This is a genomic window from Kitasatospora sp. NPDC089509, assembly GCF_044749365.1.
Lineage (GTDB): Bacteria > Actinomycetota > Actinomycetes > Streptomycetales > Streptomycetaceae > Kitasatospora.
The window spans coordinates 1-57,671 of record NZ_JBIVHS010000041.1 but is presented as its reverse complement, the minus strand read 5'-3'; the positions used below and the strand labels follow the sequence as shown (position 1 = coordinate 57,671).

The window sequence follows — 57,671 nt, the reverse complement described above, 5'->3', positions numbered from 1 at the left end:
GTGCCGGCCCCGGGCGGACGGCCCGGCGACCGACTGGTCGCTGTCGGCCGGGGCGATGTAGACCTCGCTGATGCCCAGCACGGTCTGCACGATCTGCCGGGCCAGCGTGGCGAAGCCCTGCCCGGCGTCGACGGCCGCGCAGATCACCGTGGCGTGGTCGCCGCTCACCCGCACGGTGGCGGTGGAGACCTCGTCCTCGCCCTCGGCGCCCAGCATGTGCACCATGCCGACGGAGTAGCCGATCCCGCGCCGCACCGCGGCCGGGTCCCCGGCCCCGCCCGGCCCGCCCGGCAGCAGCCACTCGGCGTCCGGGTCGTCCACCGGCAGCGCCGGCAGCGGCTCGGCGGCCACCGCGTCCAGCAGCGCGCGCACCGGGGCCGGGCAGGTGACGGCCTGTCCGGTGGGCAGCGGGTCGCCGGTCGCCATCGCGTTGCGACGGCGGATCTCCACCGGGTCCACGCCCACCCGGGCGGCCAGCTGGTCCAGCTGCGACTCGTACGCGAAGCAGGCCTGCAGCGCGCCCTCGCCGCGCATCCGCCCGGCCGGCGGGTTGTTGGTGCGCACCGCCCAGGCGTCCACGAAGACGTTCGGGCAGACGTACGGGCCGACCGAGAAGGCCGTCGCGGCGGCCAGCGCCTCGGCGGAGACGTCCGCGTAGGCGCCGCCGTCCAGCAGGATCTGCGCCTCCACCTTCACCAGGGTGCCCTCGGCGTCGGCGTGGTGGCGGTAGCGCAGCAGCGCGGGGTGGCGCGAGGCGTGGGTGTGGAAGGACTCCTCGCGGGTGAGGGTCATCTTCACCGGACGGCCGGTGCGCAGCGCCAGCAGCGCCAGGGTGACCTGGAAGGAGATGTCCTCGCGGTCGGTGGTGGCGCCGGGCACGCCGGTGACGACCAGTCGGACCCGGTCCGGCTCCAGGCCCAGGCAGGCGGCGGTGCGGTCGCGGTCGCCGTGCGGGTCGGTGGAGGACAGGTGCAGCTCGACGCCGCCGTCCGGGCGCGGCACGGCCAGCCCGGCCTCGGCGCCCAGCGGGGCCGGGTCCTGCCGGCCGACCTGGTAGAGGCCCTCGACGACGATCTCGCCGACCGCGTCCGGGTCCCCGGTGCGCAGCGGCAGGTGGCGGAACAGGTTGCCGTCCGGGTGCAGCGCCGGCGCCGTGAAGGACTGCTCGGGGTCGGTGACCGCCTCCAGCGGCTCGTAGTCGACCGCGATCAGACCGACCGCCAGCCGGGCGGTGTCCGGGTGGTCGGCGGCGACCGCGGCGATCGGCTCGCCGTGGTGGCGCACCACGTCGGCGGCCAGCACCGGCCGGTCGGCGACGATCGGTCCGGCCGGGGCGCCGTCCGGACGGCCGTCCGGGCCGGGCGGCAGGTCGGCGGCGGTGACCACGGCGTGCACCCCGGGCAGGGCGAGCGCGGCCGAGGTGTCGATGCCGCGGATCCGGGCGTGCGGGTGCGGCGAGCGCAGCACCGCGCCCCAGAGCAGCCCCTCGGCCCACAGGTCGGCCGCGTACGGGTAGATGCCGAGCGCCTTGGGCAGTGCGTCGCTGCGCAGCGGGGAGCTGCCCAGGCCGAACGGCTCCGGTGCGGCGCCGCCCTCGCCGCCGTCCTGCTGGAGTGCTGCGCCGATGTCGGTAGGCGACGTCATGATGCGTGGTCGTCCTCGGGGAGCCGGATGCCGTGGGCGGGGGTGGCGCCGTAGGGGACGCCGGTGGTCGGGACGCCGGCCTCGGCCGGGGTGCCGTGCGGGTCCGCGTACGGGGTGCCGTGCGGGGGCGTGCCGTCGTGGCGGGCGCCGGGCAGCGGGGTGCCGTGCGCGGGGGTGGGCTCGTACACCGGGGCGTCGTAGCCGGTGTCGTAGCCGGGGTGCTGCTGGTGGCCGTCCGGGTAGCCGGCCGGCACGTAGGTGCCGTGCGCGGGGGTGGCCTGGTACGGCTGCTCGGGGTAGCCCTGCGGCGGGAAGTACACCTGGTCGTCGACGGCCTGGGCGGGGATGCCGGGCTGGGCCCCCGTCAGGGCGGAGGTGTCGTACACGCCGGTGTCGTAGCCGCCGTCGCCGTACGGCTGTTCGGCCGGGGCGGGCGCCGGGGCCTGCTCCTGGGCGGGGGCGGCGACCGGCTCGACGGGCGGCTGCGGGACGTGCTCGATCCAGGCCTCGGCGTCGGCGTGGACCGGCGGCTCGACGGCCGGCTGCGGCTCGGCGGCGGCGGGCCGCGCGGCCGGTTCGGCGGCGGCCGCGGCGGCCTCCTCCGCCTCCTCGGCCTCCACCGCGCGGGCGTCCGCGACGGTCTGGACGGCGGCCAGCACCCCGCGGTAGCCGGTGCAGCGGCACAGGTTGCCGCACAGCGCCTGCCGGGCCTCGACCTCGGTGGGCCGGTGGTTGCGCTGGAGCAGGTCGTGCACGGCCATCGCCATGCCGGGGGTGCAGTAGCCGCACTGCACGGCGCCGGAGCCGGCCAGCGCCTGCTGGACGTCGCTCGCGCCGCCGCCGGCCGACAGGCCCTCGACGGTGTTGATCTCGCTGTCGGCGGCCAGCGCGGCGGGCACCAGGCAGCCGGCCACCAGCTGGCCGTCCACCTGCACCGAGCAGGCGCCGCACTCGCCCTGCTCGCAGCCGTCCTTGGCGCCGGCCAGGCCGAGCCGCTCGCGCAGCACGTAGAGCAGGCTCTCGCCGATCCAGGCGTCGGTGACGGGCCGTTCGAAACCGTTGACCCGCAGGGTGTAGGAGGCGCACGGGCGCAGCTCCCGGCTGACCTGGGGGGTGAGGCCGAGCGGGTCGGCGTCGAGGGTCTCGATGGGGTCTGTGGTCACTTCAGCGCCCTTCCCAGTGCCCGTCGGGCCAGCACCGATACGGTACGCCGCAGCCGAACGGCGGCCGCGGTCGGCCCCTCGGTCACGGCCTCCCAGGCGCCCTCGGCGCCGTAGTTGTCGGGGACGCAGGCGGCGGCCACGTACTCGCCGAAGGCGGCGCCCGCGGCCGGGTCGATCTCCCGGCTGCCGTCCCAGTCGATGCAGCCGGCCACCCAGGCCTCGGCCTCCAGCGGGCGCAGCGGCACCGGGGCGACGGCCCCGACGGCGCAGCGCACGGCGCGCCGGGCCGGGTCGAGGACGAGCGCGACCGAGGCGGTGGCGCGGGCCGGGCCGCTGCGGCCGGTGGCCTTGAGGAAGACCTGCGGCGCGTGCAGCAGCGGCACCCGCACCCAGGTGAGCAGTTCGCCGGGGCGCACCGGGTCGAGGCCGGTGAGCAGGTGACCGACCGGCACCTCGCGGGTGCCGCCGGCCCGGGCCAGGGTGGCGGTGGCCTCCAGGGCGGCGAGCACCGGGAGGGTGTCGCCGGCCGAGGCGGCGGTGACGATGTTTCCGCCGAGGGTGCCGACGTTGCGGACCTGCGGCGGGCCGGCGGTGCGGGCGGCGTCGGCCAGGGCGGGGATGAGCGCGGCGAAGTCGGGGCGGTCCATCCGGGCGTGGGTGAGTCCGGCGCCGAGCACGGCGGTGCCGCCGTCCTCGTAGCGCCAGCCGCGCAGTTCGGTGATCCGGCCGAGGCCGACCAGGGCGGCGGGGCGCAGCCGTCCGGCGTTGACGGCCTCCATGAGGTCGGTGGCTCCGGCCACCGGTACCGCGGCCGGGGCGGCGGCCAGCGCGTCGACGGCCTCGTCGAGCGAGGCCGGCAGCATGATCGTCCGGTTCACCTGGGTCCCACCGTGCTCCACTTGCTCATCGATCGTCTGCCGCCCGCGGCCGTGGCCGCACTGTCCGCGTCAGCAGCCCGGCCTGGCCGTAGGGTACGGGCGATCGGGCCGGGTTGGGCAACTCTGGCACACAATGCTCGATGATCATTTCGGGACCGGTGAACGGGACTGCCCGATTGGGACGGAATCCGGGCGGTATCTGCCCCGGCCCGAACAGGACCGGAGCAGATGTTCATCTTTTCTTGACGTCAGATGACCGTCCATAAGTTCCCGAGGGACACCTCAGCGCACGGCAGCACCACCTCAGCGCACCGGGGGCGGCCCCTCGATCGGCCGTCCCGCCACCCCGGGCCGCCGCTGCCAGGGGTGCGGCCCGTCCGCCGGGCGGTACTCGACGCCCAGCGCGTCCAGCACCGCGAGGTGCCCGGTCAGCCGCCGCTCGAAGCCCGCGAAGTCGCGCTCGGCCGGCTCGGCGGGCAGCTCGGACCAGGCGACCTCGGCGAAGGCGACCAGCCGGGGGAAGGCCCGGTAGTCGATGTCCCGGGCGCTGTCCATGAACTCGCTCCACAGATTGGCCTGGGTGCCGATGACGTGCCGGGCGGCGGCCTCGTCCAGCTGCGCCGGGACCGGCTCGAAGCGGTAGACGTCCTCCACCGTGCGCACGAAGCCGACCGGGATCGGCTCGTCCGGCCCGTCCGCCTGCCGGTGGTCGAAATAGACGTGCTGCTCGGGGCACATCACCACGTCGTGCCCGGCCTTCGCGGCGGCGATCCCGCCGCCGAAGCCGCGCCAGGAGGAGACCGCCGCACCGGGGGCGAGCCCGCCCTCCAGGATCTCGTCCCAGCCGATCAGCCGGCGCCCGCGCCCGGCCAGCCAGCGGTCGAAGTGCCGGATCAGGTGGCTCTGCAGCTCGTCCTCGTTGGCCAGGCCCAGCTCGCGGATCCGGGCCTGGGCGGCGGCGCTGTCCTTCCACTGCTCCTTGGGGCACTCGTCGCCGCCGAGGTGGACGAACTCGGACGGGAAGATCTCCAGGACCTCCTCCAGCACCCCCTCGAAGAAGCGCAGGGTCTCCTCGGAGGCGTTGAGCACGTGGTGGCTCACCCCCCAGTCGGTCCAGACGCCCAGCGCGGCGGTGTCCACCACGTCGGTGTTGCCCAGCTCGGGGTAGGCGGCGACGGCGGCCTGGGTGTGGCCGGGCAGGTCGATCTCCGGGACGACGGTGATCCCGCGCGCGGCCGCGTAGGCGACGATCTCGCGCAGGTCGTCCTGGGTGTAGTAGCCGCCGTGCGGGCGGTCGTCGCGGCGCTGCCCGGACCGGTAGCCGACCATCGAGCGTTCCCGCCAGGCGCCCTGCGCGGTCAGCCGCGGGTAGCGCTTGATCTCGATCCGCCAGCCCTGGTCGTCGGTCAGGTGCAGGTGCAGCACGTTGAGCTTGTGCACGGCCAGCAGGTCGACGAAGCGCAGCACGTCCGACTTGGGCAGGAAGTGCCGGGCGACGTCCAGCAGCGCGCCGCGCCAGCCGAACCGGGGCGCGTCGGCGATGTCCGCGCCGGGCAGCACCCAGCCCTCCCGCCGCAGCGGGGAGCGCCGGTAGGCGTCCGGCCCGAGCAGCTGCCGCAGGGTCTGGGCCGCCCACAGCGCGCCGGCCGGGCCGCCGGCGGCGAGCAGGGCGTGGCCGGGGCGCACCGTGATCCGGTACGCCTCGGCGGCCAGGGCGTCGTCCAGGACCAGTTCGATGCCGGCGCCCGGGCGCCCCGGCCCGAGCGGCAGCCCGGTGGCGGCGGAGAGCGTGCCGCGCAGCCAGCGCTCGGCATCGGCCAACCCGGGCGGCGCGGTCAGCGTGGTGGTGGCGTCGAGCGGGAAGTCCCCGTCCGGGCGCCGGACGGCACTCGAAGGTGCGGGAATGAGGTCCATTCCGACATCCTGCCCAGGCCCGGAACGATTGGCATAGACCACGTCGGAAACGCGGTGCTATGCAAAACGGTGCTGTGCGGAAAGCTGCCATACGGAACGCTGCCGTGCGGAACGGCGGCCCGCGGACCGCGGCGGACTACTTGCCGCCGTTGTCCCCGTCGCCGCCCTGCGGCTTGCCGATGCCGTCGTAGATCTCCTTGCACATCGGGCAGACCGGGTACTTCTTCGGGTCGCGCCCGGGCACCCACACCTTGCCGCACAGCGCCACCACCGGGGACCCGGAGAGCGCGCTCTCCATGATCTTGTCCTTCTGGACGTAGTGGGCGAAGCGCTCGTGGTCGCCGTCGCCGTTGGACACCTGCGGGACGGGCTCGACCAGGGTGCCGGTGCCGAGGCCGCGCTCGGGCTCAAGAGTGCTCATGGGTGCCAAGTCTATGGGCGCCCCCGGAAACCGGGCCAGTATCGCGCGGCGGGCCCGCTCCGCGGGGGCTGCGCTCAGTTCATCGTCGGGTCGTCCGGGTAGGTCGCCAGCAGGGCCAGCGGGCCGCGCTGGCGGCGCAGCACGGATCGCCACAGCCGCTCCGGCTCGGGGCTGGAGACGTCCCCCGGCTCGCAGTCCACCAGGTACCAGGCACCGCTCTCCAGCTCGGTCTCCAGCTGGCCCGGCGACCAGCCGGCGTACCCGGCGAAGATCCGCAGGCTGCCCAGTTCCCCGGCCAGCACCTCGGGCGGCGCCTCCAGGTCCACCAGCCCGATCGCGCCGTGCACCCGTCGCCAGCCGAGCGGCTCGCCACCGCCCGGCTCCCCCGGCGCGACCGCCACGCCGAGCGCCGAGTCCAGCGCCACCGGTCCGCCCTGGAACACCACCGCGGGCTGCCCGACGAGTCCGCCCCAGCCATCCAGCACGCTGCCCACCTCGACCGGAGTCGGCCGGTTGAGCACCACGCCGAGCGCCCCCTCGACGTCGTGGTCGAGGAGCAGTACCACCGCCCGGGCGAAATTCGGGTCGGTGAGCACGGGCGTCGCGACGAGCAGACGGCCGGTGTGCGACCGGCCTCCGTGCGAATGGGCCGCCGTCATGCCACACATGATCCCGCAGAACGGCACCGGTCGGACACCGCAACACCCGAAACCCCGACACGCCGGACGAACACCCGTACGGCCGCACCGGAGGGCGGGAGCGGGGCCGGAGAGAGCACCATCACGGGAGAGGCTCACGGGAACCATCGGCACGCCTACTACCATCTACGGATGGTGGACGCCCCTCTACGGTGCCGACTCGGATTCTCCGGGGGCCCGAACGCGCCCGTACGCCCGTTACACGGTCCACCACCGGCTCCGCCCCGGAGCCGATCCCACTCCTCTGGCACCCCGGATTGCGAGAACGATGACCGACGACGTCCTGCTGGTCCACGGCGGAAACCCGCTCGAAGGCGAGATCCGCGTCCGCGGTGCGAAGAACCTGGTCCCCAAGGCCATGGTCGCCGCCCTCCTCGGCCAGGGCCCCAGCAGACTGCGCAACGTCCCGGACATCCGCGACGTCAAGGTGGTCCGCGGCCTGCTGCAGCTGCACGGTGTGACCGTGCGCACCGGCGACGAGGACGGCGAGCTGATCCTCGACCCCTCCCACGTGGAGAGCGCCAATGTCGCCGACATCGACGCCCACGCCGGCTCCTCGCGGATCCCGATCCTGTTCTGCGGCCCGCTGCTGCACCGCCTCGGCCACGCTTTCATCCCGGGCCTGGGCGGCTGCGACATCGGCGGCCGCCCGGTCGACTTCCACTTCGAGGTGCTGCGCCAGTTCGGCGCCACCATCGAGAAGCACCCGCAGGGCACCTACCTGGTCGCCCCGCAGCGGCTGCGCGGCACCAAGATCGAGCTGCCCTACCCCTCGGTCGGCGCGACCGAGCAGGTGCTGCTCACCGCCGTCCTCGCCGAGGGCGTCACCGAGCTGCGCAACGCGGCCATCGAGCCGGAGATCGTCGACCTGATCTGCGTGCTGCAGAAGATGGGCGCGATCATCACCCTGGGCACCGACCGCACCATCCTGATCACCGGTGTGGACGAGCTGAACGGCTACACCCACCGGGCCCTCCCGGACCGCCTGGAGGCCGCCTCCTGGGCCTGCGCGGCGCTCGCCACCAAGGGCGACATCTACGTCCGCGGCGCCCGCCAGCTGGAGATGATGACCTTCCTCAACACCTTCCGGAAGGTCGGAGGCGCCTTCGAGGTGGAGGACGAGGGCATCCGCTTCTGGCACCCGGGCGGCGAGCTCAAGGCGATCGCCCTGGAGACCGACGTGCACCCGGGCTTCCAGACCGACTGGCAGCAGCCGCTGGTGGTCGCGCTGACCCAGGCCACCGGGCTGTCCATCGTGCACGAGACGGTGTACGAGTCGCGGCTGGGCTTCACCGGCGCGCTCAACCAGATGGGCGCGCACATCCAGCTCTACCGCGAGTGCCTGGGCGCCACCCCGTGCCGCTTCGGCGCCCGCAACTTCCTGCACTCCGCGGTCGTCTCCGGCCCGTCCAAGCTGATGGGCGCCGAGCTGGTCATCCCGGACCTGCGCGGCGGCTTCTCGTACCTGATCGCGGCGCTGGCGGCCGAGGGCACCTCGACCGTGCACGGCATCGACCTGATCAACCGCGGCTACGAGAACTTCATGGACAAGCTGCGGGACCTCGGCGCCCACGTCGAGCTGCCCAGCGAGCAGCTGGTCGACGCGTAACGAAGGCGCACACGGCGAGAGGCCGGGCTCCCCGCGGGGAGCCCGGCCTCTCGGGCGTTCAAGGGGTGGTTCAGACGCCCTTGGCGGCTTCCTTCAGCTTGGAGCCGGCGCTCACCTTGGCGCTGTAGCCGGCCGCGATCTGGATCGGCTCGCCGGTCTGCGGGTTGCGGGCGGTGCGAGCAGCGCGGTGGGTGCGCTCGAAGGTCAGGAAACCGGGGATGGTGACCTTCTCGTCGCCCTTGGCGACGACCTCGCCGACGATCTCGGCGAAGGCGGCCAGAACGGCGTCGGCGTCCTTGCGGGTCACCTCGGCGCGCTCGGACAGCGCGGCCACCAGCTCACTGCGGTTCATGTGTACTCCTGTGGTCTGTTCGCTTGCGGTGTGCGGGGGCCCATCGGTGCTCCCACCGGGGGGCACCCGGATGGGCCGCAGGTCCGCACACTGTGCTCATGCAGGCATTGCGTGGTCGCAGGCCGGGTCCGAACCCGATGCCGCGCGCCGGAGCCGTCGAAGAGGCCCGCCGCCTGCCTGGGTACGAATCCTGCCCCGACCGGCCCTGAGAAAGCCAATCGGGCCCCGGCCGAGCCACCCGAACATCGCCCGCCCGTCGGAGGTGTGACGCCCCGTCGGCTCCGGCGGACCGGGAGCGGGCGGCGGTCGGGACGACGCGCCGGAAGACCAGGGGGACGTTCCGTACTTGTCGGACACGCCTGCCCCGGCCAGGGCTACCGTACGCCCTAGGCACGACAAGCCCAAACACGCCCCTCGCCCTTGTGTCGCAAGGGTTCGGGGCGGACTTGGGCGGGTATGGCCGCTAATCGGACATTTGAGCGATCAGCGACGGCGCCGTCGGACCGTGCCGACGGCGCCGGAAGGCACCCTCAGAGCTTGACCACGGGGAACGCGGCGGTGTCCAGGGTGCCGACGATGCCGGGGGTCGGACGGGCCGGAACGGCGGGCTCCTGGGCGTCGGCCAGGGCCGCCTCGCGCACCGCGGCGGCGACGGTCTTGGCGACGTCCTTGTTGAAGACGCTCGGGATGATGTAGTTGGCGTTCAGCTCGTCGTCGCCGACGGTGGTGGCCAGCGCCCGGGCCGCGGCGATCATCATCTCGGTGTTGACCGTGCGGCTCTGGGCGTCCAGGAGGCCGCGGAAGACACCCGGGAAGACCAACACGTTGTTGATCTGGTTCGGGAAGTCGCTGCGGCCGGTGGCGACCACGGCGGCGGTGTGCCGGGCCACGGCCGGGTCGACCTCCGGGTCCGGGTTGGCCAGCGCGAAGACGATCGACTGCTCCGCCATGGTGGCCAGGTCGTCGCCGTCCAGCACGTTCGGGGCCGAGACGCCGATGAAGACGTCGGCGTCCGCCACGGCCTCCTTGAGGCTGCCGGTGCGGCCCGAGCGGTTGGTGTGCTCGGCGATCCAGCGCAGGCTGTCGTTGAGGTCCTCACGGCCCAGGTGGACCACGCCGTGGACGTCCGCGACGGTGGCGTGCTCGACGCCGGCCGCCAGCAGCAGCTTGAGGATCGCGGTGCCGGCCGCGCCGGCGCCCGACATCACCACCCGGATGTCGCCGATCTGCTTGCCGACCACCTTGAGCGCGTTGGTGAGGGCCGCCAGCACCACGATCGCGGTGCCGTGCTGGTCGTCGTGGAAGACCGGGATGTCCAGGGCCTCGCGCAGCCGGGCCTCGATCTCGAAGCAGCGCGGCGCGGAGATGTCCTCCAGGTTGATGCCCGCGAAGCCGGGGGCGATCGCCTTGACGATGGCGACGATCTCGTCGCTGTCCTGGGTGTCCAGGCAGATCGGCCAGGCGTCGATCCCGGCGAAGCGCTTGAACAGGGCCGCCTTGCCCTCCATCACGGGCAGCGCGGCCGCCGGGCCGATGTTGCCCAGGCCGAGCACGGCCGAGCCGTCGGTGACCACCGCGACGCTGTTGCGCTTGATGGTCAGGCGGCGGGCGTCCTCGGGGTTCTCGGCGATCGCCATGCAGACCCGGGCCACGCCCGGGGTGTAGATCATGCTGAGGTCGTCACGGTTGCGGATCGGCAGCTTCGAGGACATCTCGATCTTGCCGCCGAGGTGCATCAGGAAGGTGCGGTCCGAGACCTTGCCGATCGACACGCCGTCGATCGTCCGCAGCTTCTCGACGATCTCCTCGCCGTGCGCGACCGAGGAGGCCGCCACGGTCACGTCGATCCGCAGCGCCTCCAGGCCGGACGCGGTGACGTCGAGACCGGTGACCGATCCGCCGGAGGACTCCACGGCCGTGGTGATCGCGCTGACCGCGTTGCCGCGGGCCGGGACCTCCAGTCGCACCGTGATCGAGTTGGAGACACTGGGCACCGTCGCCATCGACGCTTCCTTCTTCCGTCTGTCCCGCAGGCTCAACATTTTGTTGAAGGCATCGCCTGCGCATGCTAGACCTCGATCGTCGCACCTTCCAAGGGATTGCCAGAAATAACGTTCATTGAGTGTGCGGATCCGACAACCGGGCCCGATCGCCCGCGGTCCCCTACCGCGCACTCCTTGCCTCTCCCGGCCGATGCGTTACATTGGACGGGCACCGGCTCGATCCAAGCCCCCGGGCCCAACCTTCGTCCCTCAGAGGGACCACTTGCCGCGAGGCGAGCATGGCGGGTCGGTGTACTAAACGTCCGAAGGCCCCTCACCACCGGTGAGGGGCCTTCGTCGTGGGCGGGTCAGCCGTGCAGCAGCGCGGGCACGCCGGCCGCGTCCGGCAGGTCGTCAGGACCGGACAGCACGGTCAGCCGCTGGGTCGCCCGGGTGAGCGCCACGTACAGCACCCGCAGGCCGGCCTCCGACTCACCGGCGATGCCGGTCGGGTCGGCGACCACCGTCGCGTCGTACTCCAGGCCCTTGGCCTCCAGGCTGCCCAGCGCCACCACGCGCTCGCCCAGGCCCTCGGCCCAGCCGGCCGCCTCGGCCCGGCGGTCCATCGGCACCACGATCGCCACGGTGCCGTCCACCTCGCCCAGCAGCCGCTCCAGCTCCGCCCGGGCGCCCCGGCCGAAGGCCTCCGGCCCGGGGGCGGTGACCGCCGCGAAGCGCGGCTCGACGCCGACGTGGCGCACCGCGCTCGGCGACGGCGTGCCCGGCGCGGCCAGCGCCAGCACCTTGGCCGCGACCTCGGCGATCTCGGCCGGGTTGCGGTAGTTGACCGTCAGCATGAAGCGGCGGCGCGGCTTGCCGGCCAGCACCTCGTCCATCGCCGCCTGGGCCTCCTGCGGGAACGGCCAGGAGGACTGCGCCGGGTCGCCGACGATGGTCCAGGTGGCCATCCGGGAACGGCGGCCGATCATCCGCCACTGCATCGGGGTGAGGTCCTGGGCCTCGTCCACGATGACGTGCGCGTACTCCGTGCGCTCCACCGGCCGACGGTCCCGCTGACGGGAGTTGCGGTCGGCGAAGGTGGTCACCTCGTCCAGGCCGCTCAGCAGGTCCACCGCGTCCACCTCGCGGACCTTCGGCCGGGCCGGCTCGCCGAGCAGCAGCTGCAGCTCGTCCACCAGCGCCACGTCGTGCGCGGACAGCTCGCCCGCGCCCTCCGGCGACAGGTGGCGCCAGGAGGCGGCCAGCAGCCGCGCCTCGTCCGGGGTCACGGCGCGACGGGCGATCCGGTTGGTGTGCCGCGACTGCTTGAGCGTGCCGAGCACCCGGCGCGGGCTCAGGGGCGGCCACCAGGCGTCCAGGAAGTCCAGGAACGACGACTCGTCCGAGACGTACTCGTCGAAGGACTCCTTCTCCTCCTGGCGCTGCTCCCGGGCGTAGTGGTCGGCGGGCCTGGGCAGGTGCCTGGTGGCCTCCTGCCACAGGGCGTCCAGCAGCAGCCGGCGGGCGCGCGGGCGCAGCAGGTTCAGCGGGGTGCCGCCGGACCCCACCACGTTGCCGCGGACGGCCTTCAGCCGGCCCGCGTCCAGCTTCAGCACCTCGCCGCGGGCGACCACCTTGAGCTCCTGCGGGGCGCCGAGCTCCAGCGCCGCCCGGGCGGCCCGGCGCAGCAGGTGCACCATCCGGGCCGAGCCCTTGACCCGGGCCGCCTCCGGGGTGTCGTAGGTGCCCGCCTCGATGCCGTCCACCAGCGAGCCGATCGCCCGGATGGCGACCTGGCCCTCCTCGCCCAGCGAGGGCAGCACGCCCTCGGTGTACGAGACCAGCAGCGCGGTGGGCGAGACCACCAGGATGCCCCCGGCGTAGCGGCGGCGGTCCTGGTACAGCAGGTAGGCGGCGCGGTGCAGGGCGACGGCGGTCTTGCCGGTGCCGGGGCCGCCGGTGACGAGGGTGGCCCCGGCCGCGGCGGCCCGGATCACCTCGTCCTGCTCCTTCTGGATGGAGGAGACGATGTCGCGCATCGAGTGGCTGCGGGCGCGGCCGAGCGAGGCCATCAGCGCGCCGTCGCCGACCACGGCCAGTTCCTCGCCGCCCAGGGTCGGGGTGAGGTCGGGGCGCAGCAGGTCGTCCTCGACGCCGATCACCCTGCGGCCCTTGGAGCGGATCACCCGGCGCCGGATCACCCGGCCGGGCTCCACCGGGGTGGCGCGGTAGAACGGCGCGGCGGCCGGGGCCCGCCAGTCGATCACCAGCGGGCCGAACTCGGCGTCCAGGACGCCGAGGCGGCCGATGTGGAGGGTCTCGGCGACCGCCGGGTCGGCCGGGTCGAGCGGGGTGTTCGAGGGGATGCCGTGTTCCTCCGGGGCGTCCGCCCGCTGGAGGTCGATCCGGCCGAAGAGGAAGTCCTCGAACTCGTTGTTGAGCCGCTGGAGGTGCGCGCCGGCCCGGTAGACCTGGGCGTCACGCTCGGCGAGGGCGCCGGGGGTACCGACCTGGACCCGCTTGGCGGCGTCCTCCAGGATGTACTCCGCCTCGGCGAGCTTCTCCTCCAGCCGGTGGTAGACGGTGTCGAGGTGCTGCTGCTCACCGGCGATCTCGCGCTCGCGGACGCTCTCGTGATCGGGGGTGGGGGTGGTGTCCGTGTTGCTCTGCATGGCCTCGGGGGTTGCGACGGAATCCGGCTCCGGAAAACGAGCGGACGGATGATCCTACGCCCGGGCGCGCGGCAACGCGGCACCGGGACCGTAACAATTCGAAGGCCGCCCTCCGCATCAGCGGTGGACGGCCTTCGGTGTGAACATGGGGTGGTGGAGATGCCGGGAATCGAACCCGGGTCCAGTGGAGTTAATTCAGGGCTTCTCCGAGCGCAGTCCGCTGCGATTTTCTCGGCCCTGGCGGTCACACGGACAAGCCGCCAACAGGCCCAGCTGCTGTTTGATTTCCCATCCACCCCCGCAGCCCGGGCGGACGGTTGAGTTCCCTAGATTATGCCAGGGTCCGGGTCGGGAACTCCCCGGTCTGACACCCAAGCGCTATCGGTGCTTATTAGGCAGCGAGAGCGAACTGCTGGGAATCGCGCTTAGAGTTGGCGATTATTTTTTTGCGACACGTGGTTAACGAGATCATTGCCGCGTTCCTCGGCTCGCTTCCCCTGTTTCAACATCCCCTGTCGAAACCGATCATCCCCATGTTTTTTTGAGAAACAGCTCGGACGGTGACCGTCCGTGTTGCTGACGCCATAGTACGCGAGGCGACCGGCGAGGGTCCAGCGGATTAACGCTGGCGCCGCCGGGCCGCCGCCACCGCGCGGGCCGTCTCGCGGGTGTCCTGCTTCTCGCGCAGCGTCTGGCGCTTGTCGTACAGCTTCTTGCCGACCGCCAGTGCGAGTTCGAGCTTGACCCGGCCGTCCTTGAAGTACAGGGACAGCGGGATCAGGGTGTGGCCCGCGTCGCGGACCGTGGCCTCGATCTTGCGGATCTCCAGCCGGTGCAGCAGCAGCTTGCGCTTGCGCCGGGCCGCGTGGTTGGTCCACGTCCCCTGGGTGTACTCGGGGATGAAGACGTTGTCGATCCACGCCTCGTGGTTCTGGATGTAGGCGTAGCCGTCGACCAGGTTGGCGCGGCCCTCGCGCAGCGACTTGACCTCCGTCCCGGTGAGGACGAGGCCGCACTCGTAGGTGTCGAGGATCGTGTACTCGTGTCGCGCCTTCTTGTTCTGCGCGATCAGCTTCTGTCCGGTTTCCTTTGCCATAGCGCGGCCATTCTCGCACTTCGACGCCGGGTCGGGCAGCTGCTTTAGGCGCGGGCCGTCAGGACCGGGTGCCCAGCCCGGCGAGCACCCGCAGGGCGAGCGCGTCGGCGTCCTCGGCGGCCGCGGCCGGGACGTCCGGGGTCAGCCCGGTGCCGTCCGGGGAGCGCCCGGCCGGGGTGTAGTAGCGCCCGACGGTCAGCTCCAGCACCGCCCCGTCGGCGAGCCTGCTGGGCTGCTGGACGGTGCCCTTGCCGAAGGTCCGGGAGCCCACCACGACGGCGCGGCTGCGGTCCTGCAGGGCCCCGGCGAGCAGTTCCGCGGCGCTCATCGTGCCGCCGTCCACCAGCACCACCAGCGGGGTGCGCGGGTCGCCGCCGGGCGGGGCGGTCAACTCCCGCGTCTCGCCGCGCTCCTGGTACGAGCCGACGGATCCGCCGTCCAGGAAGCTCCCGGCGGTGCCGACCGCCTCGTCCAGCAACCCGCCGGAGTTGCCGCGCAGATCGAGCACCACACCGGTGTGCGGGGCGCGCAGCGCGGCCCGCACCTGGTCGGCCACGCCGCTGGTGAAGGCCCGGACGGTGATCCGCAGCACACCCTTGCCCAGGTGCTCCGCGGTGACCTGCCGGCTGTCCAGCAGCACCCGGCGCAGCGGCAGTTCGCGCACCGGTCCGTCGCCGCGCCGCACGGCCAGGGTGACCTCGGAGCCGGGCCGGCGCTCGTCGCCCTGCCCGCGCAGCCGGGCCACCACCTCGGTGACCGGCAGCCGGTCGGCCTGGTCCCCGTCGATCGCCAGCAGCCGGTCGCCGGGGGCGATCCCGGCCTCGGCGGCCGGTCCGGCCGGGGTGACCTCGGAGACCGCGGTGACGCCGTCCTCGCCGCGGCCGACCGACAGGCCGACCCCGGAGTAGCGGCCGTCCAGGCCCTGGCTGAACTCGGCGTACTCCTGGGCGCTGTAGTACGCGCCCCAGCGGTCGCCGCCAACCGCGAGCAGGTGCTCGGCCTGCTGCTCGGACAGCGCGGCGCCGGCCGGGTCCGTCGGGAGCCGGGCGGCGGCCGGGGCCAGGTCGGCGGGGGCGCGGCGCGGCGGGTCGCCCGGCTCGCCCCAGGCACCGGTCGCGGCGCCGGTCAGCAGCACGGCGCCGAACACCAGGCTGAGGGCGGCCACCTGACGTGCCCTGCGCGGAGTTTGCAGCATGGCAACGGAGTGTAGACACCGCACCGCGCGCGGCGGGCCGGAACGAGGAGCGCGGAACGCCGACGGCCCCGTACGGCGCAGTGCCGTACGGGGCCGAAGCAACCTGCGGGGATCAGACCTTGAGGTACTTGCGCAGCGTGAAGAACGCCGCGATGCCGGCCATCCCCATGCCGACCACGACCAGCAGCGGGATCACCGCCAGCACCGAGCTGAGGCCGATGAAGTGGATGAACTGCACCCGGTCGGCCAGCCAGTTCTGGACGAAGAAGTGCCCGCCGACCAGCAGGCCGGAGGCCAGCGCCGCACCGAGCAGCGCGGAGAACGCGGCCTCGGCGATGAACGGCATCTGGACGTAGAAGTTCGACGCGCCGACCAGGCGCATGATGCCGGTCTCGCGCCGCCTGCTGTACGCCGACACCCGGACGGTGTTGACGATCAGCAGCAACGCGACGAACAGCATCAACACCATGATCACGAACGCCGCCGTCTGCAGGCCGTTGAGCAGGCCGAACAGGTTCTCCAGGATCTTCCGTTGGTCCTCGACCGACTTGACGCCGGGCTTGCCCGCGAAGGCGCTCTGGATGACGTCGTACTTGGTCGGGTCGTTGAGCTTCACCCGCCAGGACTGCGGCATGGCGTCCGGGCCCAGGACGGAGATGAGCGGGTTGTCCGGGTTCATCTCCTTCCAGTGCTTGTACGCCTCGGCGGAGCTCTCGTAGGTGGACGACTGGACCACCGAACTCATCTTGTCCAGCTGGTCCTTGATGTCCTGGACCTGCTGGTCGGTGGCCGCGCCCTTGTCGCACTGCGGCGAGTTGCGGGCATCCGCCTTCGTACAGAAGTAGATGCTCACCTCGACCTTGTCGTACCAGTACCCCTTCATGGAGTTCACCTGGTCGCGGACCAGGAGCGAGGAACCGGCGAGGGCGAGGGAGAGCGCGACGCTGACCACGACCGCGATGGTCATGGTCAGGTTGCGTCGGAGACCCACACCGATCTCCGACAGGACGAACTGGGCACGCATGCGGGAAACAACTCCAGGGTCGGTACTGCGTGGTCTGGCGGTCCGGGCCGGCGGCCCTACGGATCAGCGCCGATCGGTCAGTGCTGGTACCCGTAGACGCCGCGGGCCTGGTCGCGGACCAGCAACCCCTTGTCGAGTTCGATGACCCGCTTGCGCATCTGGTCGACGATGGCCTGGTCGTGGGTGGCCATCAGCACCGTGGTGCCGGTGCGGTTGATGCGGTCGAGCAGCTTCATGATGCCGACCGAGTTCTGCGGGTCGAGGTTACCGGTGGGCTCGTCCGCGATGAGCAGCATCGGACGGTTCACGAACGCACGGGCGATCGCGACGCGCTGCTGCTCACCACCGGACAGCTCGCCGGGCATCCGGTCCTCCTTGCCGCCGAGGCCGACCAGCTCCAGCACCTCGGGCACCACCTTGTTGATGGCGCTCTTGGGCTTGCCGATCACCTCCAGCGCGAAGGCGACGTTCTGCGCGACCGTCTTGTTCGGCAGCAGGCGGAAGTCCTGGAAGACGGTGCCCAGCTGGCGGCGCATGTGCGGCACCTTCCAGTTGGACAGCTTGCCGAGGTCCTTGCCCAGGACGTGCACCGCACCGGTGCTGGGGCGTTCCTCGCGCAGGCACAGGCGCAGGAAGGTGGACTTCCCCGAGCCGGACGAGCCGACCAGGAAGACGAACTCACCCTTCTCGATCTCCAGCGAGACGTTGTCCAGGGCGGGACGGTTCTGCTTGGGATAGGTCTTGGAGACGTTGTCGAATCTGATCACGGCTGCATCACGGAGGCCATCCTAGGCGGCGCCAGTCCTCGGTCGGTCCGCCCCGGAGGCCCGGTCCTGGGGCGGGCGAAGGGAGCGCGAAGGGCCGCTCCCGGCTTGGGACCATACGCGAACCGGCGGTCCGCCCGCAGGGACAGCCCAGGACGGAAACCTGAATCTGGGGGAGAATGTCCGGTTGTGCCCCGATAATTGCGAGCCATCTCACAGCCCGGGAGCCGGAACCGCCAGAACCTGGCAGAGTGGAGTTGGCGACCGGGTCCGGTCGCTCCCCCGTACAGGGCAGAACCAGGAACCAAAGCACCGTCCGGCGCGTTGGCTGTAGCAGCGAGGAGGAGATCGCATGACGTGCGACCATCTGGTGTGCGCCAACTGCAACGGCCGCGTCAGCGACGGGCGTTGCCCGGTGTGCCGCGCCAACCGGGCCCGGCTGCAGGAGCAGCAGGGGCCGTTCGCCGCGCTCTCCCCCGCACTGCTGCTGGCCCTGCTGGCCGGGCTGCTCGTGGTGGCGCTGATCGCGCGGCAGGCACTGGGCTGAGCCCCCGAGGTACGACGAAGGCCCCCGACCGCTGCGGTCGGGGGCCTTCTCCGTGTCCGGGTGCTTACTCGGCGCCGGTCTCGCGCTGCTTGCGCCAGCGGATGCCGGCCTCGATGAAGCCGTCGATGTCGCCGTCCAGGACGGCCTGCGGGTTGCCCGCCTCGTACGCGGTGCGCACGTCCTTGACCATCTGGTACGGGTGCAGCACGTAGGAGCGCATCTGGTTGCCCCAGGAGCTGCCGCTGTCCTTGAGCGCGTCCATCGCCGCCTTCTCCTCCTGGCGGCGCCGCTCCAGCAGCTTGGCCTGGAGGACGTTCATCGCGGACGCCTTGTTCTGGATCTGCGAACGCTCGTTCTGGCAGGAGACCACGATGCCGGTCGGGATGTGGGTGATGCGCACCGCCGAGTCGGTGGTGTTGACGCCCTGGCCGCCGGGGCCGGAGGCGCGGTAGACGTCGATCCGCAGCTCGCCCTCGTCGATGTCGACGTGGTCGGACTGCTCGACGACCGGGAGCACCTCGACGCCGGCGAAGGAGGTCTGCCGGCGGCCCTGGTTGTCGAACGGCGAGATGCGGACCAGGCGGTGGGTGCCCTGCTCGACCGAGAGGGTGCCGTAGGCGTACGGCGCCTTCACGGTGAAGGTCGCGGACTTGATGCCGGCCTCTTCGGCGTACGAGGTGTCGTACACCTCGGTCGGGTACCCGTGCCGCTCGGCCCAGCGCAGGTACATGCGCATCAGCTGCTCGGCGAAGTCGGCGGCGTCCACGCCACCGGCCTCGGCACGGATGTTGATCAGCGCCTCGCGGGCGTCGTACTCGCCGGAGAGGAGGGTGCGGACCTCCAGCTCCTCGACCGCCTTCTGCAGCGAGACCAGCTCGGCCTCGGCCTCGGCGCGGGTGTCCGCGTCGTCCTCGGCCTCGGCGAGCTCGAACAGCACGCCCAGGTCGTCGAGGCGGCCGCGCAGGCCCTCGACGCGGCGCAGTTCGCCCTGGAGGAAGGAGAGCCGGCTGGTCACCTTCTGCGCGTTCGCGAGGTCGTCCCACAGGGTGGGGGCGGCTGCCTCCTCCTCCAGGACCGCGATGTCGGCCCGGATCTTGTCCAGGTTGAGGACGGCCTCGATCGACCCCATGGTCGTATCGAGGTTCTTGAGCTCTTCGGAAGGATCGACGGCTGCCACGCCCCCAGGGTAATGGTTCCGGGGGTGGTCATGACGACACCCCCGGTTCCCCGGTCCGGAAGACCGGCGCTACGGGGCCCGCGGGGCGGTGCCGTGCACGGTCGGGCGGGCCGGGTGGCCGCCGTCCGGCCGGGTGGCCGCGAAGGCCGTCCAGGCCGCGGCGGCGCCCGCCAGCAGCAGCACGGTGGCCAGCAGCACGGCCAGCATCCGGCGGCGGCGCAGCAGGGCCGCGCGGTCCCGGCGGTGGCCCGGGGCGGTGCGCTGGGCGCGCGACTCGGCGGCGTACGCGGCCAGTTCGTCGGCCGAGGGGCGGCGCAGGCTGGTGTGGGTGTCCCGGGTGGAGTCCGGTGCGACGCCGGGCACCAGCGGGACGGCCGGGCCGCGGCGACGCTTGTGGACGCCCGGGCCGGCGTCCACCTCGGCGTAGACGGCCTCACCGGGGGTCAGCTGCTCCTCGGCCGGGGCGCGGCCCTGGGAGGGCACGGCCAGCACCGGCAGGCCGGCCAGCGAGGGCAGCTGCTCGCGCAGCCGGGAGGCCAGCTCGGCGGCGCGCAGCCGGGAGGCGGGGGCCTTGGCCAGGCACTCGGAGATGATCCGCCACAGCCCGTCCGGCAGGCCGGGGATCGGCGGCACCTGCTCGGTGACGTGCCGGCGCAGCACCGCGCCGGTGTGGCCGCCGCCGAACGGGGTGGAGCCGGCCAGCAGCTCGTACAGCACGGTGGCGAGGGCGTAGATGTCGACGGCGGCGCGCGGCTCCAGGCCCTCGATGATCTCGGGGGCGAGGTAGTCGGGGGTGCCGATGATCCGGGTGGCCCGGGTCCGGCGCGGGGCGTCGACCAGGCGGGCCACGCCGAAGTCGGTGAGCTTGGCGCGCGGGGCGCCGCCGGGGCCGGGGGCGGCGGCGAGGTCGAGCAGCACGTTCTCCGGCTTGACGTCGCGGTGGACGATCCCGGCGGCGTGCGCGGCCGCGAGGCCGTCGGCGACGTCGGCGATGATCGAGGCGGCGGCCTGCGGCGGGAGGGCGCCGTCCCGCTCCAGCCGGGAGCGCAGGTCGGTGCCCTGGACCAGCTCCATCACCAGGGCGAGGTCGCTGCCGTCCACGACCATGTCGCGCACGCCGACCACCCGGGGGTGGTCGAGGCTGGTCAGCGCGGTGCGTTCCTGGACGAACCGGCCGACCAGCACCTGGTCGGCGGCGAGGTCCTCGCGCAGCAGCTTGACCGCGACCGGGCCGTCGGGGCCCTCACCGAGCCAGACCGTACCGGCCGAACCCCGGCCGATGACCTGGTGGACGGTGTACCGGCTGCCGATCTTGCGTGCCAATGCTGCTCCGTGGGCGGCGCGGGAGCGCTCCGGGGGTCCGGGCGCGCTCGGTGGGGCGGGACAACAGCGACCAACCTACGCGCCCGGACGCCCTGTGCGGGCCGCCTGAGGGCCGTGGAGCGGGACTCGGGGCCGAGAAATCTCGTGAATTGTCGACAAAGCGTCAATCCTGGCTTCCGGAGCGGGGTCGGACCCCGGGTCAGCCGCCCCGCGCCCCTGGTCCGGCCCCGCCCCCCGTTCCCGCGCTACTGGCCGGAACTGCCGAAGACGCTGGTCACCCAGTCGCGCGCGGTGTCGAACCAGCCCACCACGTTGTCCCAGTAGTGCGGCAGCGAGGTGAAGTGCCACAGCGCGAACCCGGCCACCACCAGCACCAGCACCACCATCAGACAGCCCTTGAGGCAGCCCAGCCCCGGGATGTACATCCGGTTGCGGCTGCGCGGGCGCCGCTCGCGCGGCGGGGCGCTCTCCCGGCGGGGCTGCTCGCGCGGCTCCTCCCGGGGCGGCCGGGGCTCCCGGTGCTGCGGCGCGGGCGGCTCGGCCCGGCGCGGCACCGGGGTGGGCGCGGGCGGCGGCGGGTAGCCGCCCTGCGACTGGCCGTACCCGGCCGGGGCCTGCCGGTAGCCGCCCTGCGGCTGCGGACGGCCGTCGGGTCCGGCGCCCTGGCCGGGCCGACCGCCGCGGCCGCCCTGGTTGCCCTGGGGCCCCTGGTTGCCCTGGCTGACCTGGTAGGGCGGCGGGGCGACCGGCGGGCGCTGGGCGTAGCCGGGCGGCGGGCCCTGGCGGCGCTGGTCCTGGCGGTAGCCGGCCGGCGGCTGCGGCTGGTGGCCCGGGCCGCCCTGGTACGGCTGGCCACCCTGGCCCCCCTGACCGGCCTGGTAGGGCGGCGGGGCGACCTGCGGGTCCTCGAAGTCCTCCGGACCGAAGTAGCCGACCTGGGTCTGCTGGTTGCGGTCGCGCGCCGCCCGCAGCTGGGTCTGCCACGGGTGCGGCGCCTCCTCCTGCGGCGGCGCCGGCGGCCCGGCGGGCGGGGGCGGCGGCACGGCGGCGGGGGGCATCACCTGGGTGCGGTCCTGGGTGCCGTACGGGGGCGCGGGCGGCGGCTGGGTGCCCATCACCCGGGTCGCCGCGGCCGGGTCGTACTGCGCGGCGGCCGGGGGCAGCACCTGGGTGCGGTCCTCGGCGCCGCCCGGGGCACCCGGTCCGCCGGGGACGCCCTGTCCGGTGCCGGGGACGGTGGTCGGCTGGGGGTCCGGCAGCAGCAGGGCAGCGACCGCCAGCGCCTCGTCCACCGCCGCCGGGGAGGCGTGCACCCCGACCCCGGCCGCGACCACCCGCAGCGCCCGGGCCAGCGCGGTGGCGCTCGGCCGCTGCGCCGGGTCCTTGCGCAGGCAGCGCTCGATCACCGTCCAGAGCGGCTCGGGCATGGTGCTGGGGCGCTGCGGCTCCTGGGCCAGGTGGGCGTGGAGCAGGGCGATGGCGCTGTCGCCCTGGAACGGCTGACGGCCGGTGACCAGCTCGTACAGCATGATCCCGGCGCCGTAGACGTCCACCGCGGAGGTCTGCGGGCGGCCCTCGGCGGACTCCGGCGCGACGTACGCGGGGGTGCCGACGAACTCGTGGGTGCGGGTGACGCCCGGGGAGTCGGCCAGCCGGGCGATGCCGAAGTCGGTCAGCATCGGGTGCATCTGCTCGGTGCCCTGCACGACGAGGGAGGCGAGCAGCACGTTGGCCGGCTTGAGGTCGCGGTGCACGATCCCGTCCGCGTGGCTGGCCGCCAGCGCGTCCGCGACCTGGGCCATCAGCAGGGCGCCGGCGATCGGGCTGAACGGGCCGTTGGCGCGCAGGTAGCGGGCCAGGTCGGGGCCCTCCACCAGGTCCATCACCAGCGCCAGCAGCTCGCCCTCGACGACCAGGTCGCGGACCCGGACGATGTTCGGGTGGCTCAGCCGCAGCAGCAGCGAGCGCTCGCGCAGGAAGCGCATCACGACGTCCGGATCGGCCGCCAGTTCCTCGCGCAGCACCTTGATCGCCACCTGCTGCCCGGGCTCGCTGCCCGGCACCTGGACGTCCTGGCGCACCAGGCCGCGCCAGACCGTCCCGGTGGCACCCCGCCCCAGGGTCTCCTCAAGCAGATACTTGCTGCCGACTGGCCGCACCTGTCGCACTCCTCGCCGTGCCGCCCGCGCGGGGCGCTCCCCCGCCGGTGTGCGGTGAGCCTGCCGGGCCCGTGTTCGGGCAACTCTAACGGTGTCCGTACTGGTTTTTGGGGTGACCGGCAGGCCATCCGAGCAGGGTTGGGGGACATCCCCTAGGGGACCGCCCGGAGGCGGTCGCCGGGCCCCTGCGCGGGGTCGGCGGGGCGGCGGTTGACCTGACCCTCCGTCGCCTCCACCATGGCGATGATCGCAAGATCGTCAAATCCGGTACGGTGCGCGGACCGTCCACGCCGGATGGCAGGATGGACACTCGCCACTCGTGTGGCCCAAAGGGCCGCCGCGACCGCCCCGCGCGACCGCGACGAACCCGGCAGCGGTACCAGGCATCACACCAGCAGAAGGGACCCGCGGGCGAGATGCAGATCCGGCTGACCGTCCTCCGACCGCGCAGCGGCCCGACCGCCGCCGGCTCCGCCATCCCCTACGTGGACGTGCTGGTCACCGCGCCCGTCGGCACCGCGCTCGGCGCCATCGCGGGCGCGCTCGCCGGCGCCGTGGGCGTGCGCGGGCCGCGGGCCGCCACCCATGTGCACCTGTACGCCGGGGCGCACCGGGTCAACGAGCACACCCTGCTCGGCCACCCCCCGCTCCTCGACGGCGCCGTCCTCAGCCTCAACGAGCCCGACCCGACCGCCGACGACCCCGACGACACCCCCGCCGCGGCCGAACTGCGGGTGGTCGGCGGCCCCGACGCCGGCGGCGTGCACCGGCTGCACGGCCGGGAGATCCGGATCGGCCGCTCCGGCGAGGCCGACGTCCCGCTCGACGACCCGGACGTCTCCCGACTGCACCTCGCCCTGCACCTCGGCGAGGACGGCCGGGTCACCGTCCGCGACCTCGGCTCCACCAACGGAACCACCCTGGACGGCCGGATCGTCCCGCCGCTGCCGCCCGAGGCCGCCGTCCCGCTGGACAACGGCGCCCTGCTGCGGATCGGCGAGTCGACCCTCCAGGTCCTCGAACCGCTCGGCGAAGCCGCCCGGGCCGCCCTGCCCGACGGCAACGGCCACCTCCAGCTCGCCGCCCCCGGCCCGGTCCGGCCCGCGCCGCCGGTGATCGAACCGCCCGCCGCCCCCGAACCCGCCCAGGGCCGCGGCCGCGGCCTGTTCTCGCTGCTGCCCGGCCGCGCCGCCGAACCGCCCGGCCAGGAGAGCGCCGAGCGCCACCACGCCGCGGTCCGGCTGCGCCAGGCCGCCGCCCAGCGCGACCGCTGGCCCGACCTCGCCACCGTGCTGCTCAACGCCGTCGGCCCCGGCCCCCGGCTGTGGGAGCGCGGCCCCGGCCACCCCGACGCGCTCACCCTGCGGCTGGGCACCGCCGACCGCCCCGGCGGCCCCGGCACCACCCCCGGCACCATGCTGCCCGCCGTCCCGGTCACCCTCGACCTGCAGACCGCCGGCAGCCTCGGCCTCAGCGGCCCGCGCGAACGCCTCGACGCGCTCACCCGCGCCGTCGTCGCCCAGCTCGCCGCGCTCCACCCGCCGACCGGGCTGAGCCTGGTCGTGGTCGACGCCGACCCGGCCCGCAGTCCCGAGGAGCGGGTCGACACCTGGGCCTGGGCACTCTGGCTCCCCCACCTGCGGCCCGCGGACGGCCAGGACTGCCGGCTGCTGGTCGGCCTCGACGAGGACCAGGCCACCGCCCGGCTCACCGAGCTCACCGCCCGGCTCAGCGCCCCGACCGGCCTCGGCGGCCACCCCGCCACCGTCGTCGTGGTGGACGGCCGCCCGACCGGCGAGACCGGCCGGCACGCGCTCGACCTGCTGCTGCGCCAGGGCCCGGCGGTCGGCATCTTCCCGATCTGCCTCGCCGAACAGCCCGAACTGCTCCCCCGCGGCCTCGGCGCCACCGCCCTGATCACCGGCGAGGTCGGCACCCAGCTCTCGCTGGACCGCCCGGTCGCCCGCGGCCGGGAGACCCTGCACGAGGTCTCGCTGGACGCCGTCTCGGACGCCTGGGCCGAACGGCTGGCCCGGGTCCTCGCCCCGCTGCGCGAGGCCGCCCCGGCCTCCCGCGGCCCGCTGCCGGACGCACTGCGCCTGCTCGACCTGCTCCAGCTCGACACCGTCACCCCGGCCAAGCTCTCCGCCCGCTGGGCCGCCCACGCCGGCGGCATCGGCGCCGCCACCGCGCTGCTCGGCACCACCCGGGACGAGCTGTGCACCCTCGACCTGGCCGACCCCGAGCTCACCCTGCCCTCCCCCGACCCGGGCGGCCCGCACCTGCTGATCGGCGGCGCCCGCGGCTCCGGCAAGACCGAGCTGCTGCGCACCCTGGTCGCCTCGCTGGCCGTCTCGGAGCGGCCCGAGCGCCTCGCCGTCACCATCATCGAGGGCCGGGCCCCCGGGGACGGCCAGGACGGCCTGGACGGCTGCACCGAGCTGCCGCACGTCACCGGCCGGGTGAACGCCGTCGCCGACCCGCGCGCGGCGCTCCTCGCGGCCGAGGCGCTGGAGGACGAACTCGCCCTGCGGGAGCGGCTGTTCGACGGGCTGGACTTCGCCTCCTGGCATGCCGCCCGCATCTTGGACGGACACAGCCTGGACGGACACAGCTTGGACGGGCACGGTCTGGACGGGCACGGCGGCCTGACCGCCGATCACCCCCAGGTGCCGGTCACCGTGGGCGCCGCCTCGGGCCCGACCGCCCGCATCATCGCGCCGCGCGGCTCCTCCGACTCCCGCCCGGCCGCCACCCCCGCCTCCCCCACCGACCCGGCCCCGGCCCGACTGGTCGTCGTCGTCGACGACTTCGACGCCCTGCTCTCCCCCACCTCCCCGGTCGGCCGCCCGCTGGCCCGCGCGCTCGCCGCCGTCGCCCGGCGCGGCGGCCCGCTCGGCATCCACCTCGCGGTCGCCACCGGCCGCCCGGAGGAGAGCGCCGGCACCGAGGTGGACGAGGCCGCCCTGGTGCGGATCGCGCTGCGCACCGAGGACCCGGCCGACTCCGACCTGCTGATCCACCTCGGCGACGCGGCCGCCCTCCCCGAGGACACCCCGGGCCGCGGCTACCTGCGCCGCCCCGACGGCGGCGTCACCGCCTTCCAGACCGCCCGGATCAGCGGCCGGATCCCCCGCACCGCCACCCTGCGCCCCACCGTGGTCGCGATAGACCCGCTCCAGCTCGGCGCCCCGCCCGCCCGCCGCCCGGTCCGCGAACTCGGCAACGGCCCCACCGACCTCGCCCTGCTGGCCAGCGCCCTCCAGCGCGCCGCCGCGCGCTGAGCCCCGCCGGACGGCTCCCGTGGGGCAGCGATGCGGAATCCGGCCGCCATGAGGAACAGAAGCTCGGAAACACGGTGCCGGTCTTCGAGATGATCTCGAAGACCGGCACGCGGCAAGGCCGAAACGATGCGACCGGCGAGGACCGAGAACCGCCGCCACTCCCAGCGGTGTCGCCCGTGCCCGCGCGGCTCTGCGCGGGCACGGGTCACTCGTCACGGCCCAGCAGCGGACAACAGGCGGACCGTCAGACGCACTTGATGTCGCGGTTGACCACGGCCATCCCGGCGACCTTGCCGCCGTCCACGGTGAACTCCCACTTCCAGCCCTGCTGGCCCTCGACCGGCAGCTCGTACTTGCCGCTCTTGGCCAGCTGGAGGCCCTTGGCGCCGTACGCCGCCTGGAGGGCGTCCAGGGTGGAGCCGGCACCGATGCCCTCGGCGGTCCTCGCCTCGGCCGGGGCGACCAGCTCGCGCAGGCCGGTGGCGGCGAAAGAGGCCCGCCCGGTGGCCAGGAACGCCTTGTCCCTGGCCTCGCGGGCGACCCACATGTCCGCGATGGACTGGGTGGCGTCGGCCATCAACTTGGCGCCGGCGGCCGAGTCGTTGGCGGCGGCGGCCGAACCCGCGGCGGCCGCGGCGGCGTCCTTGGCGGAGGCGCCGGGCGGCAGGGTGCCCGCCGGGGCGGGCGCCTTGCCCTGCGCCGCGTCGGCCTTGGCGTTGAGGTCCTTGTAGCGGGCCTCGGTGGCCGCCTCGGCGTCCATCCGGGTCTTGTCGGGCGCCGGACCGCCCTTGTAGACGAGGTCCGTGCAGCCGTCGAGCAGTGAGACGGGTGCCGCCTCCAGGGCGCCGCCGGCCAGGGCCGCGTCCTTGGTGACGCCCGGCTTGAGGCCGCGGTAGCCGGCCGCCGCGAAGGCCTCCGGCCCCTTGGACGTCGGCGCGGCCGACGCCGTGGCGGTGGAGTCCGCCTTCGCCGTGTCCTTCTTGTCGTCGTTGCCGCAGGCCGCCGCTCCGGCGACCAGCAGCACCACCGAGACGCCCACGCCCACCGCGCGGATCCGTCCCCGGTTCTTCCCCATGTCGTTCCCCCCAGAAAAAGGTCGTTCGTGGATCACCGTACCGAAGGTACGCCCACGATCGACAACCGGTTTCCGGGCCCCGCACGGGCACGCGGAAGGGCCCGCGCCCCGAGGGGACGCGGGCCCTTCCGGACAGCCGTCCGTCAGCCCATCGAGCCGGTGCGCAGCAGGGTGCGGATGACCCGCATCGCGACCGAGAGGCTGGACAGCTCGTAGTTGTCCGAACCCCTTATGTCGTCGAGGGTGGCCTTGGCGCGGTTCAGCAGGGTGGAGTTGAGCTCCGCCCAGGCGCTGTAGCGCTCCTCGGGCGTGGCGCCCTCGGGGCCGCAGGCCAGGATGTCGGCGGTCAGCGCCGCGTGCGCCGCGAAGAGGTCCTCGCGGATCGCGGCCCGGGCCATCGACGACCAGCGGTCGGTGCGGGGCAGGGCGATGATGCGGTCGAGCAGGTGCGAGATCTGCAGGCGGTCGCCCAGGTCGTAGTACAGCTCGGCGACCTCGGCGACGTCCTTGCCGGAGCGGTCCGCCACGCCGGTGATGTCCAGGGTCGGGAAGACCGAGGAGAGACCGGCGATCCGGGTGGCCAGCTCCTCCGGCACGCCGGCCGCGGCCAGCTCGCCGTAGACGGAGTCGAACCAGGCCAGGTCCTCGCCGCGGAGCGGCTTGGGCAGCGAGCCCCAGACCTGCTTGACCCGGTCGTGGAAGAACTCGATGGTGCCGGCGATGTCGAGCGGCTGGCGGCGGTTGTTGAGCATCCACCGGGTGGCGCGCTCGACCAGACGGCGCGAGTGCAGCCGCATCTTGGTCTGGATCCGGGCCGGGGCCTTGTTATCGAGGCCCTCGATCTCGGCCCAGATCTCCTCCAGGCCGAAGACGGCCCGCGCGGCGGTGTGCGTCCGGGCGATCTCCTCGTAGGTCGCGCCGGTCTCCTCCTTCAGACGGAAGGCGAAGGTGCAGCCACCGCGGTTGATCGTGTCGTTGACGATCAGCGTGGTGATGATCTCGCGGCGCAGCGCGTGGTTGTCGATCGCGTCGGCGAACCGGGCCCGCAGCGCGCTGGGGAAGTAGTCGTGCAGCGCGGTGCGGAAGTACGGGTCGTCCGGCAGGTCGGTGGCCAGCAGCTCCTCGGCCAGGATGATCTTGGTGTACGCGAGCAGGACGGACATCTCCGGCTGCGACAGGCCGCGGCCGTTCTGCTGGCGCTCCCGGATCTGGCGCTCGGCGGGCAGGAACTCCAGCCCGCGGTCGAGCTGGCCGGCCGCCTCGAAGCGGTTGATCATCCGGGCGTGGACGTTGACCATGCTGTGCGCCTGGGCGACGGCGTTGGCCAGCACCACGTTCTGCGCGTAGTTGTTGCGCAGCACCAGGTGGCCGACCTCGTCGGTCATCTCGGCGAGCAGCGTGTTGCGCTGCTTGACCGTCATGTCGCCGTCGGCGACGACCTGGTTGAGCAGGATCTTGATGTTGACCTCGTGGTCCGAGGTGTCCACACCGGCCGAGTTGTCGATGGCGTCGGTGTTGATCCAGCCGCCGGTGGCCTCGGGGCCGCCGGTGGCCGCGTACTCGATCCGGCCGAGCTGGGTGCAACCGAGGTTGCCGCCCTCGCCGATGACCCGGGCCCGGACCTGCTCGCCGTTGACCCGGATGGCGTCGTTGGCCTTGTCGCCGACCTCGGCGTTGGTCTCGGTGGAGGCCTTGACGTAGGTGCCGATGCCGCCGTTCCAGAACAGGTCGACCGGCGCCTGGAGGATCGCCTTCATCAGCTCGGCCGGGGTCAGGCGGGTCTCCTGGATGCCCAGGACGGCCCGGACCTGCGCGCTGACCTGGATCGACTTGGCGCTGCGCGGGAAGACCCCGCCGCCGGTCGAGATCAGCGACTTGTCGTAGTCGTCCCAGGAGCTGCGCGGCAGGTCGAACAGCCGACGGCGCTCGGCGTAGGAGACGGCCGCGTCCGGGTTCGGGTCCAGGAAGATGTGGCGGTGGTCGAAGGCCGCGACCAGCCGGATGTGCTCGCTGAGCAGCATGCCGTTGCCGAAGACGTCGCCGGACATGTCGCCGATGCCGATGACGGTGAAGTCCTCGGCCTGGGTGTCGACACCGAGCTCGCGGAAGTTGCGCTTGACCGACTCCCAGGCACCGCGGGCGGTGATGCCCATGCCCTTGTGGTCGTAGCCGGCCGAGCCGCCGGAGGCGAAGGCGTCGCCCAGCCAGAAGCCGTACGACTCCGCGACGCCGTTGGCGATGTCGGAGAAGGTCGCGGTGCCCTTGTCGGCGGCGACGACCAGGTAGGTGTCGTCCTCGTCGTGGCGGACCACGTCGGCCGGGTGGACGACCTCGCCGGCCACCAGGTTGTCGGTGATGTCGAGCAGCGCCGAGATGAAGGTCTTGTAGGACGAGATGCCCTCGGCCAGCCAGGCGTCGCGGTCCACCGACGGGTCCGGCAGCTGCTTGGCGACGAAGCCGCCCTTGGCGCCGACCGGGACGATGACGGTGTTCTTGACCATCTGGGCCTTGACCAGGCCGAGGATCTCGGTCCGGAAGTCCTCGCGCCGGTCGGACCAGCGCAGACCGCCGCGGGCGACCTTGCCGAAGCGCAGGTGCACGCCCTCGACCTGGGGCGAGTAGACCCAGATCTCGAACGCCGGGCGCGGGGCCGGCAGGTCCGGGATGGCCTTCGGGTCGAACTTCATCGACACGTAGGAGTGCCACGCGCCGGAGCCGTCGTGCTGGAAGAAGTTGGTCCGCAGGGTGGCCTTGATGAGGTTCAGGAAGGAGCGCAGGATGCGGTCCTCGTCCAGCGAGACGACCTCGTCGAGCGCGCCGGCCAGCTCCTCCAGGATGCCCTCGGTCAGCTCGGCGGCGCCCAGCTGGTGGCTCGGGCTCAGCCGGGCCTCGAACAGGTTGACCAGCAGCCGGGTGGTGTGGGTGTTGTTGCGGAGCGCGTCCTCCATGTAGTCCTGGGAGAACGTCGAGCCCGCCTGGCGCAGGTACTTGGCGTACGCGCGCAGCACCGTCGCCTGGCGCCAGTTCAGCCCGGCGGTGAGGACCAGCTCGTTGAAGCCGTCGTTCTCGGCCTTGCCGGTCCAGGTGGCGGCGAAGGTCTCCTGGAAGCGCTCGCGGGCCTCCTCGGTGAGCTCGGTGGCCTCGCGCAGCTTCAGGCCGAAGTCGTACACCCACGCGGTGGTGCCGTCGGAGCGGCGCAGCGCGTACGGGTGCTCGTCCAGCACCTCGACGCCCAGGCGCTGCAGCACCGGGAGGACCTCGGTGAGCGAGATCGGGCCGCCGACCCGGTAGATCTTGAAGCGGCGCTCGTCGTCGCCCGCGCCGACCGGCTGGTACAGGTTCAGGCGGAAGTCGCCCTCGCCGTGCAGCGACTCGATCTGCTTGATGTCCGAGACGGCGGTGCGCGGCGGGAAGTCGGCGCGGTAGCCGTCCGGGAAGGCGTTGGCGTACTTGTGGCCGAGCTCGGCGGCCTTCTCCTCGCCCAGCTCGGTGTGCAGCTGGTCGTGGAAGCCGTCCATCCAGAACCGGGCGGCCTCGGCCAGCCGGTTCTCGATCCGCTCGATGTCGGAGTCGCTGAGCCGGGGCAGCTCGGTGCCCGGGGCGACCCGGACCACGAAGTGCAGGCGGGTCAGCACCGACTCGGTGGCGTACACCGTGTAGTCGATGGTGGCGCCGTTCAGCTCTTCCTTGAGGATGTCGGTGAGCAGCAGCCGGATGCGCGTGGTGTAGCGGTCGCGCGGCAGGTAGATGAAGGCGGAGAAGTAGCGCCCGTACTCGTCCTGGCGCAGGAAGAGGCGCAGCTTACGGCGCTCCTGCAGGTAGAGCACGCTGGTGGCGATGGAGAGCAGCTCGTCGGCCGAGGTCTGGAAGATCTCGTCGCGCGGGAAGGTCTCCATGATCTGCAGCAGGTCGCGGCCGTCGTGGCTCTCGCTGGAGAAGCCGGAGCCCTCCAGCACCTCCTGGACCTTGCGGCGCACGACCGGGATGCGGGTGACCGACTCGGTGTAGGCGGCGGAGGAGAACAGGCCGAGGAAGCGGCGCTCGCCGGTGGGCTCGCCGGCGGCGTTGAACTTCTTGACGCCGACGTAGTCCAGGTAGGCCGGGCGGTGCACGGTGGAGCGGCTGTTGGCCTTGGTCAGGACGAGCAGCTTCTTCTCGTGCGCCTTGGCGCGGACCGGCGCGGAGAGCCGGCCGAAGGCCTCGGAGACCGAGTGGTGGCGGTCGTCGTGGCTGTGCGGGTCGGAGCGCAGGATGCCCAGGCCGGTCCCGGCGACGGCCTTGAGGACCTCCTCGCCCTCGTGCTCGACCAGGTCGTACTCGCGGTAGCCGAGGAAGGTGAAGTGGTCGTCGGCCAGCCAGCGCATCAGCTCCCAGGCCTCGCCGACCTCCTGCTCGGGCAGCTCGGCCGGGGGCTCCTCGGCCAGCTCGTCGGCCAGGCGCAGCGCGCTGTCGCGCATCTTGGACCAGTCCTCGACGACCTCGCGGACGTCGCCGAGCACCCGGCGCAGGTTGGTCTCGATGGTGCGCAGGTCGTCGCGGTCGGTCTCGCGATCGATCTCGATGTGCATCCACGACTCGACGGTCGCGTCGGCGGGCCACTCGGTGCCGGCCGCCTGGCTGCGGGAGCAGGCGTCGACGTCCAGGATCTCCAGCAGCTTGCCGGTGATGTCGCGGCGGACGACCAGCTGGGGGTGGACGACCAGGTGGATCGCGCGGTCCTGGCGGGAGAGCTCGTTGGTGACCGAGTCCACCAGGAAGGGCATGTCGTCGGTGACGACCTCGACCACGGTGTGGCCGCAGGACCAGCCGTTCTCCTCGACCGAGGGGGTGTGGACCCGCACCTCGGCGGTGCCCTGGGGGCGCTTGAGGCCCAGGCGGTAGTGCGAGGCGGCCGCGCCGTACACGTCGACCGGGTCGAGGTCGACCAGGTCCTCGGGCGCGGTGTGGAGGTAGTAGTGGTGCAGGTACGCGGTCAGAGCGCCGTTGCTCAGACCCTCCCCCGGCGCCGCTCCCCCCACCTGGCTGTTCTCAGCGGCTGCGGCTGCCTTCTTGAGCAGTTCGGCCTTGGCTGCGTCCAGCTTGGTCTGCATGACTTCTTGGCTCCTGTCGCGCGCCGTTGCGTGACTCGGTGGTGTGTGGATGTACACCGACGGGTCGCTCGCAATCCTGCCGCACCGTCCGACTGAAAGGGGCTCATGGCACGCATGAAACGTCCTCCCAGCGGGTAGGACGACACGTTCGTCCTGCAAGCCACCCGACGACGCCAGCCAGCCTAACCGGATCAATCGAAGGTGCACAGGGACAGGGAGGCGCAAACCCGCAGGATGTCGGGTCCGTCCTGGACACCATGTCCAAACCGGAAGGCCGTGTTCGCTTTCAGCCCATGTGCGGGTATCCGTACCGGGTCGGTGGGACGAAGGTCTCCTTGATCGCCCGGGCCGAGGTCCAGCGCAGCAGGTTCTGGGCGGCGCCCGCCTTGTCGTTGGTCCCGGAGGCCCGGGAACCGCCGAAGGGCTGCTGGCCGACGACGGCGCCGGTGGGCTTGTCGTTGATGTAGAAGTTCCCGGCGGCGAAGCGCAGTTCCTCCACGGCCTGGGCGATGGCGTAGCGGTCCTGGGCGATCACCGCGCCGGTCAGGCCGTACGGGGCGCCCCCGTCGACCCGGCCGAGCACGTCGTCCCAGCGGGAGTCCTCGTAGACGTGGATCGCCAGGATCGGGCCGAAGTACTCGGTGCGGAAGATCTCGCCCCGGTGGTCGGAGGAGACCAGGACGGTCGGCCGGACGAACCAGCCGATCGCGTCGTCGTACTGGCCGCCGGCCACCAGCTCGACGGTCGGGTCGGCCTTGGCCCGCTCGATGGCGTTGCGGTTCTTCTCGAAGGCGCGCCGGTCGATCAGGGCGCCCATGAAGTTCGACAGGTCGGTGACGTCCCCCACCGTCAGGGCGTCCACCTCGGCCAGGAAGTCGTCCTTGATCCGCAGCCACAGGCTGCGCGGCAGGTAGGCGCGGGAGAGCGCCGAGCACTTCTGGCCCTGGTACTCGAAGGCGCCGCGGATCATCGCGGTCCTCAGGATGTCCGGGTCGGCCGAACGGTGGGCCAGCAGGAAGTCCTTGCCGCCGGTCTCGCCGACGATCCTCGGGTAGGTGCGGTAGCCGCCGATGTTGGCGCCGATCGTCTGCCAGAGCGACTGGAAGGTCGCGGTGGAGCCGGTGAAGTGCAGTCCGGCCAGCGCCGGGTCGGCCAGCGCCACCGGGGAGACCTGCAGACCGTCGCCGGTGACCAGGTTGATCACCCCGGGCGGCAGCCCGGCCGCCTCCAGCAGCCGCATCAGGTGGTACGCGGCCAGGGTCTGGGTCGGCGCCGGCTTCCAGACCACGGTGTTGCCCATCAGCGCGGGGGCGGTGGGCAGGTTCCCGGCGATCGCGGTGAAGTTGAACGGGGTGATCGCGTAGACGAAACCTTCCAGCGGGCGGTGGTCGACCCGGTTCCACACCCCCGGGGAGGAGATCGGCTGCTCCGCCAGGACCTGTCGGGCGAACCCGACGTTGAACCGCCAGAAGTCGATCAGCTCGCAGGCCGAGTCGATCTCGGCCTGCTGCGCGGTCTTGGACTGACCGAGCATCGTCGCCGCGTTGAGCGTCTCCCGCCAGGGGCCGGCCAGCAGGTCGGCGGCGCGCAGGAAGACCGCCGCCCGGTCGTCGAAGGAGAGCGAGCGCCACTGCCGCCCGGCCGCCAGCGCCGCGTCCACCGCCGCCCGGGCGTCCTCCCGGGTGGCGTTGCCGAGCACGCCCAGCTTGGCGGCGTGGTGGTGCGGCTGGACGACGTCGATCCGCTCGCCGCCGCCGAAGCGCTGCTCGCCGCCGATGGTCATCGGCAGCGGGATCTGCTCGGCCGCCAGCTCGTCCAGCCGCCGAACCAGCCGGTCCCGCTCCGGGCTGCCGGGCGCGTACGACCGCACCGGCTCGTTGACCGGGGTCGGCACCTCGGTGACTGCGTCGATGGGCATGGCGGCTCCGTCCTGGCGGCGGCGGGGGTCGGGCGGGAGATGTCGGGCTGGGGTTCGGGCTGGGGTTCGACTCCCAGCCTGACCAGCACCGGACGGATCCGCCCGTCCAGACACGCCAACGGCGGACGTGGCGCCCGCCACGTCCGCCGTCACGACCGTACGGATCGGCCCGGTCCGAGGCCCGACCCGGCCCGGCCCCAGGCCCGGCCCCGCTTGGGGCTCAGCCCGTCAGCCGCCCCGCCAGTTCGACCGCCTCGGCCAGGCTGTCCACCACCGGGACGCCGACCGGCTCCAGCTTCTCCCGGGTGTGCGAACCACCGGTGTACAGCACCGCGTGGGCGCCCGCGTGCAGCGCCGCCAGGGCGTCGTCCGCGGCGTCGCCGATCAGCACCGTCCGGGCCGGGTCGACCCGCTCGCCGAGCTCGGCCAGGTGCCTGGTCAGCTGCTCCGCCTTCTGGCCGCCGGAGGGGCCGCTGCGGCCGTCCACCCGCAGGAAGCTGCCGGTCAGGCCGAAGGAGTCGACCAGCGGCACCAGCTTGTCGTGCATGTACATCGACAGCAGCGACTGGCTGTGCCCGGCCGCCTGCCAGCCGGCCAGCAGCTCGGGCACGCCCTCGGTCAGGCCGCAGGCCGGGCTGAGCTCGCGGTAGCGGTCCTGGAAGGCGTCGTCCAGCGCCAGCCACTCCTGCTGGGAGGGCATCCGGCCGAGCAGCCGCTGGTAGAAGCGGGGGATCGGGATCTCGTACTGCTCGCGGTACTGCTGCAGGGTCATCGGCTCGACCCCGATGGTCGCGAAGGCGGCGTTGCTCGCGCCGAGGACGGCGTCCATGTCGTGGAAGAGCGTGCCGTTCCAGTCCCAAACGATGTGAGTGCGCACGGGGTCAAACGCTAACCCGAACGGCCGATCCGCCGGTAGGACGATGCTCACGCTCCGCCCGGCCCCCGCGGTCCGCACGAGCCCCGCGGGGCCGTCCGGAGTCGTCCGGAGCCGCTCAGCCGAGCAGTCCGGGGATCTCCTGGGTCGCGTACCAGAGCAGGTCGTGGTCCTCCGCGCCGTCCACGGTGAACTGGGCGTCCTGGTCGCCCGCGTCGGCCGCGGCCACCGCCGCCACCGCCGCCGTGACGTCCTCGACCACCTCGTCGTCGGCCACGTCGGCGTGCACCGCGGCGGCCTTGGCCAGCTTCACCGGGCCGGCCAGCACCACCCGGCCCAGCGAGGCCTGGTCCTGGTACTCGTCACCGGGGAAGGGCCGCACCGCCGAGTCGGCCACGTCCAGCGCCACCACGACGCGCCGGCGCGGGGCGTCCGGGTCGGCCGCCAGCAGCCGCAGCGAGGACTGCGCGGCGCGGTTCAGGGCCGCGTACTCCAGCTCCTCCAGGTCGTCGCTGACGTACCACTCGCGCAGCGCGGGCGTCACGGCGTACGCCGCGGACTGCTCCAGGGCGCCGCCCTCGTGCGCCGCCGCCAGGCCGGTCAGGGTGGTGGGCACGTACACGCGCATCGGTGGCACTCTCCGGTTCGTCCAGCGGGGGTTCGTCCGACCGGCCCGCAACAGCACAGCGTCCGGCGGCACAGCATCCAGCGCCCCCAAGAATAAGCTCCGCCGGACCGCCCGTGATCACCCCGGGCCCGGGCCGCGCCCGGCGCCCAGCGCCTCCCAGCCGGACCGCAGGCCGCACTCCAGCGCCTCGCCGCGGCGGGCCGGATCCATCGGGTTCGGGCCCATCACCGCAAGGTCGGCCGGCGTCGGCGCGAGCAGCCGTACCCGGACGCCCTCGGCCCGCAGCAGCGCCGCCTCGCGCAGCAGCTGCCGGGTCACCGCGCGGCGGTAGCGGCCGACCAGCTGGGCCAGCACGCCGTGCGGGCGGTCCCGGGCCCGCCACTCGCGCAGCGCGGCCAGGCCGCCGCGGCCGGAGCGCCCGGCCCTCGGGCCCAGCCGTACGGCCATCGGGGCGAGCACGTACACCTCGTCCAGGCCCCGGCCGAGCAGCAGGTCGGCGTTGGTCGCCGACCAGCAGCCGCCGTCCACGAACGCCGAACCGTCCAGGCGCACCGGGGCGAACCAGCCCGGGATGGCGCAGGAGGCCATCACGGCCGCGGCGACCGGGACGGCCGGGGCGGCCGGGTCGCCGAAGACCACCCGGTGACCGCTGCGGTAGTCCACCGCGGCCACCCGCAGCGGCGCGGCGGCCGCGCTCGGCGCCACCGCGCCGGGGAGCGCCCGGGCCGCCCGTACCGCCGGGTCCGGGTCCTGGTCCTGGTCCGGCCAGCCGCCCGGGCCGAGCAGCCCGCGCACCAGCTCGCCGATCGGGGCCAACGAGCCGCGGCCGTGCGGCGCCACCGCCGAGACCATGGTCAGCAGCGGGTACTCGCGCGGGTGCCGGACGGCGTCCCGCAGCAGGTCCGGCGAACCGATCCCGACCCCCGGGCGGGGCGGCAGCGCGCCGCCCAGCACCGTGTCGTAGTCGAAGGCCACCCCGGCCAGCGGGCCCTCGGTGATCGGCAGGCCGCGCTGGTGGTCGCGCAGCTGCTCGGGGCGCACGCCCCCGGCCAGCAGCGCGGCCAGGATCGCGCCCGCGGAGGTGCCGAGCAGGACGTCCGCCCCGCCCGGCGGGTGCCCGGCGGCCTCCTCGACGGCGCACAGCGCGCCGACCGTCCAGGCCGCGCCGAGCATCCCGCCGCCGCCCAGCACCAGCCCGCGCCGGGGTGCGCCCCCGGCGGTCGCGCTCGGTGCCGCCGCCCGTGTGGTCGTTCCGACTGTCGTCATCCCGGCCGCCCGTCATCGTCCGGTTCGGGTCCGGCTCCGATGGTGCGCGCGGACGCCCGGACGGTGCAACGGGAGCCCGGGGCGGGACCACCCGGTCCGCCGTACCCGGGCGTCCCCTTTCGGGCCGTACGGGCCGTTCCTGCACGTCAACCCGGCGCCCGCGACGCCGGCCCCGGGCCCGGCACCGCACTGGCCGACTCACCCGGATAGGTGAACTTCGGGCGGGGTTCCAGGGGCCCCGGAAAGGCGTTGCCGCCCGATGATCACCGCCACCAGCCTGGACCCGTCCGTACCCGCACCGCCCTTGCCGGGAGGCACCGTGACCGTCCGCCCCACCGCCCAGCTCGCCGCCCGTCCGCACCGCCGGGTGCGCGCCTCCGGAAGCTGCGACCCGGCCGGGCGCCACCCGCGCCACCCGCGCGCCGCCTGCGCCGCCAGGTCCACCGGCGCCGCCGCCACCGGGCCCGCCCCGCACGACGCCCGGGCCCTCGCCGCCCGGTTCGCCCACCAGCTGGTCGAGGTGCTCACCGGCGCCCGGCCCTCCGGCCAGCTGATGCGGCACACCAGCCTGGACGGCTACGGACAGCTCGCCGCGCTGGTCCGGGCCGGTGCGCTGCGCCGCGGCGGCCCCGCCGACCGCCCCCGGCTCGGCCCGGTGCACGACCGGTCGCCCTCGCCCGACGCCGTCGAGGCCTGCGTCCGGGTCGACCTCGGCCGCCGGCACCACATGGTGGCCTTCCGGCTGGAACAGCGCGGCCCGGGCGGCCAGTGGCGGTGCACCGCCGTGGAGGCCCGATGACCACCACGGCGCACGGGACGGCGCAGGGCGCCGCCCCGGTACGGGAACGGCGCCCTGCGTGGCGTCCTGCGGCCGGCTCAGCCCTTGCGGCGGCGGCCCTTGGCGGACTTGGCGGCCTTGCGGCGCTCGGCGCGGGTCAGCCCGTCGCTCTCGTCGTCCGGCACGGCGTCCTCGAAGTCGCCCTCGACCACACCGCCGCCGACCTCCTCCGAGGGGGCCGTGTAGTGCAGCCGCTTCGGCTTCGGGGCCTCCAGGCCCTTGGCCTTGATCTCCGGGCGGGCGGCGTCCTTCTCCAGCTTGTCGAGCAGCACCGCGGCGTCCTCCACCGGCACCTCCTCGACCTGCTGCTCGACCTGGACCTCCAGGTTGAACAGGTAGGCGACGGACTCCTCCTTGATGCCCTCCATCATCGCGGTGAACATGTCGAAGCCCTCGCGCTGGTACTCGATCAGCGGGTCGCGCTGCGCCATGGCCCGCAGGCCGATGCCCTCCTGGAGGTAGTCCATCTCGTAGAGGTGCTCGCGCCAGCGGCGGTCCAGCACCGACAGCACGACCCGGCGCTCCAGCTCGCGCAGGATCTCCTCGCCGAGCTGGTCCTCGCGGGCGCCGTACTGCGCCTGGACGTCCTCCTGGACGACCTTGATCAGGAACTCGGGGGTCAGGCCCGCCGGGCCGCCGACCTCCTCCTCCAGCTCGGCCAGGTCCAGGCTGATCGGGTAGAGCTGCTTGAACGCGGTCCAGAGCTTGTCGAGGTCCCAGTCGTCCTCGAAGCCCTCGCCGGTGGCCGCCTTGACGTAGGCCTCGACGGTGTCGTCCATGAAGTGGGTGACCTGCTCCTGGAGGTCCTCGCCCTCCAGCACCCGGCGGCGCTCGCCGTAGATGACCTCGCGCTGGCGGTTGAGCACCTCGTCGTACTTCAGGACGTTCTTGCGGATCTCGAAGTTCTGCTGCTCGACCTGGGTCTGCGCGGAGGCGATCGCGCGGGTGACCATCTTGGACTCGATCGGCACGTCCTCGGGCACGTTGGCCATCGAGAGCACGCGCTCGACCATGCCGGCCTTGAACAGGCGCATCAGGTCGTCGCCCAGCGACAGGTAGAAGCGGGACTCGCCCGGGTCGCCCTGACGGCCGGAGCGGCCGCGCAGCTGGTTGTCGATCCGGCGGGACTCGTGCCGCTCGGTGCCGAGGACGTAGAGGCCGCCGGCCTCCTTGACCTCGTCCTGCTCGGCCTTGACCGAGGCCTTGGCCTTCTCCAGCGCCTCCGGGAACGCGGCCTCGTACTCCTCCGGGTTGTCCCCGGTGGAGAGCCCGCGCTGGGCCAGCTCGGCCGCCGCCAGGTGGTCCGGGTTGCCGCCGAGCATGATGTCGGTGCCACGGCCGGCCATGTTGGTGGCGACGGTGACGGCGCCCTTGCGGCCGGCCTGGGCGACGATCTGCGCCTCGCGCTCGTGGTGCTTGGCGTTCAGCACCTCGTGCGGGATGCCGCGCTTGCGCAGCTCCTGCGACAGGTACTCGGACTTCTCGACCGACACGGTGCCGACCAGCACCGGCTGGCCCTTCTCGTGCTTCTCGGCGATGTCCTCGACCACGGCGGCGAACTTGGCCGGCTCCGACTTGTAGATCAGGTCGGGCTGGTCGATGCGCAGCGGCGTCTTGTTGGTCGGGATCGGCACCACGCCGAGCTTGTAGATCTGGTGGAACTCGGCGGCCTCGGTGGTGCCGGTACCGGTCATGCCGGAGAGCTTGCCGTACAGGCGGAAGAAGTTCTGCAGGGTGATGGTGGCCAGCGTCTGGTTCTCGTTCTGGACCTCCACCCCCTCCTTGGCCTCGATCGCCTGGTGCATGCCCTCGTTGTAGCGGCGACCGGCCAGGATGCGGCCGGTGTGCTCGTCGACGATCATGACTTCGCCGTTCATGACGACGTAGTCCTTGTCGACCTTGTACAGCTCCTTGGCCTTGATGGCGTTGTTCAGGAAGCCGACGAGCGGGGTGTTCACCGACTCGTAGAGGTTGTCGATGCCGAGGTAGTCCTCGACCCGGGTGACACCCTCCTCCAGGACGCCGACGGTGCGCTTCTTCTCGTCGACCTCGTAGTCGCGGTCGATCTTCAGGCGCAGCACCAGCTTGGCGAAGTCGGCGTACCACTTGGTCGCCTGGTCCGCCGGGCCGGAGATGATCAGCGGGGTGCGGGCCTCGTCGATGAGGATCGAGTCGACCTCGTCGACCACCGCGAAGTTGTGGCCGCGCTGGACGAGTTCGTCCTTCGACCAGGCCATGTTGTCGCGCAGGTAGTCGAAGCCGAACTCGTTGTTCGTGCCGTACGTGATGTCCATCGCGTACTGGCGCTTGCGCTCGGCGGGCGTCATGTTGGCGAGGATCACGCCGACTTCGAGGCCGAGGAAGCGGTGCACCCGGCCCATCCACTCCGAGTCGCGCTCGGCGAGGTAGTCGTTGACCGTGATCAGGTGAACGCCCTTGCCGGTCAGCGCGTTCAGGTACGTGGGCAGGGTGCCGACGAGGGTCTTGCCCTCACCGGTGCGCATCTCGGCGACGTAGCCGAGGTGCAGGGCCGCGCCGCCCATCAGCTGGACGTCGTAGTGCCGCTGGCCGAGCACCCGCTTGGCGGCCTCCCGGACGGTGGCGAACGCCTCGGGGAGGATGTCGTCCAGGGTCTCGCCGTCCACGAGCCGCTGCTTGTACTCGTCGGTCAGCGCGCGCAGCTCGGCGTCGGTGAGGTTGACGAAGTCCTCTTCGATGGAGTTGACCTGGGCAGCAATCCGCTGCAGCTTGCGAAGGATCTTGCCTTCGCCGGCGCGCAGGATCTTGTCGAAGACGGACACTTGAGCGGGCTCCTTGCCTGTATTGGCACTGGACGACTGCACGGGGGGTCCACCCCACCGCACGGGCCATCGTATGCGAGGAGTCCAACGCGCCGGGAGGTGCGTCAGCACGGTATTCCCGTGTCACCCGCGCGAGCACATGGACCGATAGCACCGTCCACCGGGACAAAACGGTCGACCGACCGGGGAGTTGGCCCCGAATCCGGATGCCGGCGTTCCTGCTGCGCGGGAATAATCCGCCCATGGAAGAACCGCGGAGCGCACTCGTCACCCTCACCACCGAACGGCTCGTCCTGCGCGCCCCGCTGGAGTCGGACGTGGACGCGGTCCTCGCCGCCTGCCAGGACCCCGACATCCAGCGCTGGACGGTCGTCCCGGTCCCCTACCGCCGCGAGGACGCCGAGTTCTTCGTCCGCACCCTGGCCCCGCAGGGGCTGGCCTCGGGCACCGAGTTCATCTGGTGCGTGGTCGAACGGGAGACCGGGCGCCTGGTCGGCACCCAGGCGGTCACCCGCACGCCCGGCGACCCGGGCGCCGGCTCGGTCGGCTGGTGGACGGCTCCGGAGCGGCGCGGCCGCGGCTACACCGTCGAGGCGGCCCGCGCGGTCGCCCGCTGGGCGCTCACCGACCTCGGGCTGCGCCGCCTCCAGTGGCTCGCCTACGTCGGCAACGAGGGCTCCCGCGCGGTCGCCGAGCGGGTCGGCTACCGCCACGAGGGCACCCTGCGGTCGTACGCCGAGCAGCGCGGCGCCTTCCGCGACGCCTGGGTCGCCTCGCTGCTCCCGTCCGACCTGGCCTGAGCCCGGGCCCGGCTCCTCCGGGAGCGGCGCCCGCTGTCAGCACCCGCCCGCTGCCGGCACCCCGGCTGCTGTCAGTACCCCCGGCTACGCTCGCCGGCATGACCTCCGCCGCTGCCGATCCCGCCCCCGTCACCGTCCTGGGCGCCGACGACGCCCGCCGGATCGCCCTGCGGGCCCAGGGCCTGCTGGGCGCGCCCGACCGCCGGGCCGGGGTGCGCGGGGTGCTGCGGCACCTGGGGGCGGTCCAGCTGGACACCATCTCGGTGCTGGCCCGCTCGCACGAGCTGGTGCCCTACGCCCGGCTCGGCGCGGTCGGCCGCCCGACGGTCGAGGCGGCCTACTGGGGTTCGGGCACCAGCTTCGAGTACTGGTCGCACGCCGCCTGCATCCTGCCGGTCGAGGAGTGGCCGCTGTTCGCCTTCCGGCGCCGCCACTACCGCGACCGCGGCCACGTCTGGAGCCACCGGGTCGAGCCGGGGACGTACCGGGCGGTGCTCGACAAGCTGCGCGCCGAGGGGCCGTTGACCTCCACCGAACTGGGCGGCGCCAAGCGGACCTCCGAGTGGTGGGACTGGTCCGACACCAAGATCGCGGTCGAACGCGCGCTGGCCTTCGGCGACGTGGTCTGCACCGAGCGCCGGAGCTGGAAGCGGGTCTACGCACTGGCCGAACAGGCCGTCCCCGACGCCCTGTTCGGCCAGGACCGGTCCGACGAGGAGTGCCTGCGCACCCTGGTGGCCCAGGCCGGCGCCGCGCTCGGCGTGGCCACCCGCGCCGACCTTCAGGACTACCACCGGCTGCGCGCCGAGCAGTTGGACGCGGTGCTCGCGGACAGCGGACTGGTCCCGGTCGAGGTGGCCGGCTGGGGGCCGGACGGCGCCCGGGCCGCGGCCTGGGCCGATCCGGCCGCACTGGCCGCCGCCCCGCGCGGACGCCACCGCACCACGCTGCTCTCGCCGTTCGACTCGCTGATCTGGGACCGCGCCCGCACCGAGCGGATCTTCGGCATGACGCACCGGCTGGAGGCCTACACGCCCAGGCACAAGCGGGTGCACGGTTACTTCGCGATGCCGCTGCTGGCCGGCGGCCGCCTGGTCGGCCGGGTCGACCCGGCCCGGGAGGGGCGCACGCTGGTCGCCCGGCAGGTCTCGCTGACCGACGGCCGGGGCGACGCCGCCCGGCACCTGGAGGCGCTCGCCACCGCCCTGCGCGAGGCGGCCGCCTGGGTCGGCTGCGACGGGGTGCGGGTCGAGGCGCTGCACGACGAACGGCTGCGCCCCGCCCTGGAGAAGCTCCTCACCCGATGACGGCGGCCGGCCCGGGAGGGGCCGGCACCCGAGGACCGCCCGCCGACGCACGACGGTCGGCACCCGGCGGCCGGCACCCCGCGGCCGTCACCCTATTTCGAGGATCTTCTCCCGCATCGCGTACACCACGGCCTCCATCCTGGAATGCAGTTGGAGCTTCTCCAGGATGTTGCGGACGTGGTTCTTCACGGTGTTCTCGCTGATGAACAGCTCCTTGGCGATCTCCCGGTTGTTCATCCCGGTCGCCACCAGCTTCAGCACCTCCAGCTCCCGCTCGGTGAGCCGCGGGGCGGGCACCAGGTCCCGGTCGTCGGAGCGCCGCTGGATCATCGACTTGAACTCGGTGAGCAGCTTGGAGGCCATCGACGGGCTGATCTGCGACTGCCCGTCGGCGACCGCGCGGATCGCGGTGGCGACCTCGTCGGTGGAGATCTCCTTCAGCAGGTAGCCGGTGGCGCCCGCCTTGATCGCCTCGTAGAGGTCGGCCTCCTCGTCGCTTATCGTCAGCATGATGATCTTGGTGCTGGGCGCCACGTCCTTGATCGCCGTGCAGGCCTCGATCCCGCTGCGACGCGGCATCCGGACGTCCATCAGGATGATGTCGGGCAGCAGGTCGGCGGCCTTCAGCACCGCCTCGGCACCGTCCCCGGCCTCGCCGACGACCTTGATGTCCGGCTCCTCCGCCAGCACGATCTCCAGTCCCCGGCGGAACAGCGCGTGGTCGTCCACCACCAGGACGCGGATCGGCTCACCCCGGCGCGGCGCGTACGCGGGTTCCTCCTCCGGCCCCGGTGGCAGCCCGGCGACCGGCCCCGCAGCGGGCCCCAGCCCGAAGTGATCCCCCATCCGCTCCTCCCCCTTCGCGGGTCGACGTGCGCCCAATCATTCCACGCCCCGCCACCGCCGCGGTCACCCTCCGATGCCGATTCCCCCGCATCGGGTGACCCCTTGACGCAACGGACCCGAGCACCGTTCGAACCCGTCCCACCGGGCCGTGCCCGGTACGGGCGGAACGCCCCGAAACGCCGGTGACCCCGGCGGCCGCTGCCACCGGGGTCACCCCTCCGTCCATCACCGCAGGAGGGTCAGTCCTCGTCGACGGACCGACCGATCGCACCGCCGGCGCCGCTGGCCACCCCGGCCGCCATGTCCGGCTGCACGTGGATGACGCCGTAGTGGTAGCCGTGCCGACGGTAGACGACGCTCGGCAGGCCGCTGTCCTTCTCCACGAAGAGGTAGAAGTCGTGGCCGACCAGCTCCATCTCGTAGAGCGCCTGGTCCAGCGCCATGGGGGCGGCCGAGTGCGTCTTCTCCCGGACCACCAGCGGGCCTTCGCCCTCCACTTCCAGGGATCCCATCATGGTCTTGCGGACGGCCCCGTTGGTCGTGCCCTCCGGCGCCGTCGTCTCCGGCAGCGCGGCCAGGGCCGCGGTCGCCTCGGCGACGCTGATCGGGGTGCGGCCGTTGGCGCCGCCCTTGTGCACCCGACGCCGGTCCGCGGACTTGCGCAGCTGGGCGTCGAGCTTCGCCGAGGCCAGGTCGAGCGCCGCGTACGGGTCGCCGGCCGCGGCTTCGGCCCGGATCACCGGGCCCCGGGTACGGAGAGTGATCTCCACGCGGTCCGACCGGTCGGCCTGCCGCGGGTTGTGCTCCTTGGACACCTCGACGTCGAGGCTGATCACCTTGCCGTCGAACTTCTGGACCTTCTCCAGCTTCTCGGCCACGTGCTCGCGGAACCTCTTGGGCACCTCGGTCTTGCGGCCCTTGACGACGATGTCCACGCAGAACTCCGATCCCTCGTGCTGACGCCGATCCGGGTGCTACCGGACCGGACTGAGCTCCAGCTGGACCAGCCCATCCACTGCCGGCCCCCCGCCCCCGCCGCCAGCGGCGGGAACGACTGGCCCTCAACCACTTCCTCCCCATCAGGGACGGTTGAAACCCCTTGGAGCCTTATCGAACACCTCACACGGGGTTTTCGCCTCCCCAGGCGAGAAGGTGGGTATGACCCGATACTGCGGTCGGTGTCGATGGCGGGCGGTCAAACTGTTGCACCCTGTTTACCCTCCTGCGGGTGAAGTATGGGTAAATGCCTGGACAACGCCCCCCATACGGCCGATCCTTTGCTGACTCTCCGTGCCTGCCGCCGCCAGGAGCAGCCGTGCCGCCCTCCCTCTCCCCCGCCCCTCCGCCGTCCGCGCGGACACCGTTCGGCCACGCACTGGCCGGACTGCTGGACGTCCTGCTCCCCGCGAACTGCGCGGGCTGCGGCACCGAACACGGCCAGCTCTGCCCGGCCTGTCGGCACGTCCTGGCCACCGCGCGCCCCGGCCCCACCGTGCTGCCCTGGGCGCACGCGGCGGCCCCGTACGCCGACCCGGTACGGCAGTTGCTGCTCGCGCACAAGGAGCGCGGCGCGCTGCGGCTGGCCGGACCGCTCGGCGAGGCGCTCGGACGGGCGGTGCGCTCCGCCCTGGGGGCCCGGGCCGGGACGGCCCCGCTGCTGCTGGTGCCGATGCCCTCGGCCCGCTCGGCGGTGCGCGCCCGGGGTCACGACCCGACGCTGCGGCTGGCCGGGGCCGCCGCCCGGTCGCTGCGCCGGGCCGGGTTGGACGTCCGGGCCGCGCCGCTGCTGCGGCACGCCCGACCGGTCACCGACCAGGCCGGGCTGGGCGCCGCCGAGCGGCGGCGCAACCTGCACGGCGCGCTCACCGTCCTGCCGCGCGCCCGCCGCGGCCTGGCCGGCCGTCAGCCGGTGCTGGTGGACGACCTGGTGACGACCGGGGCGAGCCTGGCCGAGGCGGCCCGGGCGCTGGCCGCCGCCGGGCTGCCGGCCCGGGCCGCCGCGACGGTCGCGGCCACCTCGGTGCAGCCGGCCGGCTGATGCCCCCGGGCCGTGGCCTCAGCCCGCGTAGAAGTACGAGCGGGCCTTGTCCGCCAACTGGGCTTCCCGCCACTGGTTGTTGACCAGCCGGTAGACGGTGCCCCCGGCCACCGCGAGCACCGGCGACGGCTGCCGCAGCTCGTAGCCGCGGGCCTCCGCGCTCGACACGGACTGCGGGGAGGACGGCAGGCCGTTGCCGGTCTGCAGCTGCTGACTGTCCGTGCTCTGCGAGCCGTCGGTGCTGACGTAGTACAGCTGTTGGGGGCGGTCGGTCTCCTTGCCGAGCACCAGCAGCTGGTCCGTCTCCGCCCAGGACACCGAGGCGACGTCGGTGAGCGAGGGGGCCGCCGCGCGCACCCCGGTGATCCGCACGGTCGGCGCGTCCGGCGTACCGCCGTGCTGCACCAGCCCGAACATCAGCGAACTTCCGCTCGCCCCGGAGGACTTGACGATCAGGGCGACCCGGGCGCCGTCCGAGGAGAGCTTCAGCGCCTGCACCCCCTGCAGCGGCGACTCGGTGTTCCCGGTCTTCATGGTCACCGGCACGGTGTACGTCCTGCCGCCGCGCACCATGACCACCCGCGGGCCCTGCGGGTTGCGGTCCACCACCCAGAGGTCGCCGCGGCCGTCCCAGCTGGGCGAGGTGAAGCCGTCGTCCTTGGCGCCCGGCTTCACCGGGGAGCCGAGCACCGGTTCGGGCATCGTCGTGGCGCCGGCCTGCAGCGACACCACGTAGAGCTGGTGGCCGTCGTCCGAGATCGCGGCGGCCTGGGCGCCGTCCCGGCTGACCGCGACGGTGCCCAGCGCGGGGGCGCCGTTGGCGTGCGGCTTGCCGAGCACCCCGGGCACCGGATCGCCGCTGTGCCCGTCGTCGGCCACCATCAGCACGCCGTTGTCGGCCCGCTGGTAGTACTGCTGGGGGGCCTGCAGCAGCCGGCCGGCCAGCGCGCCGGGGCCGACGCCGGGGTCGTCCGTGCGGGTGACCGTGCAGGAGCCGCGCTGCCCCTTCAGTTCCAGCTTCTCGACCTGCCCCTTGCCCTGGTCGGCGAAGGTGTAGAAGAGCTGGGTGGCCATCCGGCGGCAGCCCGTCGAGTCGCCCAGGTCCGCCCCGCCGAGCTGCACATGGGCGATCCGGCTGTCGTCGACGGTCACCTTGTCGACCGTGGCACCGCCCGGGAAGGCCGTCCGGACCACCGGCGAGAGCCAGCCGGAGGGCCCGGCGACCAGCGCCTTGGCGGCCGAGGCCAGCGGGTCGACCCGGCGCCGCAGGTAGATCGGATCGGCGACCAGCACCTCCTGGCCGGCGCCGCCCGGGCCGGGCGCGGACGGGTCGGGGGTGGTATAGAAGAAGCGCTCGACCTGCCGGAAGCTGTTCCGGAAGTTGGTCTCGTTCATGATCACGCCGTTGTCCAGCTTGTCGATCCGCCACTCGCCCCCCTTCTCCCGGACGAAGGTGAAGTCGAACGTGCGGTTGTTGCTGCCCTGCCCCATCTGCAGGTACGAGTGCTTCTCGTCGACCCGGGCCACCCGCTGCCCGGTCACCGTCTCGGAGTAGGTGGTGTCCGCCTCGCCGACGACCTGGTCGACCGGTATCTGGGTGGCGGAGAGCACCTCGATGCCCGCGTCCGGGTTCCAGGTCGCGGCGGCGCGCTCGGTGAGGTACTTCCGCGCGGTGTCGTACCCCTCGTCGGCGGTCACCGCGTCCAGGAACCCGGTCAGCAGCTCGCGCGGCTTGGCGCCCTTGCCAGGCGCCACCGGGAAGACCCTGGCCTGAAGGTTCTTGTCGGCCGAGCCCTGGGACAGCTCCACCTTGGTGATGCCGCCGGAGTCCGGCATGGCCGCGCAGCCGCTCGCCACCAGGGCGCCGAGCACCGCGCCGGCCACCGCCACGAGCCTCGGCTCAGTCCTGTTGCTCGTCCTTCGCACGCTGCGACCCCTCCAGGTCCGTCCCACCCGTCCCACCCGTCACGTCAGGCTCCGCCGTCCGCTGTGCCACCGACGGCCGCCGGGGCGTCGGGTCCACCATGACCTGGGCACCGGTGGCGCCGTACCCGGCCCCCGCCGTCCGCACGTCCGAGGGGTCCGAGCGCGGCCCGTCGGGCAGTCGGCTCCGGCCCAGCCCGGGGCCGATGTTCAGCACTCCGCCGAGCCCGCTGCCCAGCCCGTTGCCGGTCCCCTCCGGCGTCTCGGCCTGCTCCTCGGCCGCGGTCAGCGCCGTCGAACCGGACGGCGCGATCGCCCGCCGGTACGGCGTGCCGTACGCGCCCAGGCCGCGGTTGTTGCGCGAGTCCTCCGGCTCCAGCCGGAACGGCGCCCGGTTGATCTCGCCGCCGCGGGTGCGCGGCAGGGTCAGCCGGAAGTGCGAGCCGCCGCCGGGCTCGCCCCAGGCCTGGAGCCAGCCGCCGTGCAGATGGGCGTCCTCGACCGCGATCGACAGGCCCAGGCCGGTGCCGCCGGTGGTGCGCACCCGGGACGGGTCCGCCCGCCAGAAGCGGTGGAACACCCGGGACGCCTCGCCCGGCTTGAGGCCGATGCCGTAGTCCCGCACGCCGACCGCGACCGCGCCGTCCGCCGAACCCAGCCGGACCACCACGTCGCGGCCCTCGCCGTGCTCCAGCGCGTTGACCACCAGGTTGCGCAGGATGCGCTCGATCCGGCGGGAGTCCACCTCGGCCAGCACCGGCTCGCCGTCGCCGCGGATCACCACGGTGCTGCCCTTGGCGTCGGCCAGCGGGTCGGCGGCCTCCACCACCCGGGCGACGATCTCCCGCAGGTCGACCGGCTCGGCGTCCAGGATCGCGGCGCCGGCGTCGAAGCGGCTGATCTCCAGCAGGTCGGCGAGCAGCGACTCGAAGCGGTCCAGCTGGCCCTGCAGCAGCTCCGCCGAGCGGGCCGCCATCGGGTCCAGGTCCTCGCGGCTGTCGTAGATCAGGTCGGCGGCCATCCGGACCGTGGTCAGCGGGGTGCGCAGCTCGTGCGAGACGTCGGAGACGAACCGCCGCTGCACCCGGGACAGCTCCTCCAGTTGGCGGATCTGCGCCTGCAGGGCGTTGGCCATCCGGTTGAACGACTCCCCGAGGCGGGCGATGTCGTCCGTCCCGGTCACCTTCATCCGCTCTTCCAGGTGGCCGTCGGCGAGCCGCTCGGAGATGCCGGCCGCCATCCGCACCGGGGTGACCACCTGGCGCACCACGACCCAGGCGATGCCGCCCATCAGGATCACCACGAACACGCCGGCGGTCGCCAGGGTGCCGGTGACCAGGTTGAGGGTGTCGGTCTCCTGGCCGAAGGAGAACACGTAGAACAGCTGGTAGCTGGTGCCGGCCGGGCCGACGAACTGCATGCCGAGGGACAGCCCGGGCTCGCTCTTGACGCTGCTCTCGGGCGAGCGGTGGATCCGGGTCGGCTGGTCGAACATCTGGCCGGGCTCGTCCATGAGCTTGGCCCGCAGGCTGTCCGGGACGCTGCTGGGCTGGATGTCGCCCGAGTAGCGCGGCGCGAAGCCCGCGCTGTCCGGGACGACCGTGCCGGTGCCGGGTGCCATCGCGATCACCGAGTAGACCGTCTGCCCGCTCGCGGCCAGGTCGTTGACCTGGCGCAGCAGCCAGGTGCCGGTCTCGGCGGTGGTCGGGTCGACGGCGCCGCGCAGGTTCTGGTCCCGGGCCTCGTCGATCTTCTTCTGCTCGACCTGGAAGCCGATCCGGGCCTGCGCCCGGGCCGCGTCGATCTTGGTGTCGAGCAAGCCGTTGCGCACCTGCGCCACCACGACCACGCCCAGCACCAGGACCACCGCGATGGAGGCCAGCAGGGACACCGCGACCACCCGGAGCTGGATCGAGCGGTGGTACAGCGCGCTCAATCGGCGCGCGGGGCGTCGGAGTTGACGCTTCATCAGACCGAACACTCCGGTGCGGCCGCGACGGCGGCGGGTGGTCGAACTCAGCACGTCCCCGCGCACGGCCCCCGCCCCGTCGGTCGCGGTACCCGACGGGGCGCCCTCGGTCCGGTCCGTCACCTCAGCTGGGTCCGGCCTTGTAGCCGACGCCGCGGACGGTCACCACGATCTCCGGGCGCTCCGGGTCCTTCTCGATCTTGGAGCGCAGTCGCTGCACGTGCACGTTCACCAGGCGGGTGTCGGCCGCGTGGCGGTAGCCCCAGACCTGCTCCAGCAGCACCTCACGGGTGAACACCTGCCAGGGCTTGCGGGCCAGCGCGACCAGCAGGTCGAACTCCAGCGGGGTCAGCGGGATGCTGCGCCCGTCCCGCTTCACCGAGTGACCGGCCACGTCGATCACCAGGTCGCCGATGGTCAGCTGCTCGGGCGTCGGCTCCTCGGCACGGCGCAGCCGGGCACGCACCCGGGCCACCAGCTCCTTGGGCTTGAACGGCTTGGTGACGTAGTCGTCGGCGCCGGACTCCAGGCCCACCACCACGTCGACCGTGTCGGTCTTCGCGGTCAGCATGACGATCGGGACGCCGGACTCCGCCCGGATCTGCCGGCACACGTCGATGCCGTCCCGACCGGGCAGCATCAGGTCGAGCAGGACCAGATCGGGCTTGCTCTCCCGGAACGCGGCTAGCGCCTTGTCCCCATCCGCGACGAAAAACGGCTCAAAACCCTCACCACGCAGCACGATGCCGAGCATCTCGGCCAGTGCGGAGTCGTCATCAACGACGAGGACGCGTCCCTTCATGGGTCCATCTTCTCATTACCGGATTGTGACCTGCCGCACAGCAGTGCCAATGCTCCACAACGGCCAACTCCCCCACCGTCCAATTCCGGCCATACCGGGCGAATACTCCTCGTCGGAACGCCTCCGAACGGTCCGGAACCCGCCCGCCGACCCCTCGACGGGCCCCGTTGCCGATCAGCAACCGGATACCCCTGGGGCGTCTCCGGGCCCCATGGCACGATGGGCGCTGCGCGCGGGCGAAAGATCCGCCCGGAACCGCGCCCAGGACGCCCCTCCGAGGAGCAGTGATGACCGACACTCCGGGCTGGGCCTCGCCCAGCTCGTCCGAGCCGCCCCGCGACGGCACCCGGCCCCCGGCCGACGCGCCCGCCGCCGTGCCCGGTCCGTCGGCACCCCCTCAGCCCGCCCCCGGCTGGGGCGCCCGGTACGGACAGCCGAACCAGGGCCCGCAGCCGCCCGGCCGCGACCCGTACGGCTGGGAGGCCGCCCACAGCCCCCGGCCCGGGGTCATCCCGCTGCGCCCGCTCAGCATCGGCGAACTGCTCGACGGCGCCGTCACCACCGTCCGCCGGCACTGGCGCACCGCGCTCACCCTCTCGCTCGGCGTCGCCGTCCTCGACCAGGCCGGCCGCTTCGTCGCCCAGCTGCTGGTCAAGGGCCGCACCGGTGCCTCCACCCAGCTGCTCACGCTGCTCGTCACCATGCCGCTGACGCTGCTGCTCGACGCGCTCGCCGTCGCGCTGCTCACCATCGTGGTCAGCCGCGCCGTCATCGGCCGCTCGGCGACCGCCGGCGAGGCCTGGCGGGACGCCCGCCCCCGGCTGCTGCAGCTGCTCGGGCTCACCGTGCTCACCACCCTGATGAGCGCCGGCGTGGTGCTGCTCGGCTTCACCCCGCTGTTCGGCTACACCGCCGGCGGAACCGGCACGCCCGGCACCGCGGGCCTGCTGTTCCTGGTCGGCGTGCTGACCGTCCCGGTCGGCGTCTGGCTGCTGGTCCGCTACAGCCTGGCGGCCCCCGCCCTGATGCTGGAGAAGCAGGGCGTGGTGGCGGCACTGTCGCGCTCGCGACGGCTGGTCCGCGGCTCCTGGTGGCGGGTCTTCGGCATCGTCCTGGTGCTCAGCCGGATCATCGCCGCGGTCGTCTCCGCGACCCTGGTCATCCCGTTCCGCTTCATCGGCCTGGTGCTGGGCTTCGGCACCCTGGACCGGCTCAACGACACCGGGCACGAGTCCATCGGCATGATGGTGCTGACCTCGGTCGCCGGGATCATCGCCTCCGCCCTGACCACCCCGTTCCTGGCCGCCGTCGGCGTCCTGGTCTACATCGACCAGCGGATCCGCCGCGAGGCCCTGGACATCGAGCTCGCCCGCGCCGCCGGACTGCCCGAGCAGGGCGGCGGCTGGAACGGCCGGACCGACCAGACCCCGGCGAGGCACTGAACCGGATGCCTATCTGGGGGGACAGGCTCCTCGCCCTCGGCAGCGCCCCGGTCACCGTTCCGCGTGACCCCGCCCGCGACGCCGCCCGCGACGAGCTGCTCAACGCCGAGTACCACAAGAACGACCCAGGGATCCTGGAACGCGCCCTCGACTGGATCTGGGACCACATCAACCGGGCCTTCGGCGGCATCTCCGCCGACGGCACCGACGGCAGCACCGGACTGGTGCTGTTCCTGATCGTCGCCCTGGTGATCGGCGCCGCCGTCTGGTGGCGCCTCGGCGCGCCCAAGCGCACCGCCCGCACCGACCTCGGCGTGTACGGCGCCGACGGCCCGCGCAGCGCCGCGCAGCACCGCACGGCCGCCGCCGGGCACGCCGCCGCCGGCCGCTGGACCGAGGCCGTCCGCGAGCAGATGCGCGCCCTGGTCCGGGCCCTGGAGGAGCGCACCCTGCTCGACGTCCGCCCCGGCCGCACCGCCGACGAGGCAGCCGCCGAAGCCGGCCGGGCGCTGCCCGAGCACGCCGCCGCGCTGACCGCCGCCGCCCGCACCTTCGACGACATCGCCTACGGCGAGCGCACCGCCGACCAGGCCGCCTACCAGCTGCTGCTGGACCTCGACCGGACCCTGGAACGCACCCGCCCGGTGCTCACCCACGCCGCCGCCCCGGCCCCGCCCCAGGGAGGAGCGGCATGACCAGCACCGCCCCGGCGCCGCCCGCCGCCGAACGCCCCACCGAACGACCCGCCGACGCCGCGCCGACCAGCCTCGCCCCCACCGGGCGCGGCCTGCTCCGCCGGGCCCGCTGGTACCTGGCCTTCCTCGCCGTCCTGCTGGTCTCCGCCATCGGCCTCACCGTCCTCGACCAGGGCCACCGCTACCCGCCGTCCGACCCGCGCTCCTACGACGCCGACGGCGCCCACGCCGTGGTCGCGCTGCTCGAACACCAGGGCGTCAACGCCCGGCTCAGCACCGACCCCACCACCCCCGGGGACGGCACCGACACCCTGGTGCTGCCCGAACCCGACCTGCTCAGCCCGGCCCAGCTGCGCGCCGTCGCCGCCGCCCGGCACCAGCGGCTGGTCCTGATCAACCCGGGCCCGGTCGCCCTCGACGAGCTCGCCCCCGGCGTCCGCACCTCCGACGACGCCGGCGGCATCCCGTACACGTCCGTCCGCAGCACCCACCCGGGCTGCGCGCTGCCCGAGGCCGTCCGGGCCGGCACCGCCGAGCTGGGCGGCACCCTCTACGCCAGCGGCAGCCGCGGCGACGGCTGCTACTCCCGCGGCCACGGCTACCCGCTGGTCAGCGCCCCCGGCGAGGGCGGGGGCGGCGACGTGATCGTGCTCGGCAGCGGCGACTTCCTGCAGAACGGCCGACTCGCCGAGGACGGCAACGCCTCGCTCGCGCTCGGCCTGCTGGGCTCGCAGCCCCACCTCACCTGGCACCTGCCCGACTACTCCGCGCCGGTCGCCAAGGGCACCGCCCGCAAGAGCTTCGACGACTACATCCCCAAGGGCTGGCACTGGGCCTTCTACCAGCTGGCCGTCGCCGCCGTGCTGGCCGCCCTCTGGCGGGCCCGCCGACTCGGCCCGGTGGTCAGCGAGAACCTGCCCGTGGTGGTCCGCGCCGCCGAGACCACCGAGGGCCGCGCCCGCCTCTACCGGCGGGCCAAGGCCCGCGGCCGCGCAGCCGAGGCCCTGCGCCGCGCCGCCGTCCACCGCCTCGCGCCCGTCCTGGGCCTCCCGCCGCAGGCCGGCGGGCCCGACCAGGAGGCGCTCTGCGCGGCCGTCGCCGGCCGCCTCCCCGAACGACCCGCCGGGGACGTCCGGGCCCTGCTGTACGGCCCGCCCCCGACCGACGACGCCGCGCTGCTGCGGCTCGCCGACGACCTCGACGCCCTCGAAAGGCAGGTACGGAACCCGTGACCGAACAGGCGACCGCCCAGCTCCGCATCACCCCCGGCCCGCCGACCGCCGAACCGGCCACGCCCGTCACCGACCCGCGCGCCGCGCTGACCGCCCTGCGCGCCGAGATCGGCAAGGCCGTGGTCGGCCAGGACGCCGCCGTCACCGGCCTGGTGGTGGCCCTCCTCTGCGGCGGCCACGTACTGCTCGAAGGCGTCCCCGGCGTCGCCAAGACCCTGCTGGTCCGCACCCTGTCCACGGCACTCAGCCTGGAGACCAAGCGCATCCAGTTCACCCCCGACCTGATGCCCGGCGACGTCACCGGCTCGCTCGTCTACGACGCCCGCACCGCCGAGTTCTCCTTCCAGCCCGGCCCGGTCTTCACCAACCTGCTGCTCGCCGACGAGATCAACCGCACCCCGCCCAAGACCCAGGCCGCCCTGCTGGAGGCCATGGAGGAGCACCAGGTCACCGTGGACGGCGAGCCGCGCGCGCTGCCCGTCCCGTTCCTGGTCGCCGCGACCCAGAACCCGGTCGAGTACGAGGGCACCTACCCGCTGCCCGAGGCCCAGCTGGACCGCTTCCTGCTCAAGCTGATCCTGCCGCTGCCCGACCGCGACCAGGAGTTCCAGGTGCTGTCCCGGCACGCCGCCGGCTTCGACCCCAAGGACCTCGCCGCGGCCGGCGTCCGCCCGGTCGCCGGCCCCGAGCACCTCGCCGCCGCCCGCGCGCAGATCGCCGAACTCACCGTCTCGCCCGAGGTCCTGGCGTACATCGTCGACCTCTGCCGGGCCACCCGGCAGTCCCCGTCGCTGTCCATCGGCGTCTCCCCGCGCGGTGCCACCGCCCTGCTCGCCGCCTCGCGCGCCTGGGCCTGGCTGGCCGGACGGGACTACGTCACCCCGGACGACGTCAAGGCGCTCGCCCTGCCCACCCTGCGGCACCGCGTCGCGCTGCGCGCCGAGGCCGAGATGGAGGGCGTCACCGCCGACTCCGTCATCCAGGCCGTCCTGGCCCAGACGCCCGCCCCCCGCTGATCCACGGCCCCTCTCCCTCCCGGGCTTCCGAAGGAGCGCACCCGCAATGGCCCTCACCGGGCGAACCGCCCTGCTCGCCGCACTCGGCGCGCTCTTCGTGGGCCTGCTGCTGCCCTCCTGGACCGGGATCGGGACCGTCACCGGTGCCGTCCTGCTGGCCGTCCTGGTCGACCTGGTGCTCGCCGCCCCCGTCCGCAGCCTGCGGATCGTCCGGAGCGGCGACACCACCGTCCGGCTCGGCGACGACGCCTCGGTCGAACTGACCGTCACCAACTCCTCCGGACGGCCGCTGCGGGCTCTGCTCCGGGACGCCTGGGCCCCGTCCGCCTGGCGCCCCGGCACCGCCGAGACCGCCTCCCGGCACCCCCTCGCCGTCCCGGCCGGCGAACGGCGCCGGGTCGTCTCCGTCCTCACCCCGGGCCGCCGCGGCGACCACCACGCCCACCGGGTGACGGTCCGCTCGCTCGGCCCGCTCGGCCTGGCCGGCCGCCAGGGCTCCCACCACGTCCCCTGGACGGTCCGCGCCCTGCCACCGTTCAACAGCCGCAAGCACCTGCCCTCCCGACTCGCCCGGCTGCGCGAACTCGACGGCCGCACCTCGGTGTTGACCCGCGGCCAGGGCACCGAGTTCGACTCGCTGCGGGAGTACCTGCCCGGCGACGACGTCCGCTCCATCGACTGGCGCGCCAGCGCCCGCCGCAACACCGTCGCCGTCCGCACCTGGCGCCCCGAGCGCGACCGGCACATCCTGATCGTCCTGGACACCGGCCGCACCTCGGCCGGCCGGGTCGGCAACGCCCCCCGCCTGGACGCCGCCCTGGACGCCGCCCTGCTGCTCACCGCGCTCGCCACCCGGGCCGGCGACCGGGTCGACCTGCTCGCCCACGACGCCCGCAAGCGCGCCTCGGTGATCGGCAGTTCGCCGAGCGAGATCCTGCCCGCCTTCACCGGCGCGATGGCCCTGCTGGAGCCCGCGCTGCACGAGACCGACATGCGGTCCCTGGTCTCCACGGCGCTCAGGATGGCCCCGCACCGCTCCCTGATCGTCCTGCTCACCGGCCTCGACGCGGCCCCCGTCGAGGACGGCCTGCGTCCGCTGCTGCCGCTGCTCACCAAGCGCCACGAGGTCGTCCTCGCCTCGGTCGCCGACCCGCACCTGGACGAACTGGCCGCCGGCCGCGGCACCCTGGAGGCCGTCTACGGCGCGGCCGCCGCCGAACAGACCCGGGCCGACCGCCGCGACACCGCCGACCGGCTCACCCGGCACGGCGTCACCGTCCTGGACGCCCCGCCCGCCCGGATCGCCCCGGCACTGGCGGACGCCTACCTGGCACTCAAGGCGGCCGGGCGGCTCTAGGCCCTGTCCGGCCGGGAGTTGAGCCGGGCGGCCTGGCGCACCAGGTGGTCGCGCTCCGCCGGGGTCGGAGCCCGGTGGGCCGCCTCGGCGTACAGCCGGGCCGCCGCCGCCGGGTCCCCGTCCCGTTCACGGAGGTACGCCTCCACCGCCGCGTACCTCGGCAGCGAGTCGTCCACCGCCCCGAGCGCCGCCAGCCCGGCGCGCGGCCCGTCGGCCTCGCCGACCGCCACCGCCCGGTTCAGCCGGACCACCGGACTGTCCGTCAGACGCACCAACTCGTCGTACCACTCGACGATCTGTGCCCAGTCCGTCTCCGCCGCGGTGGGCGCGTCCGCGTGCAGCGCGGCGATGGCCGCCTGGGCCTGGAACTCGCCCAGCCGGTCCCGGGCAAGGGCCGCCTGGAGGATCCCGACGCCCTCCGCGATCAACCCGGTGTCCCAGCGGCCGCGGTCCTGTTCGGCCAGCGGCACCAGGCCGCCGTCCGGCCCGGTCCGGGAGGCCCGCCGGGCCTGGTGCAGCAGCATCAGCGCCAGCAGCCCCGCCACCTCGGGGTGGTCGATCGCCGCCGCCAGCTGCCGGGTCAACCGGATCGCCTCGGCGGCCAGGTCGACGTCACCGGAGTAGCCCTCGTTGAACACCAGGTAGAGCACCCGCAGCACGGTGGCGACGTCGCCCGGCCGATCGAGCCGGACCGCCGACACGGTCCGCTTGGCCCGGCTGATCCGCTGCGCCATGGTCGCCTCGGGCACCAGGTAGGCCCGGGCGATCTGCCGGGTGGTCAGCCCGCCGAGGGCGCGCAGGGTCAGCGCGACCGCCGAGGACGGCGTCAACGACGGGTGGGCGCACAGGAAGTAGAGCCACAGGGTGTCGTCCACCGCACCCGCTGGCCCGGGCTCCGGCTCCCGCTCGACCCGGTCCTCCCGGCGACGCCGGGCGGTGTCCGCCCGGGTCGCGTCGAGGAACTTCCGCCAGGCGACGGTGACCAGCCAGCCCTTCGGGTCCCGCGGCCGATCCGCCGCCCAGACGTGCACCGCCTCGACCAACGCCTCCTGCACGGCGTCCTCGGCCGCCGCGAAGTCGGCCCCGCGACGGACGAGGACGCCGAGCACGCCCGGGGTCAGGCTCCGGATCAGCGCCTCGTCCAGCGGAGAGGTCACCGAGGTCACTCCGTGACGGTCGACGGCATGCCGAGCAACGGGCGGAGCTCCAGCCACTCGTGGATGGGCCGCCCGCCGGCCCCGGGAGCCGCCGAGAGCTCACCGGCCAGCTCCAGGGCACGCTCGTAGCTGTCGACGTCGATCAGCATCCAGCCGGCGATGAGGTCCTTGGTCTCGGCGAACGGACCGTCCGTCACCGGCGGCCGCCCCTCGCCGTCGTAGCGGACCCACGTCCCCTCGGGGGCCAGCCCCTGGGCGTCGACGAACTCGCCGGTCCGCTCCAGCCGGGCCGCGAAGTCCTGCATGAACCTGATGTGCGCCGTGACCTCCTCCGGAGTCCACTGGTCCATCGGCACACAGTTGGCCGGCTCCGGGGCGCCGCGGTAGTGCTTCAGCAGCAGGTACTTGGCCATCGTGCTTCTCCTCGGGTACTGGTGCGACCCATTGTGGCCGCGTCCACCCCGGGGACGGAGCAGGCCGCGGGTTCTCGACACGGCCCGGCCGGGATCTTTTCGGGATGCGCCGGACGATCCCTCCCGGCCTTCTCCCGGACGTCCCCTCCCTCCCGGACACCCCGGAAACGCGAAAAGGCCCACCCGGTAACCCGGGTGGGCCTTTTCTGAATGATTGTTCGGCGGCGTCCTACTCTCCCACAGGGTCCCCCCTGCAGTACCATCGGCGCTGTGAGGCTTAGC

General features: G+C 73.5%; 42 protein-coding genes and 1 other RNA gene (1 of these 43 running past the window's edge). 12 read left to right on the top strand and 31 right to left on the bottom strand.

Features of this window, described 5'->3' with window-relative positions; all coding sequences use genetic code 11:
- The 6 genes from ACIP4P_RS43210 to ACIP4P_RS43185 form a co-directional block, all read right to left on the bottom strand.
- Positions 1–1,644 carry the 5' portion of a xanthine dehydrogenase family protein molybdopterin-binding subunit gene (locus ACIP4P_RS43210; RefSeq protein ID WP_400929388.1) on the bottom strand. 687 nt of this gene lie to the left of the window's left edge, so 1,644 of the gene's 2,331 nt are visible here — the first part of the coding sequence; the start codon lies at positions 1,642–1,644; its stop codon lies beyond the left edge, outside the window.
- A complete protein-coding gene (locus ACIP4P_RS43205; protein ID WP_400929385.1) occupies positions 1,641–2,807 on the bottom strand; it encodes a 2Fe-2S iron-sulfur cluster-binding protein in 1,167 nt (388 codons plus the stop codon). Before ACIP4P_RS43205 ends, ACIP4P_RS43210 begins: the two co-directional genes overlap by 4 nt.
- Complete coding sequence (locus tag ACIP4P_RS43200) at positions 2,804–3,670, bottom strand: FAD binding domain-containing protein (protein WP_400929402.1); 867 nt, start codon at positions 3,668–3,670, stop codon at positions 2,804–2,806. The genes ACIP4P_RS43205 and ACIP4P_RS43200 overlap by 4 nt, the downstream gene beginning before the upstream one ends.
- A 318-nt stretch (positions 3,671–3,988) precedes the next feature.
- Positions 3,989–5,599 (bottom strand): beta-N-acetylhexosaminidase, encoded by a 1,611-nt coding sequence (locus tag ACIP4P_RS43195; RefSeq protein ID WP_400929382.1) that lies wholly within the window; start codon positions 5,597–5,599, stop codon positions 3,989–3,991.
- Between the two features lie 136 nt (positions 5,600–5,735).
- A complete protein-coding gene (locus tag ACIP4P_RS43190) occupies positions 5,736–6,020 on the bottom strand; it encodes a DUF3039 domain-containing protein (RefSeq protein WP_350514897.1) in 285 nt (94 codons plus the stop codon).
- A gap of 74 nt (positions 6,021–6,094) precedes the next feature.
- On the bottom strand, positions 6,095–6,688 hold the full coding sequence (locus ACIP4P_RS43185) for a YqgE/AlgH family protein (RefSeq protein WP_400929379.1): 594 nt from the start codon (positions 6,686–6,688) through the stop codon (positions 6,095–6,097).
- A 298-nt stretch (positions 6,689–6,986) separates the two neighbouring features.
- Between ACIP4P_RS43185 and murA the strand changes: the two genes are divergently transcribed.
- A complete protein-coding gene (gene murA, locus ACIP4P_RS43180) occupies positions 6,987–8,327 on the top strand; it encodes a UDP-N-acetylglucosamine 1-carboxyvinyltransferase (RefSeq protein WP_350514899.1) in 1,341 nt (446 codons plus the stop codon).
- A 70-nt stretch (positions 8,328–8,397) separates the two neighbouring features.
- On the opposite strand, the gene ACIP4P_RS43175 is transcribed toward murA, so the two are convergent.
- The 8 genes from ACIP4P_RS43175 to ftsE all read right to left on the bottom strand — a co-directional run bounded on the left by ACIP4P_RS43175 (position 8,398) and on the right by ftsE (position 17,415).
- A complete protein-coding gene (locus ACIP4P_RS43175; protein ID WP_188304146.1) occupies positions 8,398–8,679 on the bottom strand; it encodes an HU family DNA-binding protein in 282 nt (93 codons plus the stop codon).
- A gap of 530 nt (positions 8,680–9,209) precedes the next feature.
- Positions 9,210–10,682, bottom strand: coding sequence for an NAD-dependent malic enzyme (locus ACIP4P_RS43170; RefSeq protein WP_400929374.1), 1,473 nt, complete (start codon positions 10,680–10,682; stop codon positions 9,210–9,212).
- Positions 10,683–11,029: 347 nt separating this feature from the next.
- Entirely contained in the window at positions 11,030–13,333 is a 2,304-nt protein-coding gene (locus ACIP4P_RS43165; protein WP_400929371.1) for a HelD family protein, read from the bottom strand.
- A gap of 151 nt (positions 13,334–13,484) precedes the next feature.
- Positions 13,485–13,866, bottom strand: a transfer-messenger RNA (tmRNA) gene (gene ssrA / locus ACIP4P_RS43160).
- Positions 13,867–13,952: 86 nt separating this feature from the next.
- Complete coding sequence (gene smpB / locus ACIP4P_RS43155; RefSeq protein ID WP_350514902.1) at positions 13,953–14,429, bottom strand: SsrA-binding protein SmpB; 477 nt, start codon at positions 14,427–14,429, stop codon at positions 13,953–13,955.
- Between the two features lie 58 nt (positions 14,430–14,487).
- A complete protein-coding gene (locus ACIP4P_RS43150) occupies positions 14,488–15,624 on the bottom strand; it encodes a S41 family peptidase (RefSeq protein WP_400929366.1) in 1,137 nt (378 codons plus the stop codon).
- A gap of 112 nt (positions 15,625–15,736) precedes the next feature.
- On the bottom strand, positions 15,737–16,648 hold the full coding sequence (gene ftsX / locus ACIP4P_RS43145; RefSeq protein WP_350514904.1) for a permease-like cell division protein FtsX: 912 nt from the start codon (positions 16,646–16,648) through the stop codon (positions 15,737–15,739).
- A gap of 77 nt (positions 16,649–16,725) precedes the next feature.
- Positions 16,726–17,415 carry a cell division ATP-binding protein FtsE gene (ftsE, locus tag ACIP4P_RS43140; RefSeq protein WP_030059730.1) on the bottom strand — a complete coding sequence of 230 codons (690 nt, stop codon included), beginning with the start codon at positions 17,413–17,415 and terminating at the stop codon, positions 16,726–16,728.
- A 349-nt stretch (positions 17,416–17,764) separates the two neighbouring features.
- Here ftsE and ACIP4P_RS43135 point away from each other — a divergent pair, with 349 nt between their 5' ends.
- Positions 17,765–17,959 (top strand): hypothetical protein, encoded by a 195-nt coding sequence (locus tag ACIP4P_RS43135; RefSeq protein WP_400929362.1) that lies wholly within the window; start codon positions 17,765–17,767, stop codon positions 17,957–17,959.
- A 64-nt stretch (positions 17,960–18,023) separates the two neighbouring features.
- On the opposite strand, the gene prfB is transcribed toward ACIP4P_RS43135, so the two are convergent.
- The 3 genes from prfB to ACIP4P_RS43120 all read right to left on the bottom strand — a co-directional run bounded on the left by prfB (position 18,024) and on the right by ACIP4P_RS43120 (position 22,618).
- Entirely contained in the window at positions 18,024–19,136 is a 1,113-nt protein-coding gene (prfB, locus tag ACIP4P_RS43130; RefSeq protein ID WP_400929360.1) for a peptide chain release factor 2, read from the bottom strand.
- Positions 19,137–19,205: 69 nt separating this feature from the next.
- Entirely contained in the window at positions 19,206–20,459 is a 1,254-nt protein-coding gene (locus ACIP4P_RS43125) for a serine/threonine-protein kinase (RefSeq protein ID WP_350514907.1), read from the bottom strand.
- 245 nt (positions 20,460–20,704) lie between these two features.
- A complete protein-coding gene (locus ACIP4P_RS43120) occupies positions 20,705–22,618 on the bottom strand; it encodes a protein kinase (protein ID WP_400929357.1) in 1,914 nt (637 codons plus the stop codon).
- Between the two features lie 416 nt (positions 22,619–23,034).
- Between ACIP4P_RS43120 and ACIP4P_RS43115 the strand changes: the two genes are divergently transcribed.
- Positions 23,035–25,902 carry an FHA domain-containing protein gene (locus ACIP4P_RS43115; protein WP_400929354.1) on the top strand — a complete coding sequence of 956 codons (2,868 nt, stop codon included), beginning with the start codon at positions 23,035–23,037 and terminating at the stop codon, positions 25,900–25,902.
- A gap of 244 nt (positions 25,903–26,146) precedes the next feature.
- Here ACIP4P_RS43115 and ACIP4P_RS43110 read toward each other — a convergent pair whose 3' ends face one another.
- From ACIP4P_RS43110 to ACIP4P_RS43085, 6 genes are all read right to left on the bottom strand, one after another.
- Positions 26,147–26,977 carry a hypothetical protein gene (locus ACIP4P_RS43110; protein WP_400929351.1) on the bottom strand — a complete coding sequence of 277 codons (831 nt, stop codon included), beginning with the start codon at positions 26,975–26,977 and terminating at the stop codon, positions 26,147–26,149.
- A gap of 143 nt (positions 26,978–27,120) precedes the next feature.
- On the bottom strand, positions 27,121–32,067 hold the full coding sequence (locus ACIP4P_RS43105) for an NAD-glutamate dehydrogenase (protein ID WP_400929348.1): 4,947 nt from the start codon (positions 32,065–32,067) through the stop codon (positions 27,121–27,123).
- A 286-nt stretch (positions 32,068–32,353) separates the two neighbouring features.
- A complete protein-coding gene (gene pruA, locus ACIP4P_RS43100) occupies positions 32,354–33,979 on the bottom strand; it encodes an L-glutamate gamma-semialdehyde dehydrogenase (RefSeq protein WP_400929399.1) in 1,626 nt (541 codons plus the stop codon).
- A gap of 226 nt (positions 33,980–34,205) precedes the next feature.
- Positions 34,206–34,862: an HAD hydrolase-like protein gene (locus ACIP4P_RS43095; protein ID WP_350514912.1), complete on the bottom strand. Its 657-nt coding sequence runs from the start codon at positions 34,860–34,862 to the stop codon at positions 34,206–34,208.
- 115 nt (positions 34,863–34,977) lie between these two features.
- Positions 34,978–35,487: a DUF6912 family protein gene (locus tag ACIP4P_RS43090; protein ID WP_350514913.1), complete on the bottom strand. Its 510-nt coding sequence runs from the start codon at positions 35,485–35,487 to the stop codon at positions 34,978–34,980.
- 117 nt (positions 35,488–35,604) lie between these two features.
- Positions 35,605–36,753 (bottom strand): patatin-like phospholipase family protein, encoded by a 1,149-nt coding sequence (locus tag ACIP4P_RS43085; protein WP_400929345.1) that lies wholly within the window; start codon positions 36,751–36,753, stop codon positions 35,605–35,607.
- A 259-nt stretch (positions 36,754–37,012) separates the two neighbouring features.
- Between ACIP4P_RS43085 and ACIP4P_RS43080 the strand changes: the two genes are divergently transcribed.
- A complete protein-coding gene (locus ACIP4P_RS43080) occupies positions 37,013–37,552 on the top strand; it encodes an Rv3235 family protein (protein ID WP_400929342.1) in 540 nt (179 codons plus the stop codon).
- Positions 37,553–37,629: 77 nt separating this feature from the next.
- Here ACIP4P_RS43080 and secA read toward each other — a convergent pair whose 3' ends face one another.
- Positions 37,630–40,392, bottom strand: a complete 2,763-nt coding sequence (secA, locus tag ACIP4P_RS43075; RefSeq protein WP_350514916.1) for a preprotein translocase subunit SecA — start codon at positions 40,390–40,392, stop codon at positions 37,630–37,632.
- 242 nt (positions 40,393–40,634) lie between these two features.
- On the opposite strand from secA, the gene ACIP4P_RS43070 reads away from it, so the two are divergent.
- The gene (locus ACIP4P_RS43070; protein ID WP_400929338.1) at positions 40,635–41,192 is read left to right on the top strand and encodes a GNAT family N-acetyltransferase; all 558 of its coding nucleotides are present in this window, start codon (positions 40,635–40,637) and stop codon (positions 41,190–41,192) included.
- A gap of 98 nt (positions 41,193–41,290) precedes the next feature.
- Entirely contained in the window at positions 41,291–42,499 is a 1,209-nt protein-coding gene (locus ACIP4P_RS43065; RefSeq protein WP_400929335.1) for a winged helix-turn-helix domain-containing protein, read from the top strand.
- Between the two features lie 87 nt (positions 42,500–42,586).
- Here ACIP4P_RS43065 and ACIP4P_RS43060 read toward each other — a convergent pair whose 3' ends face one another.
- Positions 42,587–43,345, bottom strand: a complete 759-nt coding sequence (locus ACIP4P_RS43060; RefSeq protein WP_350514919.1) for a response regulator transcription factor — start codon at positions 43,343–43,345, stop codon at positions 42,587–42,589.
- 239 nt (positions 43,346–43,584) lie between these two features.
- Complete coding sequence (hpf, locus tag ACIP4P_RS43055; RefSeq protein WP_400929332.1) at positions 43,585–44,280, bottom strand: ribosome hibernation-promoting factor, HPF/YfiA family; 696 nt, start codon at positions 44,278–44,280, stop codon at positions 43,585–43,587.
- Between the two features lie 380 nt (positions 44,281–44,660).
- On the opposite strand from hpf, the gene ACIP4P_RS43050 reads away from it, so the two are divergent.
- Positions 44,661–45,383 (top strand): ComF family protein, encoded by a 723-nt coding sequence (locus ACIP4P_RS43050; protein WP_400929329.1) that lies wholly within the window; start codon positions 44,661–44,663, stop codon positions 45,381–45,383.
- 18 nt (positions 45,384–45,401) lie between these two features.
- Here ACIP4P_RS43050 and ACIP4P_RS43045 read toward each other — a convergent pair whose 3' ends face one another.
- The 3 genes from ACIP4P_RS43045 to mtrA all read right to left on the bottom strand — a co-directional run bounded on the left by ACIP4P_RS43045 (position 45,402) and on the right by mtrA (position 50,077).
- Positions 45,402–47,267, bottom strand: a complete 1,866-nt coding sequence (locus ACIP4P_RS43045; RefSeq protein WP_400929326.1) for an LpqB family beta-propeller domain-containing protein — start codon at positions 47,265–47,267, stop codon at positions 45,402–45,404.
- 16 nt (positions 47,268–47,283) lie between these two features.
- The gene (gene mtrB, locus ACIP4P_RS43040) at positions 47,284–49,275 is read right to left on the bottom strand and encodes an MtrAB system histidine kinase MtrB (RefSeq protein WP_400929397.1); all 1,992 of its coding nucleotides are present in this window, start codon (positions 49,273–49,275) and stop codon (positions 47,284–47,286) included.
- Positions 49,276–49,399: 124 nt separating this feature from the next.
- Positions 49,400–50,077 (bottom strand): MtrAB system response regulator MtrA, encoded by a 678-nt coding sequence (mtrA, locus tag ACIP4P_RS43035; protein WP_030283937.1) that lies wholly within the window; start codon positions 50,075–50,077, stop codon positions 49,400–49,402.
- 287 nt (positions 50,078–50,364) lie between these two features.
- On the opposite strand from mtrA, the gene ACIP4P_RS43030 reads away from it, so the two are divergent.
- From ACIP4P_RS43030 to ACIP4P_RS43010, 5 genes are read left to right on the top strand one after another with little or no spacing between them, the layout of a single operon-like run.
- Positions 50,365–51,519, top strand: a complete 1,155-nt coding sequence (locus ACIP4P_RS43030; RefSeq protein WP_400929320.1) for a hypothetical protein — start codon at positions 50,365–50,367, stop codon at positions 51,517–51,519.
- Between the two features lie 5 nt (positions 51,520–51,524).
- On the top strand, positions 51,525–52,214 hold the full coding sequence (locus tag ACIP4P_RS43025) for a DUF4129 domain-containing protein (RefSeq protein WP_400929317.1): 690 nt from the start codon (positions 51,525–51,527) through the stop codon (positions 52,212–52,214).
- A complete protein-coding gene (locus ACIP4P_RS43020) occupies positions 52,211–53,446 on the top strand; it encodes a DUF4350 domain-containing protein (protein WP_400929314.1) in 1,236 nt (411 codons plus the stop codon). Before ACIP4P_RS43025 ends, ACIP4P_RS43020 begins: the two co-directional genes overlap by 4 nt.
- Positions 53,447–53,472: 26 nt before the next feature.
- Entirely contained in the window at positions 53,473–54,462 is a 990-nt protein-coding gene (locus tag ACIP4P_RS43015) for an AAA family ATPase (protein ID WP_400929394.1), read from the top strand.
- 46 nt (positions 54,463–54,508) lie between these two features.
- Entirely contained in the window at positions 54,509–55,819 is a 1,311-nt protein-coding gene (locus ACIP4P_RS43010; RefSeq protein ID WP_400929311.1) for a DUF58 domain-containing protein, read from the top strand.
- On the opposite strand, the gene ACIP4P_RS43005 is transcribed toward ACIP4P_RS43010, so the two are convergent.
- On the bottom strand, positions 55,816–56,976 hold the full coding sequence (locus tag ACIP4P_RS43005) for an RNA polymerase sigma factor (protein ID WP_400929308.1): 1,161 nt from the start codon (positions 56,974–56,976) through the stop codon (positions 55,816–55,818). The genes ACIP4P_RS43010 and ACIP4P_RS43005 overlap by 4 nt on opposite strands.
- Before the next feature lie 5 nt (positions 56,977–56,981).
- Positions 56,982–57,389, bottom strand: coding sequence for a YciI family protein (locus ACIP4P_RS43000; RefSeq protein WP_400929305.1), 408 nt, complete (start codon positions 57,387–57,389; stop codon positions 56,982–56,984).
- Positions 57,390–57,671 lie beyond the last annotated feature (282 nt).

Bases quoted from the DNA above. Each gene is read 5' to 3' on its own strand.
- ACIP4P_RS43025 (WP_400929317.1), top strand. From the start codon at position 51,525: ATGCCTATCTGGGGGGACAGGCTCCTCGCCCTCGGCAGCGCCCCGGTC.
- ACIP4P_RS43110 (WP_400929351.1), bottom strand. From the start codon at position 26,977: ATGGGGAAGAACCGGGGACGGATCCGCGCGGTGGGCGTGGGCGTCTCG.
- ACIP4P_RS43090 (WP_350514913.1), bottom strand. From the start codon at position 35,487: ATGCGCGTGTACGTGCCCACCACCCTGACCGGCCTGGCGGCGGCGCAC.
- mtrB (WP_400929397.1), bottom strand. From the start codon at position 49,275: ATGAAGCGTCAACTCCGACGCCCCGCGCGCCGATTGAGCGCGCTGTAC.
- ACIP4P_RS43030 (WP_400929320.1), top strand. From the start codon at position 50,365: ATGACCGACACTCCGGGCTGGGCCTCGCCCAGCTCGTCCGAGCCGCCC.
- ACIP4P_RS43000 (WP_400929305.1), bottom strand. From the start codon at position 57,389: ATGGCCAAGTACCTGCTGCTGAAGCACTACCGCGGCGCCCCGGAGCCG.
- ACIP4P_RS43080 (WP_400929342.1), top strand. From the start codon at position 37,013: ATGATCACCGCCACCAGCCTGGACCCGTCCGTACCCGCACCGCCCTTG.
- ACIP4P_RS43020 (WP_400929314.1), top strand. From the start codon at position 52,211: ATGACCAGCACCGCCCCGGCGCCGCCCGCCGCCGAACGCCCCACCGAA.
- ACIP4P_RS43115 (WP_400929354.1), top strand. From the start codon at position 23,035: ATGCAGATCCGGCTGACCGTCCTCCGACCGCGCAGCGGCCCGACCGCC.
- ACIP4P_RS43170 (WP_400929374.1), bottom strand. From the start codon at position 10,682: ATGGCGACGGTGCCCAGTGTCTCCAACTCGATCACGGTGCGACTGGAG.
- ACIP4P_RS43200 (WP_400929402.1), bottom strand. From the start codon at position 3,670: ATGCTGCCGGCCTCGCTCGACGAGGCCGTCGACGCGCTGGCCGCCGCC.
- ACIP4P_RS43190 (WP_350514897.1), bottom strand. From the start codon at position 6,020: ATGAGCACTCTTGAGCCCGAGCGCGGCCTCGGCACCGGCACCCTGGTC.
- ftsX (WP_350514904.1), bottom strand. From the start codon at position 16,648: ATGCGTGCCCAGTTCGTCCTGTCGGAGATCGGTGTGGGTCTCCGACGC.
- ACIP4P_RS43085 (WP_400929345.1), bottom strand. From the start codon at position 36,753: ATGACGACAGTCGGAACGACCACACGGGCGGCGGCACCGAGCGCGACC.
- ACIP4P_RS43185 (WP_400929379.1), bottom strand. From the start codon at position 6,688: ATGTGTGGCATGACGGCGGCCCATTCGCACGGAGGCCGGTCGCACACC.
- ACIP4P_RS43065 (WP_400929335.1), top strand. From the start codon at position 41,291: ATGACCTCCGCCGCTGCCGATCCCGCCCCCGTCACCGTCCTGGGCGCC.
- ACIP4P_RS43175 (WP_188304146.1), bottom strand. From the start codon at position 8,679: ATGAACCGCAGTGAGCTGGTGGCCGCGCTGTCCGAGCGCGCCGAGGTG.
- ACIP4P_RS43070 (WP_400929338.1), top strand. From the start codon at position 40,635: ATGGAAGAACCGCGGAGCGCACTCGTCACCCTCACCACCGAACGGCTC.
- ACIP4P_RS43150 (WP_400929366.1), bottom strand. From the start codon at position 15,624: ATGCTGCAAACTCCGCGCAGGGCACGTCAGGTGGCCGCCCTCAGCCTG.
- smpB (WP_350514902.1), bottom strand. From the start codon at position 14,429: ATGGCAAAGGAAACCGGACAGAAGCTGATCGCGCAGAACAAGAAGGCG.
- ACIP4P_RS43195 (WP_400929382.1), bottom strand. From the start codon at position 5,599: ATGGACCTCATTCCCGCACCTTCGAGTGCCGTCCGGCGCCCGGACGGG.
- mtrA (WP_030283937.1), bottom strand. From the start codon at position 50,077: ATGAAGGGACGCGTCCTCGTCGTTGATGACGACTCCGCACTGGCCGAG.
- ACIP4P_RS43105 (WP_400929348.1), bottom strand. From the start codon at position 32,067: ATGCAGACCAAGCTGGACGCAGCCAAGGCCGAACTGCTCAAGAAGGCA.
- ACIP4P_RS43010 (WP_400929311.1), top strand. From the start codon at position 54,509: ATGGCCCTCACCGGGCGAACCGCCCTGCTCGCCGCACTCGGCGCGCTC.
- ACIP4P_RS43165 (WP_400929371.1), bottom strand. From the start codon at position 13,333: ATGCAGAGCAACACGGACACCACCCCCACCCCCGATCACGAGAGCGTC.
- ACIP4P_RS43135 (WP_400929362.1), top strand. From the start codon at position 17,765: ATGACGTGCGACCATCTGGTGTGCGCCAACTGCAACGGCCGCGTCAGC.
- ACIP4P_RS43060 (WP_350514919.1), bottom strand. From the start codon at position 43,345: ATGGGGGATCACTTCGGGCTGGGGCCCGCTGCGGGGCCGGTCGCCGGG.
- murA (WP_350514899.1), top strand. From the start codon at position 6,987: ATGACCGACGACGTCCTGCTGGTCCACGGCGGAAACCCGCTCGAAGGC.